A 57,671-nucleotide genomic window follows, 5' to 3' on the forward strand; every position below is an offset into this window, starting at 1 on the left:
ACGCGCCAACGTCCTGAACACGAGTAGAATCAACACCGTGCGCCTTGTCCACTAAATCTAAACCGGACAGCCGTGGGCCCGTCCCGGCAATCCAATCGCTCCCGCGACACAGCGAGTACCCGGCCGCTGGATACCCGGGTCAAGCCCGGGCAAGGCAGAGGTTCGTCGTCCCTACTTGGTGGTGTAGCCGCCGTTCACCAGGATGGTCTGGCCTGTCATCCACCAGCCGTCGGAGACGAGGAAGCGGATATAGGGCACGATGTCCTCGATGTCGGTGAGGCCGGTCTTGGAGAACTTCGACAGGGCACCGGCGCTCTTGTGATAGGCGACGGCATCGGCGCCCTCGGCCGGATAGAAGAAGGACGTATCCATCGGGCCGGGGCCGATGGCGGTCACCGAGATGCCGCGCTCGCCGAATTCCTTGGAGGCGGCGCGGGTGAAATGCTCCACCGGCGCCTTGGTGCCGGCATAGGCGGCATAGAACGGCGTGAAGGCGCCGAGCAGCGAGGTGACGAGCGTGCAGATCTTGCCGTTGTCGTTGAGATGCTTGCCGGCCTCCTTGAGGAAGAAGAAGGCGGTCTTCGAGTTGACCGCGGTCATCTCGTCATATTCGGCCTCGGTGATCTCGACGAAAGGCTTCTTGAGCACCTTGCCGACGGTGTTGACCGCAATGTCGGGACGGCCGACGGCGGCGATCGTATCGGCAAACAGCTTCTCGACCGCACCGGCCGAGGTGAGGTCGCCCTGGAAGGCGACGCCCTTGGCACCGGTCGCATTGATGGCGGCGACGGTTTCCTCGGCCGCGGCCTTGGTGGCGGCGCTGTTGTAGTGGATGGCGACCGCCTTGGCGCCCTGCGCCGCCAGATCGCGAGCGAGCAGCCCGCCCAGATTCTTGGCGCCTCCGGCAATCAGCGCGACTTTTCCCTTGATGCTGTGATCGGCCATGTTGGACCTCCTTTCACGAGTGAAGCTTTATCGGAGGCCAGCTTATCGTCTTGAATTTCGATATAAAGCTACCCATTCGAACATGACATGTTAGGATCTTGTACTAATCTGGTATTAGGCCGTGGACCGCATCGACCTCTTCCGCATCTTCGTCCGTGTCGTCGACAGTTCGAGCTTCACGCGTGCCGCCAACACGCTGGGGCTGCCGCGCCCCTCGGTCTCGGCCGCCATCAAGGATCTGGAAGCGCGCATGGGTGCGCGCCTGCTGCATCGGACCACCCGCAAGGTCGCGCCCACGCAGGATGGCCTCGCCCTCTATGAGCGCTGCCTGCGCCTCCTCGGCGATTTCGAGGAGACGGAAAGCCTGTTCCGGCAGGCGGCCGTCGGCCCGGCCGGGCGCTTGCGCGTCGACCTGCCCGGCCGCATCGGCCGGCTGATCGTGGCACCGGCCCTGGCCGAATTCCTCGACCTCTATCCCGAGATCGACGTCGATCTCGGCGTGACGGACCGCACCGTCGACCTGGTCGAGGACAGCCTCGACTGCGTGCTGCGGGTCGGCCCTCTCAGCGATTCAGGGCTGATCGCCCGTTCCATCGGCGAACTGGCCCTGATCAACGTGGCGAGCCCCGCCTATCTCGCGCGCTATGGTGTGCCCCACAGTCCCGAGGACCTCGACGGGCATCTGGCCGTCAACTACGCTTCTCCCACCACCGGCCGGATCGAACCCTGGGAATGGCTGGAGCAGGGTGGCGTGCAGACGCGCCCTGTACGCAGCCGCGTCGTCGTCAACGGCGCGGAAGCCTATATCGCCTGCTGCCTGGCCGGTTTCGGCCTGATCCAGATCCCGGCCTATGACGTCAAGAGCCACCTGGCGGCCGGCGAACTCGTCGAAGTCATGCCGGACTATCGCGCCGCCTCCATGCCGATGACGCTGCTCTTCCCCCACCGGCGGCATTTTTCCCGCCGGGTGCAGCTGTTCGCGGACTGGCTCGAGGCCCTGCTCAAGCGCGAGGTCCTGATACGGTAGCTTCGAACTGCCCATCCGTCGTCGAGACCGCGCGAGGCAAAGAATCCAAGGCTATTCCAGCCCGAAGCGCAGGGCCCAGGCCGCCGCCACCGTGCCGAGCACGATGGAAAACAGCGTCATGGCTGAGAGCAGCAGGAGGGGCGGCAGGAAGGGCATCGGGCCGGTGATCGCGGCGGTCGCGGCGGCCACCCCGAAGATCAGCACGGGGATGGTGAGCGGCAGGATCAGGATGGAGATCAGCATGCCGCCGCGCCGGAGCGCCACGGTCAGCGCCGCGCCGATCGCACCGAGGAAGGTCAAAGCCGGCGTGCCCGCCAGCAGGGTCAGCGTCACGGCCGCAAGCCCTTTGCCGGGCAGGTTGACGAACAGGCCCAGCAGCGGCGTGGCGATGACCAGGGGCAGGCCGGTGGTCACCCAATGCGCCAACGCCTTCACCGCCACCGCCAATTCGAGGGGCTGGCCGCCGAGATGGATGAGGTCGAGCGAACCATCGTCGAGATCGGCCTGGAACAGGCGGTCGAGGCCGAGCAGCGTCGCCAGCAGGGCACCGAGCCAGAGCACGGCCGGGCCGATGCGGGTGAGCAGGTTGAGATCAGGGCCGACACCGAAGGGAATGACCGTCACCACCGCCAGGAAGAAGATGACGCCGACCGGCGCGCCGCCGCCGGCCCTGACGGCCAGCCGCAGCTCGCGCATGAACAGGGCTGCGAGCGCGCTCATGCCGCACCGATGGTGAGGGTGAGGCTCGGCGCCAGGCCGAGATCGCCATGGGTGGCGGCCAGGATCAGTCCGCCGCCGGCAAGATGCTCGCCCATCACTGCCGCAAGACGGGCCTGGGTCGCGGTATCGAGCGCCGAGGTCGGCTCGTCCAGGAGCCAGATCGGCCGGCGGGACACCAGCAGCCGGCACAGCGAGAGCCGGCGCTTCTGGCCGGCCGACAGATAGGCGGCCGGCAGGTCGATGAGATGCTCGATGGCGAAGAGATCGAGCGCATCCTCGATCGGCAGGTGAGCATCGCCATAATAGGCGCGCCAGAAGCCCAGATTCTCGCGCACGCTGAGGGAAGGCTTCAGGGCATCGGCATGGCCGCAATAATGCATGTGCTCGGCGGGCGTCTTCTCGGCATCGCCGCCGACGAGACGTATCGCCCCTGCCCGGCGCGGCACCAGGCCGGCGATCACCCTGAGCAGGCTGGATTTGCCGGCGCCGTTGCGGCCCGTCACGGCGACGAGGTCGCCGGCACCGGCGGAAAAGCCGACCCCTTCGAACACCAGCCGTCCGCCCCGCTCGCAGGCGAGGTTCTCGATCGTCAGGCTGAGGGGCGGGGCATTGCTCACACGACGCCGATATTCAACAGGTCGAGCATATGGACCACTCCCACGGGCCGCCCGCCTTCCACGGCGAACAGCACGGCGATGCGCCTGGTATCCATCACCTCCATGGCCTCGCTGACCAGGGCTTCGGGGCGGATGACCTTGGGCATGCGTGTCATGATGTCGTCGACCCGCCGCGTCATCAAATCGTCGCTCATATGACGCCGGAGGTCGCCGTCCGTGGCGATGCCGACCAGCATGCCCGACGCGTCGAGGACGCCGACGCTGCCGACCCCCTTCTTCGACATCACCAGGATGGCTTCCGACATCAGTGTGCCCTCGGTGACCAGCGGCACCGCGTCGCCGGTGCGCATGACATCGCGCACGAATTTGAGCGAGGCGCCGAGCTTGCCGCCGGGATGGAAGACCCGGAAATCGGCGGCGGTGAAGCCGCGCGATTCCAGCATGGCCATGGCCAGGGCATCGCCGAGCGCCAGGATCATCAGCGAGGAGGTCGTCGGTGCCTGGCCGTTGGGGCAGGCTTCCTTGGCCTGGGGCAGGACCAGAGGCAGGTCCGCCGCCTTCGCCAGGGTCGAGCTCGCCACCGAGGTCACCGCGACCAGGGGCACGTTGAAGCGGGTGGCATAGTCGATGATGTCGCCGAGTTCGCGTGTCTCGCCCGACCAGGACAGAGCGATCACGGCATCGTCGGCCGTGATCATGCCGAGATCGCCATGGCTGGCCTCGCTCGGATGCACGAAAAAGGCCGGCGTACCGGTAGAGGCGAAGGTGGCGGCGATCTTCTTGCCGATATGCCCGGATTTACCCATGCCGGTGACGATGACGCGGCCCTTGAGGCCGGAAAAGCGCTCGATGCAGGCGCTGAACACCGGACCGAGATCGCCTTCGATCGCCTCCGCCAGCGCCTCCAGGCCGGCCCGTTCGGTTGCGAGGGTGCGCAGAGCCGATTGCTGCGCCGCCTTCAGCATGCGATCACTTTGGCCATCACCTTGTTTCAAACCTGCCTCGTCACGATTTGTTTCGCGGCGGTGTTTATCACAGAATCGGTAAAGAGAATCAGGATTCGGGAACGTGCCCATGCCATCGCCTTCTAACGTCATCGTGCGCACGGTGCGGCTCGGATCCATACAGGGGTTCACGATCCTCGGCCTGATGGTCCTCGGCCTGATGGTCCTCGGCTTGGCCTCGCCTGCCCGGGCCGACAGCTATTTGAACTTCGTCACCGCCCTGTGGCCGCGGGCCGAGAAGGCTGGTATTTCCCGTGAGACCTTCGATGCCGCCTTTGCCGGGCTCGGCGTCGATCCCAAGGTCGTCTCGCTGGCGGGCACCCAGCCCGAATTCAACCAGACCATCCGCGCCTATGTCGACGGCCGCCTGAGCGCCGACCGGATCGCCCAGGGCAAGGCAATGGCGCAACGCTGGAAATCCTGGCTCGACAAGGCCGAGGAGCGCTATGGCGTCGATCGCTATGTCATCCTCGCCATCTGGTCGCTGGAGAGCAATTACGGCGCCTCGCCCGGCAATTCCGACACTGTCCGCTCGCTCACCACCTTGGCCTGCTGTACCACCAAGCGCCCGGAACTCTTCCGCGACGAGTTGATCGACGCCCTCAAGATCCTGCAGGAGCACGACATCACGCCGCGCGGCATGACCGGTTCCTGGGCCGGAGCGCTGGGCCAGGTGCAGTTCATGCCGTCCAGCTTCCTCAAATATGCCGTCGACATGGATGGCGACGGCAAGCGTGACATCTGGAATGAAGAGCCCGACGTGATCGGCTCGATCGCCAACTACCTCAAGCTGCATGACTGGGATGCCGGCAAGCGCTGGGGTTATGAAGTCAAGCTGCCGGCCAAGTTCGATTTCACCGCTATCAACGCCCATGACGGTGGTCCCGCCGGCGCCTGGGCCAAGCTCGGCGTCGCCAGGGTCGACGGCAAGCCACTGCCGGACGGCGACAAGGCCTGGCTGTTCCTGCCCGCGGGCTCCAAGGGGCCGGCCTTCCTGACCTTCCAGAACTATTGGGCAATCAAGACCTACAACATCTCCGATTCCTACACGCTGTCGGTCGGCCTGCTCGCCGACCGCATCCGTGGCATTGCCTCGTTGAAAGGGCGCTGGCCGACGCAGGAGACCACGCTCAACCGGGCCCAGATCACCGCGATGCAGAAGAAGCTGAAGGCGCTCGGCTATCCGATCGAGACGATCGACGGCAAGATCGGCCCTGCGGCGCGGGCGGCCCTGCGCACCTGGCAGGCCAAGGCAGGGCTGGTGGCCGACGGCTATCCCACTCCGGCGGTGTTGCAGAAGTTGAGCGCCACGCCCTGATGCGTGATAGGCTTGCTTTTCGAGAGCGCCTCATTCCCGCGAAACCGGAGACCGGCCTTGAAGCAGCGCCTCCTCCTGATCGCCCTGTTCGTGCTGGCGGCCGTCGTGCTGTCGCAGCGCCATGTCCTGGCCCGCGACGGCGGAGGCGAGACGCCGGGCGAAGCCCTGCGCCAATATCAGGAAATGCAGAACAAGGTGCGCCAGCAGAATGCCCGGCCGGCGCCGGTCCGGCGTACCAAGGTCCGTGCTTCGCCCTTCGCCATGCCCAAGCCGGCCAAGGTCGCGCCGGCACCGGCCGTGCCGCCTTCCTCCTTCGTGCATGTCATCGGCGATTCCATGGCGGACCAACTCGCCGCCGGGCTGGCGGACGTCCTGGACGACCGGCCCGATATCGCCATCATCCGCAATACCAAGGCCGATAGCGGCCTGGTGCGCAACGATTTCTACGACTGGAACAAGGGCATCGCCGACCTGCTCGCCGCCAACGCCCAGATCGATGCGGTCGTGATCCTGATCGGCTCCAACGATCGCCAGACCATCCGGGAGAACGGCGCCCGCCTCGAACCGCAGTCGGACGAGTGGGAGACCGCCTATCGCAAGCGCATCGACGCGCTGATCGCGCCCCTGAAAGCCCGCGGCGTCAAGATCTTCTGGGTCGGCCTTCCGCCGATGCGCAGCGACACCCTGAGCGCCGCCATGGTGCGTTTCAACAGCCTCTATCGCAGCCAGGTCACGGCAGCAGGCGGGATCTATGTCGACATCTGGGACGGGTTCGTCAATTCGGATGGTTCCTATGCTGCCAGCGGCACCGGGCTCGACGGCCAGCCGGCCCGCCTGCGCAAGGCCGACGGCGTGCATTTTTCCGATGAAGGCGCCAAACTGGCGGCGCATTTCCTCGAAAGCGATCTGCGGCGCCTGCTCGGCGAGGCCCCGCCGGCCCCGATGGTTGCGACGGCACCGGTCGCCGAGCCCACCTCCGAGACCCCCGGCGATTCACCGGCGGAAAAACCCGAATACGGGCCGGTCCTGCCGCTCGACGCCTATGAAACCGCGCCCGGCGGCCAGTTGCTCGGTGGCGGCGCCCCTAAACCGGGTGGCGCCGATCCCAGCGTCGCCAAGGTACTCGGACAGGGCGAGAGCCTTCCCCCGCGTGAGGGCCGCGCCGACGATTTTCGCTGGCCATCGCCGGTGGGAACGCCCTGAGAGCCAGCACTGCGGCTCAGGGCTTGGCCTGCTCGGCCTTGGCCACGGTGGTATCGAGCGTGTTGCGCACCAGGCGTTCGGAGAAGCCTGCGAGAAACGACCAGACCAGCAATTTGGCAAGCTCCGTCGACGGCAGCAGGATGGTGAGGCCGCTCGCCTCGGGTTTGCTGCTAGCGACCGTCGTATCGCCATTGGCCTCCTGGAGAACCGAAACCGTCGATAGCGACACGTCCGACAGCTTCGGAAAGATGGTGCCGCCGACGATCCCGCTGCGCATCAGGAAATAAAAGACCATCGCCCCCATCATGCCGACGAGCAGGCGCACGCGCAGCACATCGGGCCGGTAACTGTTCATGACCTGATCGAAACTCAGCGCGGGACTGTCCGTCTGGAATTGGGTGACTCGGCTGAAGAAGGCACCGAGCAGGCCGAAGGCCATCACCAGGCCGAAGCCGAACACCGGATTGGACGAGTAGAGGGTCCCGGGGCCTGTGGCCGGAGCCTGCCAAGTGGCGATGACCGCGAGAATGACGAAGGGCAGCACCGCGACGACCAGCAGGATACAGCCATAGCCGAGCAGCCGCCTCGCCACTTCCATGCGCAATTCGCGCTTGTTGCGGGTATCGATGAAATCACGCTGAAGATCATCGAGCAGCGCCAGATAAGCCAGGCATTTCTTGGCAGCCTGGGCGGCGCCATTGGCAACCGCATCGCCATTGGCGTTCGGCTCGAAGAACTCGGCGCTCTTCTTATGGACGTCCAGATTGGACAGCCCCCGGCGTGCTGCCAGGGAGAGCAGGATCGGATATTCGATGTCGAGCTGTTCAGGCAGAAGATAACGCCCGACGATCTGGCTCGCCTCGTTGAGCTTCACCCATTCGACCGGCCCCGACACCGTGGGAGGCGCCGGCGGAAACCGCGCATCGATAGCGGCCTTGTCGTCGGCGGTCAGGCCTGGATTGGTGGAAGCGACGTCCCACAACGTCCGCAAGGACGTCCATTCATGAGCAATGACTTCCGCGACTTTCGCGGCTTCCCCACACCCAGGGTCCCGCGGCGCCCAGATCTTGCCAAGCAACCCGATCGGCGACATCGATCCCCCGAAGGCACGGTTCATCACCGTCGCCTATAAGAGAGGAACGCCTGTGAAGCGTGCGTGAAACCGCTTCAGCGCCTGGCGCTGTCGAGCGCCATGCGGGCCGCGAGCCCCATCAGCACCGTACCCATCAGCCAGCGCTGGATCGTCGTCCACAGCGGACGGCCCGCCAGGAAGGCCGAAATCGTGCCCGCCATCACGACGAAGCAGGCATTGAAGAAGGCGCTGACCAGGATCTGGATGAGGCCAAGCTGCAGGGTCTGCCCGAGCACGGGACCGGAATGGTCGACGAATTGCGGCAGCAGCGAGAGATAGAGCGCCGCGATCTTGGGATTGAGCAGGCTGGTGAACAGGCCCATGCCATAGAGCCGCCCTACTGAATCGGGCTTGAGCGCCCGGACTTCGAAAGGCGAACGGCCGCCGGGCTTGAGCGCCTGCCAGGCCATCCAGGCGAGATAGGCCGCGCCGGCAATGCGCAGCGCGTCATAGGCGTAGGGCACCGCAAACAGCAGAGCCGTGATGCCGAAAGCCGCCAGCAGCATGTAGATCACGAAGCCGGTGACGACGCCGATCAGCGAGATCAGCCCCGCCAGGCGGCCCTGGCAGATCGAGCGCGAGACGAGATAGGCCATGTTCGGGCCGGGCGTCAGCACCATGCCAACGGCGACGGCAGTGAAGGCGAGGACAGTCGTCAGGGAGAGCATGGCGGAAACCTCGGGTTTTCCCTTGCTACGCCCGCTCCTCCCATCCAGGCAAGCACCGACCCGCATCCATCATCACTTTGAATGCTGGCGTCAAAATCGGTGATGGAAAGGTGTGCCGGTCTTCAGACCGGCAATCTTCCAACGCTTTCATGCCGGTCCGAAGACCGGCACACCGAAAACCGCCGCTCAGCGCGGCAGCGTCGTCGCCCCCATCAGGGCCTCGTCGATGGCGCGAGCGGCCTGGCGGCCCTCGCGGATGGCCCAGACCACCAGCGACTGGCCGCGCCGCATGTCGCCCGCAGCGTAAACCTTGTCCATCGAGGTGCGGTAGTCCCTGTCCGTAGCGGAGACATTGCCGCGCTTGTCCAGCTCGACGCCGGACTGGTCGATCATGCCGGCCTTGACCGGGCCGGTGAAGCCGAGGGCGATGAACACCATATCGGCCCTGAGCACGGTCTCCGTGCCCTCGATCGGGCGGCGCTTCTCGTCGGCGCGGGCGATCTTGACGCCGGTGACCCGGCCGTTCTTGCCGACGATGCCGAGGGTCACCGCCTGGAACTCGCGCTCGGCGCCTTCGGCCTGCGAAGAGGAGGTGCGCATCTTGGTCGGCCAATAGGGCCAGATCGCCAGCTTGTCTTCCCTCTCGGGCGGACGGGGCCGGATGTCGAGCTGCGTCACCGAAATGGCGCCCTGCCGGAAGGAGGTGCCGACGCAGTCCGAGGCAGTGTCGCCGCCGCCGATCACGACGACATGCTTGCCGGTGGTCAGCAGCGGTTCCTCCCGGGAGATGTCCTCGCCACCAACGCGGCGATTGCTCTGCACCAGATAGGGCATGGCGAAATGCACGCCCTCGAGCTCGGCGCCCGGCAGGGCCGGATCGCGCGGGGTCTCGGCGCCGCCCGCCAGCAGCACGGCGTCATGGCTCGACTTGAGGTCGGCAAAGCTCATGGAGACACCGATATTGACGCCATAGTGGAAGGTGACGCCCTCGGCTTCCATCTGGCGCACGCGGCGCTCGATATGGTGCTTTTCCATCTTGAAGTCGGGAATGCCGTAGCGCAGCAGGCCGCCGGCGGCAGGCTCGCGCTCATAGACATGCACGTCATGGCCGGCACGGGCGAGCTGCTGGGCGGCGGCCAGGCCGGCCGGGCCGGAGCCGATGACGGCGACCTTCTTGCCGGTCTTCACCTTGGCGATCTCGGGCTGGATCCAGCCCATGGCCCAGGCCTTGTCGGCAATCGACTGCTCGATCGTCTTGATGGTGACCGGCATGTCCTCGAGGTTGAGCGTGCAGGCCTCCTCGCAGGGCGCCGGACAGATGCGGCCGGTGAATTCGGGGAAGTTGTTGGTGGTGTGCAGGTTGCGCGCCGCCTCCTCCCAGTCATCGTGATAGACGAGGTCGTTCCAGTCCGGGATCTGGTTGTTGACCGGACAGCCCGTCGGGCCGTGGCAGTAGGGCACGCCGCAATCCATGCAGCGCGCCGCCTGCTTGCCGACATCCTTGTCGTCGAGCGGAAGGGTAAATTCGCGGTAGTGGCGGATGCGGTCGGCGGCCGGAAGATACTTCTGGTCCTGCCGATCGATCTCGAGAAATCCTGTTGCCTTGCCCATATCAGTTCCCAAAAAGTTTTTATCGAGCCCTGCCGAGAACGTCGCGCTGCCCCTCACCGTACCTCTCCCCGCAAGAGCGGGGCGAGGAGACTTCAGCGTGGCGTCTCATTCCGCCCGTTCATCATCTCGCACGACGCTTGCCAACCCCTCGCCCCGCTCTTGCGGGGAGAGGGTAAGGGTGAGGGGCGGCACAAACCTTAGTCTGCGCCCCGCCCCTTCCTCACTCTGCCGCCATCATGGTGCGGGCTTTTTCCATCTCGCGCAAAGCACGGCGATATTCGACCGGCATCACCTTGACGAAGCGGGTGCGATAGGTGGCCCAATCGTCCAGCATGGTCTTGGCAAGCGTCGAGCCCGTATAATGCAGATGATTCTCGATCATCTTGCGCAGGCGTTCCTCGTCATAGCGGCCCATGTCGCCGGAGACGTCGATGCGGCCCTTGAACTCGAGGTCGCCGCCATGATGGTGCAGGCGCTCCATCAGGTCCTCTTCCTCTTCCACCGGTTCGAGATCGACCATGGAGAGGTTGCAGCGTTTGGCGAAACTCTGGTCCTCGTCATAGACATAGGCGACGCCGCCGGACATGCCGGCCGCGAAGTTGCGGCCCGTCTGGCCGAGCACCACCACCACGCCGCCGGTCATATATTCGCAGCCATGGTCGCCGGTGCCCTCGACCACCGCCGCGGCGCCCGAATTGCGCACCGCGAAGCGCTCGCCCGCGACGCCGCGGAAGTAGCACTCGCCGGCGATGGCACCGTAGAGCACCGTGTTGCCGACGATGATCGACTTCTCCGGCACGGCCTGCGTCTCATCGCTCGGCTTGATGATGATACGGCCACCGGACAGGCCCTTGCCGACATAGTCGTTGGCCTGGCCCACCAGCGTCAGGTCGATACCCGCCGCCAGGAAGGAGCCGAAGCTCTGGCCGGCGGTACCGGTGAGGTTCACCTTGATGGTGCCGTCGGGCAGGCCTTCATAGCCGTAGCGCATGGCGACCTCGCCTGAGAGCATGGCGCCCGCCGTGCGGTCGACATTGGTGATCCTGCCCTCGATGGTGACCTCGCGGCCATAGTCGAGCGCCGGCGCCGCCTCGGCGATGAAGCCACGGTCGAGCACGGTGTCAACAGGGTGCTTCTGCTTCTCCTCGTGGCGGATGCCGACATTGGCCGGCACGTCCACCTTGTGGAAGAGCTTGGTGAAGTCGAGCCCCTTGGCCTTCCAGTGGTCGATGGCATCCTGCTTGTCGAGCAGGTCGGAGCGGCCGATCAGTTCGTGGAGCTTGCGGAAGCCGAGCTCGGCCATCAGCTCACGCACTTCCTCGGCGACGAAGAAGAAGTAGTTGATGATGTGCTCGGGCGTGCCCTTGAAGCGCTTGCGCAGCACCGGATCCTGCGTCGCCACCCCCACCGGGCAGGTGTTGAGGTGGCATTTGCGCATCATGATGCAGCCGGCCGCGATCAGCGGCGCGGTCGAGAAGCCGAATTCGTCGGCGCCCAGCAGCGCGCCGATAACGACGTCGCGGCCGGTCTTGAGCCCGCCATCGACCTGCAGGCGCACGCGTGAGCGCAGGCGGTTGAGCACCAGCGTCTGCTGGGTCTCGGCGAGGCCCGTCTCCCAGGGGCTGCCGGCATGCTTGATGGAGGTCAGCGGCGAAGCGCCGGTGCCACCTTCGAAGCCGGAGATGGTGATGTGGTCGGCGCGGGCCTTGGCGACGCCGGCGGCGACGGTACCGACGCCGACTTCCGAGACCAGCTTGACCGAGACATCCGCCGCCGGGTTGACGTTCTTCAGATCGAAGATCAGCTGTGCCAGGTCCTCGATCGAATAGATGTCGTGATGCGGCGGCGGCGAGATCAGGCCGACGCCCGGGGTCGAGTGGCGCACCTTGGCAATGACGGCATCGACCTTGTGGCCGGGCAGCTGGCCGCCCTCGCCGGGCTTGGCGCCCTGCGCGACCTTGATCTGCATCATGTCGGCATTGACCAGGTATTCGGCGGTGACGCCGAAGCGGCCGGAAGCGACCTGCTTGATGGCCGAACGCTTGGAGCGCCCGTCCGGCAGGGTCTTGAAGCGCTCGGCTTCCTCGCCGCCCTCGCCGGTGTTGGACTTGCCGCCGATGGCGTTCATGGCGATGGCCAGCGACTCATGCGCCTCGCGCGAGATCGAGCCAAAGGACATCGCGCCGGTGGCGAAGCGCTTCACCAGCTCGCTGGCAGGTTCGACCTCGTTGAGCGGCACCGCGGCCATGCCGCGCTCCCCGGCCGTCTTGATGCGGAACAGGCCGCGGATGGTCTGGAGCTGACCGTTCTGCAGGTTCACCGAGGCGGCGAAGTCGCGATAGCGGTCCTGCGCATTGGCGCGCACGGCATGCTGCAGCGTGGCGACGCTGTCCGGCGTCCAGACATGGTCCTCGCCGCGGATGCGGTAGGCATATTCGCCGCCGACATCGAGGGCGTTGCGGTAGATCGGCGCGTCCGAGAAGGCATCCTTGTGGCGAGATACGGCCTCGGCAGCGACCTCGTCGAGGCCGACGCCCTCGATCATGGTGGCGGTGCCGAAGAAGAACTCGTCGACGAAGGCCGAAGACAGGCCGATGGCGTCGAAGATCTGGGCGCCGCAATAGGACTGGTAGGTCGAGATGCCCATCTTGGACATCACCTTCAGCACACCCTTGCCGATCGACTTGATGTAGCGCTTGACCACCTCGTATTCGTCGACTTCCTCGGGGAATTCGAGCTGGGCATGCAGCGTCGCCAGCGTCTCGAAGGCGAGATAGGGGTTGATCGCCTCGGCGCCATAGCCGGCGAGGCAGCAGAAATGATGGATCTCGCGCGCTTCGCCGGTCTCCACCACCAGGCCCGCCGCAGTGCGCAGCCCCTTGCGGATGAGGTGATGATGCACCGCCGCCGTCGCCAGCAGGGCTGGGATCGGGATGCGGTCCGGGCCGGTCTGGCGGTCGGAGAGGATGATGATGTTGTAGCCGCCATGCACCGCCGCCTCGGCGCGCTCGCACAGCCGCTCGAGCGAGCCGCGCATGCCCTCGGCGCCCTGGATGGCCGGATAGGTCATGTCGAGCGTCTTGGTGTCGAAGCGCTCCTCGACATGGCCGATGCAGCGGATCTTCTCCAGATCCTCATTGGTGAGGATGGGTTGGCGCACTTCGAGGCGCTTCTTGCGGGACGTGCCTTCGAGGTCGAGGATGTTCGGGCGCGGGCCGATGAAGGACACCAGGCTCATCACCAGCTCTTCGCGGATCGGATCGATCGGCGGGTTGGTGACCTGGGCGAAGTTCTGCTTGAAATAGGTGTAGAGCAGCTTCGACTTGTCGGAGAGCGCCGAGATCGGCGTATCCGTGCCCATCGAGCCGACGGCCTCCTGACCGGTGGTCGCCATCGGCGGCAGCAGCAGCTTGATGTCTTCCTGGGTGTAGCCGAAGACCTGCTGGCGATCGAGCAGTGACACGTCGGTGCGCGAGGCGCGCGCTTCCACCGGGCGCAGATCCTCCAGCACGATCTGGGTGCGCTTGAGCCAGTCGCGATAGGGATTGGCGGTGGCGAGCGAGGCCTTCATCTCGTCGTCGGAGACGATGCGGCCTTCCTCCAGGTCGATCAACAGCATCTTGCCGGGCTGCAGGCGCCACTTCTCGACGATGTCGGCCTCGGGGATCGGCAGCACGCCGAATTCGGAGGCGAGCAACACCAGCCCGTCCTTGGTGACGAGATAGCGCGCGGGCCTGAGACCGTTGCGGTCGAGCGTGGCGCCGATCTGACGGCCATCGGTGAAGACCACGGCGGCCGGCCCGTCCCAGGGCTCCATCAGCGCGGCATGGTATTCGTAGAAGGCGCGCCGGTCCTCGGACATCAGCGGATTGCCCGCCCAAGCCTCGGGGATCAGCATCATCATGGCGTGGGCGAGCGAATAACCGCCCTGCACCAGGAATTCGAGCGCATTGTCGAAGCAGGCGGTGTCCGACTGGCCTTCATAGGAGATCGGCCAGAGCTTGGAGATGTCGTTGCCGAACAGCTCGGAGTCGACCGAAGCCTGGCGCGCCGCCATCCAGTTCACATTGCCGCGCAGCGTATTGATTTCGCCGTTATGCGCGACCATGCGGTAGGGGTGGGCCAGCGTCCAGCTCGGGAAGGTGTTGGTCGAGAAGCGCTGATGCACCAAAGCGATGGCGCTCTGGAAGCGCTCGTCGGTGAGGTCCTTGAAATAGTCGCCGAGCTGGGTGGCGAGCAGCATGCCCTTATAGGTGATGGTGCGGCTCGACACCGAGACCGGATAGAAGCCCGCCGTCACCGGCCGGCGCTCGACGTCGTTATAGATGACGTTGGAGATCACCTTGCGGATGATGAACAGCCGGCGCTCGAACTCGTCCTGGTCCGGCGTGGCGGCCGAGCGGCCGATGAAGGCCTGCATGTGGATCGGCTCGGTCGGCAGCACGCTCTCGCCCAGGCCCGAATTGTCCACGGGCACGGCGCGCCAGCCCAGGAACACCTCGCCTTCCTCGGCCACGATCTTCTCGACCACGCGCATGGCATGCACGCGGCCTTCCTCGTTGCGCGGCAGGAAGAAGAAGCCGACGGCGTAATCGCCGGGCGCCGGCAGCTCGAAGCCGAGATTGGCGCATTCGGCGGCGAAGAAGTCGTGCGGGATCTGTACGAGCATGCCGCAGCCGTCACCCGCCTTCGGATCGGCGCCGACGGCGCCGCGATGGTCGAGATTGTGCAGGATCTGCAGCGCCTGGCTGATGATCTTATGGCTCTTGCGGTTCTTCATGTCGGCGATGAAGCCGACGCCGCAGGCATCCTTCTCATTGGCCGGATCATAGAGGCCCTGGGCCTGCGGCAAGCCGGGATCGCGCAGGACAGGCATGCGCGTCGATTTGGGATCTTTCGTCACGGTGGCATTGGTTTTCGTTGCAGCGTCGATCGCCGCTGCCGAAACCGTCTGCTGTCCGTGTTGGAAGATCGCGCTCATCGCCTGTTTCCTCTTCGCCTCAATCACCTGTTGCCGTCAGCCCGCACACTCGCCCGCTCATCGCCTGCCCATGCAAGGGTCGGGCCGCGACTATGCCGCCGGATTGTGAAAGCTGTCACTCAATTGTGCACCGCTCCGCGCTGAAACGCGAGAGCGGCGTTCTTGCCATACGGCCAAGCCGGGCCTGTGGGCCATCTTCGGCTGGTCCGCGGGCTGCCCCGAAAGGCGGCAGCATCCATAATGGGACAGCATAGCTGTCCTAATATGGATGGCTGACATGGCATAATTCCAAGCTGGGGACAAGCATATAAAAGCGGCAGCACGACTTTTTCTTGCGCGCAACCCCAGCATGGCAGCAAGAAACGAAATGTGATCACATCGAAGCGAGACAGAGAGTTCTGAAAAATCGCCATTGTGGCGAGATCTTGTCAGGTCGATGCGAAGGTGTTTCGCGCCGGATAGGACGTCAGGGGCCTGCGTTCCCGTCAGGCGACGCCGACATCCGTCTGGCCGAAATCATTGCCCTTGAACAGCAGCGGCTCGCCCATGGCTTTGGCCAAGGCATAGGAGAAGCAGTCTCCGAAATTCAGTCCGGCCTTGTGACGCCCCTTGCCGAAATCGAGAAAGGCCTGACGGGCCAATTCCCCTTGATCGATCGTTACCGGTTCGACGACGATGCCGGCGCGACGAAAAAAGGCTTCGGCCTGCCGCATCCCCTCGGAGCCAAGCTGGTTCTCGATCACCATGGACAGTTCGACGTAACTCGCCACGCTGATACGGCAGATCTCTGCGTCGTGAATGCGCTGGACATAAGCCGCCGCTTCCGGCTCGCGATAGAGAATGGCGACGACGGCCGACGTATCGAGAATCATTTCGGCAGGCCTTTTTCGTCGTAGAGCAGGTCGGCATGATCGGCATAGGGGCGCCGCACATGCGAGGCGGCCCGATCGGCGATAGCCAGTAGTTCCGCGACGCTTGCCTTGGCCTTGCGTTGTTCGACCCTGGCGAAGCTGTCGCGCAGCGCCTCGATGACCACGCGTGTCATGTTCTCGCCCGTGGCACGGGAGATGGCCTGCGCCAGCCGATAGGCCTCGGGATCCTTGATGCTGAGGCTCATCGCAACCTCCATTCTAGAAAGAACCTGAAATTTCTACCTTTCTACCCTGCCTGTCAATCAATAACGGCCTTGAGAGCCCAGCTCTGCGCCCAGGCCCTACCCCCGCAGCCCCAGCACCCTTCTCACGATGATCGGCAGGGCGATCGCCGCCACCAGCAGCACGCCGAGGATGACGGCGATGACGATGCCGGGCACGTTGATCAGCGTCAGCCCGAAAGTGGTGAGGCCGAGCACGAAGACGGCGATCACCACGCCCGGCATGGTGCCCGAGCCGCCGGCGATCGAGATGCCGCCCAGTACCACCATGGTCACCACTTCGAGTTCCCAGCCCAGCGCGATGTTGGGCCGGGTCGAGCCGATGCGGGCGGTGAGCAGGGCCGAGGCGAGCCCGGACAGGAGGCCCGTCAGCACGAAGATGAGGAAACGGATGCGATTGACCGGGATGCCGGAGAAACGCGCCGCCACCGGGTTGTTGCCGATGGCATAGAGCATGCGCCCCCACACGGTGAAATGCAGCACGACGGTGAAGACCACGGCCAGGACCAGGAACAGGATGAAGGCCAGGTAAAGCGGCGGCTCCTGGACGATATAGAGCTGGGCGAGGTTGGTGTAGTCCTCCGGATAGGTGGTGATCGCCTGGTCGCCCAGCACGACCTGGGCGATGCCGCGATAGAGCGACATGGTGCCGATGGTGACCACGATCGAGGGCAGGCCGAAGCCGGTGACCAGCCAGCCATTGAAGGCGCCGCAGACGATGCCGACGCCAAGGCCGATGGCGATCAGCATGACAGGCCCATAGCCCGCCTGCGCCCCATAGCCGATGGCGAGCGAGGCCAGCGCCACGATGGCGGCGACGGAGAGGTCGATCTCCCGGGTGAGGATCAGGAGTGCCATGCCGAGCGCGATGATCGCCTTCTCCGAGAAGTTCTGGGTCATGTCGGAGAGGTTGTAGAGATCGAGGAAATAGGGCGAGCCCAGCGCATTGACCACGATCACCGCCGCCAGCAGCAGGCAGAGGATGGTCTCCCAGCGCAGCAGGCGGTCTGCCAGCGTGCGGGGCGCGCGGTCGAGCACCTGGTAGCGGGCGGTGTCCGTCATCACCGGGCTCCTTCTCTGGCGGCGGCGCGGCGGCGCGCCTCGGGCAGGATCAGCTTGCCGCCCTTGCGCTCGGCACGGGCATTGACCACCACGGCCGCCAGGATCACCGCGCCCGAGATCGCCATCTGCCAGAAGGGCGAAACATTGATCACCGGCAGGGCGTTGACGACCACGCCGAGGAACAGGGCGCCGAGCAGCGCACCGCTGACCGAGCCGATGCCGCCGCCGATGGAAACGCCGCCGATCACGCAGGCCGCGATCACGCTGAGCTCGTAGCCGAGCGCGATCTCGGTATAGGCGATGCCGAAGCGGGCCACCCACAGATAGCCGCACAGGCCGGACACCGCGCCGGACAGGGTGAAGACCAGCAATTGCTGGCGGGCGAGATCGATGCCGCAATAGCGCGCCGCCACCGGGTTGCCGCCCACCGCATAGAGCCCGCGGCCGATGGTGGTGCGCCCGAGGAAGAGGGCCATCGCCGCCGCCACCGCAATGGCGAACCAGACCAGGCTCGACAGGCCGAGGAAGGTAGCATGCGGAAAGTTCAGGAAGGCCGGGGTCATCTTGTCGGAACTGATCCACTTGCCGCCCGAGACGATGAAGACGAGGCCGCGATAGATGGCGAGGGTACCGAGCGTCACCACGATCGAGGGAATGCCGACAAAGGCGATGAACACGCCGTTGACGAAGCCGAAGAAGGTACCGACGGCGATGGCGACGAGGATGACAAGGCCGATGGGCAGGTCGGGCGCCGCGATCGAAAAGAGGGCGGCGACCATACCGCTGAGCGCCAGATTGGCCGCCACCGACAAGTCGATGCCGCGAATGAGGATCACCGTCATCTGGGCGAGCGCCAGCATGACGAGGATGGCGCTGTCCTTGAGCACGCCCATCAGGCTGTCCGTGCTCAGGAAGACCGGTGCCCGCAGCCCGATGGCCAGCACCATGCCTGCGACGATGAGGGCAAGAATGATCTCGCGGCCGTAGCGGCGCCACAGGGTTTTCATGCGTGGCCTCCCGTGGCTGCCGTGACGATGGCGGCGGCGTCCATCTCGGTCCGCGCGAATTCCTTCACGATGCGCCCCTCATGCATCACCAGGATGCGGTCTGACATGCCCATCACCTCCGGCAGCTCGGAGGAGATCAGCACCACGGCGAGGCCTTCCGCGGCTAGGTCCACCATGAAGTCGTGCACGGCGGCCTTGGAGCCGACGTCGATGCCCTTGGTCGGCTCGTCGAGGATGATGACCTTGGGATTGGTGGCGAGCCATTTGGCGATCACCACCTTCTGCTGGTTGCCGCCGGACAGTTCCTGCAGTTTCTGGTCCCAGGAGGCGGCCTTCACCGCGAGCCTGGTGCCCAAGCGGCGCGTATCGGCGATCTCCGAACGCTGGCTCAGGAAGCCGAAGCGGGCATGGCGTATCAGGCTGGCCAATGTGGTGTTCTCGCGCACGCCGAATGGCAGCACGGCGCCCTGGCTCTGGCGATCCTCCGGCACATAGGCGATGCCGGCGGCGATGGCGTCGGCGGGGCTTTTGATGGCACGAGCCTTGCCGCGCACGAGAATCTCGCCGGTATCAGGCCGGGAGAGCCCGAACACGGCCTGCATGGCCTCGGACCGGCCGGCGCCGACCAGCCCGTAAAGGCCGAGGATCTCGCCCTGGCGCAACGTGAAGGAGATGTCGGCGAACTCGCTCTCATTGCCGAGATCCTTGACCTGGAGCGCGACGTCGCCGATCGGCACCTCGCGCTTGGGAAAGACCTGCTCGATCGAACGCCCGACCATCAGGCGGACGAGTTCGGCCGGGGTCGCTTCGCTGATCGCGCCATCGCCGACATATTCGCCGTCGCGCAGGCAGAGCCAGCGATCGGCGACGCGGAAGATTTCCTCGAATTTGTGGCTGATGAACAGGATCGCCCGTCCCTCGGCCTTGAGCTGGTCGATGATGCGGAAGAGATCGTCGATCTCGCGGGCCGAAAGCGCCGCCGTCGGCTCGTCCATGATGACGATGCGCGCCTCGTGGGACAGAGCGCGGGCGATCTCGACCAGATGCTTCTGGGCCACGCTCAGGGCTTTCAGCGGCTCGCCCGGATCGATGTCGGCATCGAGGCGCTTGAGCAGCTCGCGCGTCCGCGCATGCACGGCGCTCCAGTCCACTAGCCCGCCGGCACCCTTCGGCATATGGCCCATGAAGACGTTCTCGGCGACCGAGAGCTCGTCGAACATGATGGTTTCCTGGTGAATGGCGGTGATGCCGGCCGCCCAGGCGTCACGCGGGCTCGAAAACTGCAGGGCCTGCCCGCCGACCCGAAGCTCGCCCTCGTCCGGCGTGTAGATGCCGGTGAGGATCTTCACGATGGTGGACTTGCCGGCCCCGTTCTCCCCGAGCAGTGCCGTGACCTCGCCGGGATGAAGGGCAAGGCGCACGTCATGCAGCGCCCGCACGCCGGGGAAACGCTTGGAGATGCCGGAGAGGGAGAGAAGAGGGGTGGAGGTCATGAAACAGTCCGGCAACCGGGATCAAGCGCGACATTTACCGCGCCCTCGCCCCGCTCGCGGGGAGAGGGTAAGGGTGAGGGGCTGTGCAAAGCGTAATCTTGCATCCGCTACGCTGCCCCTCATCCTTACCTTCTCCCCGTAAGAACGGGGAGAAGGGACGTTTGGCGTCGTGGCATGCTCAAAAAGCCTCGAACTCGCCCCAGCTATTGCTCAAACCTCAGAAGATCTTGGCGTATTTCTCGACGTTCGACTTGTCGAAGGTGAAGGGCTCGCCCATCACCGCCTCGCCGTCCTCGCCGATCTTGGTCTCGCCCATGCGGCCCATCTTCACGGTGGAGCCGGGCTTGGCGTCCTCGCCGCCAATGATGCCGGCCAGGATCTGCGTGGCCGAATAGCCGTAATCGACGGGGTTCCAGATCGCAAAGCTATCGCAGGCGCCCTTCAGCACGGCGTCCTTCATTTCCGAGGGCAGGCCGAGACCGGTGATGAAGACCTTGCCGGCGAGGCCGCCGTCGATGATCGCCTTGGCGCCGGCGCGGATGCCGATGGTGGTGGGCGAGATCACGCCCTTGAGATTGGGATGGGTCTTCACCAGGCCCTGCATCTCGCGATAGGACTTGTCGTCCTGATCGTCGCCATAGACGGTGTCGACCAGCTTGAGCTTGGCGTATTCGGGCTTCTCCCACTCCCGCTTCATCGCGGCGATCCAGGAATTCTGGTTCGTCATGGTCGAAGCGGCGGAGAGAATGGCGACCTCGCCCTCGCCCTTGAGGGTCTTGGAAATCATCTGCACCTGCTTGGCACCGATCATCTCGGTAGAGGAGGCGTTGAGGTGCATGATGCGCCCGCCTTTGGCAATGGCGCTGTCGAAGGAGATCACCTTGATGCCGCGCTGCGCCGCCTTCTTGCCGACCGGCACCAGGGCGTTGGCGTCGTTGGCGGAGACGATGATGCCGTCGACCTTCTGGGCGATCAGGGCGTCGATCACCGCAATCTGGTCCTCGGCAGTCGCCTTGGTGGGGGCGGTGTAGATGATCTCGATGCCACCAAGCTCCTTGGCCGCCTGCTGGGCGCCGTCGCGGCAGGCATCGAAATAGGAATTGCCGAGATTCTTGACCACCAGGGCGATGCGCTTGTTGGCGGCGAAGGCTGGCGTGACCGCGCCGAGCGGCAGGGCGCCCGCCAGCAGCGAGCCGCCCAGGATCTTCAAGGCGCTGCGACGCGATTGATCGTCGAACATGTCGTTCCCTCCAGTATTATTTCCTGTTCTTGGCCAGCCGAGCCTTGTCGGTCGGTCTGCCCGCAGGCGATTTGACGGCCGAACCTGGCCACCGACTCTCCCGCGCAGAGGCGCCATTCATGCCCGCCTCGCTGGCGAATGCAAGAGTCGGCTGCAATTTGTCTGATTAATTTTGGCGGGACCGTGACCGCCTTGATCGAGCCCTTCGCGCGAATGTCTTGATGACCGTGATAGCAGCCGCTACGACAGTCGAAAGCCTCCCTCCCTGTCCCATTGCTCGTGGAACCCATGACTTCCCTTCCTTCCTTCGCGGCCTGGACCGTCTGCGGCATCGACGAACTCCATCAGTTCAGCGGCTTCGGTGTCAGCCATGTGCTTTCGATCGTGGACCCGAACTGGCCCGCGCTGAGTGCCTTCGATGCCTATGGCGTGCACCAGCGCACCGTCCTGCAATTCGACGACATCATCGATCCCATGGCCGGCAAGGTCATGCCGGCGCGCGAGCACATGGCCGAAATTCTGCGCTTCGCCCGCGACGAAGCCGGCGCCGTCCTCGTGCCCGAACGCCTGCTGGTGCATTGCCATATGGGGGTTTCGCGCTCGACGGCTGCGATGGCGACGCTGATGGCCCGCTCCGATGCGAGCCTGGCGGAGGACGAGATTTTTACCCGCCTGCGCACGATCCGCCCGCAGGCCTGGCCCAACTCCGTCTTGATCGGCTTCGCCGACGACCTGCTCGGCCGCAGCGGGCGTCTCAAGGAGGCCCTTCGCCGGCACTATGCCTTCCAGAAACAGCACCGCCCCGACATGGCCGACTGGATGGTGCGGCTTGGCCGAGGGCGCGAAGTCGAGATGGCCGCCTGAGGCCAGCCCTTTGGCTTCGTATCAGGCCGTCGACGGGAGCGCCGCCCGCCATGCCGCCCTGTAGCCCAGCAGGGACTCGGTATCGGCATAGGCCATCGCCGGCCGTGCCGGCTCGCGTGCCGGCATATCGGGCCAGGTCGCGAGAAGAGAGGCGCCGTAGGCGGTGCCTGAACTGTCGAGGCTGGGCAGGACCGCCTGCCCCAGGCGTAGCGCCGCGAGCAGGCTGCAATAGACCGGATTGGCGGCAAAGCTGCCCTCGATCAACAAGGGGCCGCTGACAGCGCCGAGCGCCTCCAGGAGATAGTCGGTCAGCAGCACGCAATAGAGGCTGGCAAGCGCCGCCCGCATGCCCTCGCCGGCCGGCAGCGTGCCCCGGATCTCGCCGGGATGCGCCGGAAAGGGGCCGCCATTGGGCACGAAGCTCGGCAGCGCCAGCACACCGGCCGCCATCACGGCCGCGGCATCGGCAAGCGAGCAGGTCGGCGAGGCACCGTCGAGGATCACCGCATATTCCCGCCCGCCCATGAATTTGGCCGCCGGCACCGGCCGGGCCTCGACATCGGCATAGGCCTGCATGTCCCGGGCTGCGTCGAGCCGGCCGGGATCGGCGCCCAAGGCCATGATCACCGCCCAGGTGCCGGAGGAAACCAAGGTGAAGGGCGGTTCGAAGGCGATCAGATGCGGCAGGATCGAGCCGTTGGAATCGTGGATGCCGGCACGCACCCGCACCGTGTCGGGCAGGCCGGTCTCGGCCCGAACCTCGGGCCGCAACGGACCAAGCACGTCATAGGCCGCGATCGGCGGCGGGAACAGCGCCTGCCATCCGCAGCCGACAACCAGAGAGGACAGGCGCCTTTCACGAACGGCCCACAAATCGGAATGGCCGCCGATACCGGTGACCTCGTTGCGGGCGATGCCGGTGAGGCGCCAGGTGAAATATTGCGGATAGGGCACGATGTGCCGGACACGCGCGAAGGCTTCGGGATGGCGCCGCTGCTGGTAGAAGATCTGCTTGCCGGAATTGAGCCCCGCCGACATCGGCGGCGACAGGGTTTCGGCAAAGGGCGGGCGGAACGGCGCATACTCGGCCTCGACCTCGCCGACGCCCTCGAACTCGTAGTCCATCACCGGCAGCGCCAGATCGTCCTCACCGATCAGGGCCATGGCAGCGCCATGGGTGGTGACGGCGATGTCGGCGATGGCATGCTCGACGCCAGCCTGGCGCAGCCCTCCCATCAGGAAGCGCCAGATCGCCTCGACATCCGCATGCGGATAGGGCGGGCCGGCCAGCGGCCGGTTCGGCATCGAAGCCTGCCAGAGGCTGGCGGAGCCGTCGAACAGGACCAGCTTCACATTGGTCTTGCCGACATCGAGCACGGCGGTGACGGACATGGTCGGCTCGCAGGATTACGCCTCAATAGAGATCGGCATATTTATCGAAATTCTTGGCATCGACCACGAAGGGACGCAGCGTGGCGATACTGTTCTCCCCGAGTGCGATCTGGCCGAGACGGCCTGCGGTGACCAGGCTGCCCGTGCCTGTGGTCATGGTGTTCCTGGCCAGCGCCGCGGCAATCTGCATGGCGGCATAGCCGATATCCACCGGATTGGCGGTCGCGAAATATTCCACCGCCTTGGCCGACATGGCGGCCTTCAACGTGGCCGGCCGGCCGAAGCCGGTGACGAAGACCTTGCCGGCAAGGCCCCTGTCCGAAACGCATTGCGCCGCCCCCACCAGCGCCGCCGGGCTGAAGACCAGCAGGCCCTTGAGATTGGGGCGCTGCCTCAGCACGAAGTCCGCGGCGGCATAGCCGGCCTTTTCATTGTCATTGTCATAGAGGGTGTCGGCGAGCTTGAGCTTGCCATAAGCTGGCTTGAGCCATTGCTGCATGGTCTCCGAAACCAGCCCCTGTCCATCCGCGCCATTGCGCGCACCGGCCAGGATGGCGACGTCACCGCCATCCTTGGCATCGTCGGCCAGCATCTGAAGGAAGGTCTCGGCTTTGCCGCGACTGCTGACGGGATCGACATGGGCCATGCGCGAATTGGCCGGCAGGGCCTGCTCGAAGGAGACCACCTTGATGCCGCGGATCATGGCGCGCTTGCACAGCGGCGCCAGCAGGCCGGCATCGATGGGGCTGATCAGGATGGCATCGACCTTCTGCTTCACGAAGCCGTTGATGAAGAGGGCCTGCTCGCGCACCAGGCGCTTTTCCGGCGCAGCCACGGCCATATCGAGCGTGCCGATCTGCGTCGCGGCCTCCTGGGCTCCGTCGGCGCAGGCCTTGTAGAAGGGATCATCCTTGACCGGCACGATCACCCCGACGCGCAGCCTGCCCTCGGTCACCGGCAAGACAGGCGTCGGATCGGCCTTGGGCTTGGGTTTCGGGCTGGGGGCCGAAAGAGCGCTGGACGACATGCCGGCTAACCCCAGCCCCCCCAGCAGCGTGACGATCTGGCGGCGGCTGAAGGTGTCGGTCATGGTAACTCCGTCCGGGGATGGTGCAAAAAACGGCAAAGAACACCGCAAGCCCGGTCGAAAGACCGGACCGGCAGCGAGAGCGGCCGAATCACGACCGCACCCATCTCATCACATGCCGTGATCTTTGCAATCACGGCGTTACCGCGAAATCGCCTTGCCTCAGGCCATCAGTTCGCGGGCCTGGCGCCCCGCGGCCTGCAGGGCTTCATAGACCTTGAATTTCTTCTCGTGGAAGGCGCGGATCTCGCCTTGCCCGGGCGCATAGGTAGCTCCGAGTGCGGACATGCCGCTCATCGCCTCGGCCAAGGCGGGATAGGCCTTGCCGGCCACGGCGCCGAGCATGGCCGCACCGAGCAGGACGGGCTCCGGCGTCTCGGCTACCGCAACCTCGATGCCGGTTGCGTCGGCGATGATCTGGCGGACCAACGGGCTCTGGGCCGCGCCGCCCGAGATGATGATCTGCTGGAGCACGATGCCCTTGGCCGCCATGGCCTCGACGATCTGCCGCGCGCCATAGGCAAGGCCGCACAGCCCGGCGACATAAAGCCTGACCAGGCTGTCGAGATCGTCCTCCAGGTCCAGCCCCGCGATCACCGCCCGGGCATCGGGATCGGCATGGGGTGCCCGATTGCCGAGAAACTCGGGCACGACGTGAATGCTGCGTGCCAGGGTGGCATCGCCGGCGAGATTGGCCTGCGCCTCCAGCCAGGCGAGCAGGGGGCGCCCGGCGCTCTCGGCCCGCTCCACGGCCTGGGCATAGGCGGGATGCAGAGTGAGGAGATGGTCGAGCGCCGCGCCGGCGGCCGACTGCCCGCCCTCGTTCAGCCAGAGGCCAGGCACCATCGCCGAGAAATAGGGGCCCCACACACCCGGCACGAAAGCGGCCTCGCGCGTGCTCGCCATGGTGCAGGCCGAGGTGCCGAAGACATAGGCGAGGCGCGCGGTCACGTCGGCACCCTGGCCGTCCTTGCCGGCCGCGCCGACGGTGCCGATGCCGCCGGCATGGGCATCGATCAGCGAGGCGCCGACAGGAATGCCCGCCGTCAGGCCGAGATCGGCGGCTGCCGCCTCGGTCAGGCCGGAACCCAGCGGCGAACCGACGTCCACGATGGTGTCGCCGATGCGGGCAAAGCCTTCATCGGCCAGCGCACCCAGCCCGATCTTGTGGAAATAGCCGGCGTCCCAGCGCTTCTCATGCGCCAGATAGGTCCATTTGCAGGTGACGGTGCAGACCGAGCGCGACAGCGAGCCGGTGGCGCGCCAGCTCAGATAATCCGGCAGGTCGAAGAAATAGCCGGCCGATGCAAAGATCTCCGGCTTGTGCTCCCTCAGCCAGAGCAGCTTGGGCGTCTCCATCTCCGGCGAGATCACGCCGCCGACATAGCGCAGCACCTCTTCGCCGGTCTCGTTGATGCGCCGGGTCTGGTCGAGCGAACGATGGTCCATCCAGACGATGACGTTGCGGTTGGGATCGTCGGACGGGCCGACGGAAAGCGGCTCGCCCTGCTTGCCCACCACCACCAGCGAGCAGGTCGCGTCGAAGCCGATGCCGGCAATGGCACCCGGCTCGACCGCAGCCTCGGCCAGCGCTCCCTTCACGGAGGCGCAGACCGCCTGCCAGATATTCTCGGAGGACTGCTCGACGATATCGCCGGGCTCGTGCCAGATGGTGATCGCCTGCTTGGCCGAACCGAGCAGCTTGCCGCTGGCGTCGAACACGCCGGCCCTGGCCGACCCCGTGCCTACATCGACACCGATGAAATACTGATCGCCCATCTCGCGGTTCGCTCCCGGATCTATGCTGCAGCCTTCCGCTGCTCTGAGCCTTCAGCTTAAAGGGGTGCCCGGGCTTGGCAACCTCGATTGGCCGGCGGGGCTGATACGAATTTCACCGAGCGCCATTGCTTTTCGATCGGAACCCAAGCGAATTGGTGGGGGGACATCATGCCGTCGTGCAAACATTTGGATCGAACTCGCGAAGGCACTGCCCCGGAACGGCCCGCCATGGGCGATTGCCTTTTGACCAACGAAGAGCATCCCCGCCGCACCGCCAGCGTTTGGTAATCGCCGCTACGCCGAACTGCGACGCACCACTTCAAAACCGATATCGACGATCTGTACGGGAATCGTCTCTTTGCGTATGCGTGCCAGCACCAATTCGCCGGCGCGTGTTCCAATGTCACGCCCAGCGATGCGTATCGTGGTGAGATCAAGGCCACTTGGTTGAGCGATCGAGAAATCACCAAAGCCGGCGACGGCGAGCGCTCCTGGCGTCTCGATGCCGCGCCGCTGCGCGGCCAATAGCACACCGGCAGCAATGGCATCGAGGGAGCAAAACACGGCATCGGTATCGGGAAAACCGGCCAGCAACTGATCGAGGAGCGCTGGACCGCTTTCCATGCCGGCAACCACAGCGGCAACGGTAATTTCACGTGGCGCTATACCCAGGGCCGCCAATGCACTGCGATAGCCCTCGCGTCGCTGCAGGCCGCGCCGATCCTTCTCGTCACCAGGACCAATGAAAGCGATGCGTCGATAGCCATAGCCATGCAGCGCCATCGTCATTGCGCGACCGGCAGCCGGATTGTCGAAGCCGACCGCCATGTCGACCGGCTCGGCCGGCAGTTCCCAGGTCTCGACGACGGGCACGCCGGCTGTGCTCAGCAGGCGGCGTGCGCGGGGGGTATGCAGCGTGCCGGTCAGCACAACTCCATCGGGACGACGACCGAGGATCGCGCGCAGCAAATGCTCCTCGTCGGTCGCCGAATAATCCGACGAGCCGAGCAGAATGGAAAAGCCCGCCGCTTCGGCGCAGCGCGTGAGGCCCGCAATGGTCTGAGAGAAAATCGCGTTCTCGAACGTCGAGACCACCGCGGCGATCAACCCGCTACGCCGTGCGGCAAGACTGCCGGCCAGGAGGTCTGGCACATAGTCCAGTTCGGCCATCGCCGCTTCGATGCGGGCACGCGTTGTCGCCGCGACAAGTTCAGGCGTGCGTAGCGCACGCGAAACGGTCATCTGCGAAACACCGGCGCGTTGCGCCACATCGTCCATGCGGAGCCTGCGTTCTGTGTTGGGCTGTGATTTGGGGGCTGCCATGCGCCTTCGTTCACTTTATCCGCTTCGGCGCTTCACCACGCAAAGACCGACTCCGCCTCGTATTATTTTTCCTCTCACAACTCAACGCGCTTGACTCAAGATTATGTTACCGCAAACATGTTTGCGCAAACATGATTGCGCAAACAGGCACTCCCTTCGAGGAAGAAACGCCATGCCGCAAGGAGGAAAAATGCTCAGCGAAGCCCAAATCCAGGCCTATCACGACGATGGCTATATTCTTGTCGAGGATGTCGTTACGGGTGAGGAACTCGAAGAACTGCGACGCCTGACCTATGAGAAGATCGATCAATCGCGGGCCGTGTCGGCAAGCGACGAGGTGTTCGACCTCGATGAGGGGCACTCGAAAGACAATCCGAAGTTGACGCGCATCAAGATGCCGCACATGCAGATGCCCGCATTCTGGGACATCTTGAAATCCAGCAAATTCCGCTCGGTTCTGGAAGCTCTTCTTGGTCCGGCCGTGCGCCTGCAGACCTCGAAGCTCAATACGAAGGCACCGGGCGGCGGGGCCGCCGTCGAATGGCACCAGGACTGGGCGTTCTATCCGCACACCAATGACGACGTGCTGGCAATCGGCCTCATGCTCGAGGACGTCAAGGAAGAAAGCGGTCCCTTGCTCGTCATACCGGGCACGCACAAGGGCCCGGTACTCAGCCACTTCGTCAACGGCGTATTCGCCGGCGCAATCGATCCGAGCGATCCTCTGTTCGAGAAGGACAAGATCATCACGCTGACCGGCAAGGCCGGTTCGATGACGGTCCATCATTGCCGTACATTGCATGGGTCCGCGCCGAACGTGTCGGATCGGGCGCGCCTCATCTGCTTCTATGAGATGTGCGCGGCCGATGCCTGGCCACTCGCGGGGGGCGCCGGCGCCTTCCTCAACATGAATCAGCGCCAGGTCTATGACGCGGTACAAAGCCGGATGATCTTCGGCGAGCAGACCATGCGTCCGCGCCTGAAAGACGTACCTGTCCTCCTGCCGTTGCCGCCGGCGCCGGACGCGTCGTCGATCTTCAAGACCCAGAAGAGCGCGGGCGCGGTCAGCGCCTTCGCCAAGGCGGACCAGAAGGCCGAGCGCGCAGCATAAGCGTGCCGTGTCTTTGTGCGGAAAGCGCAGCCGGCGTCCAACGAGGCGCCGGTCATTCGATACAAAACAAATGCCTCCGGGGAGGATACTCCATGCCAAAAGCTGCGGCGGAAATGCATCCGCGCAAGGTCATCGTCGCGTCCTGCGTCGGCTCTGCACTCGAATGGTACGACTTCTTCATCTATGCGACGGCCGCCGGACTCGTGTTCGGCAAGCTATTTTTCGCTGATTTCGGTGGCAAGGGCACGCTGATCGCCCTCGCAACCTTCGGCGTCGGCTTCATCGCCCGCCCCTTCGGCGGCTTGTTCTTCGGTTATCTCGGCGACCGCATCGGCCGCAAGCCGGTGCTGCTGATCACTCTGATGATAGTCGGCATCGGCACAGTCTTCATCGGTCTGCTGCCGACTTACGAACAGATCGGCATCTGGGCGCCCATCCTTCTTGTCACCATGCGTCTGATGCAGGGTTTCGGCGCGGGTGCCGAGTATACGGGCGCCGTGATCCTGCTCGCCGAATATGCGCCAATCGGCAAGCGCGGCTTCTGGTGCTCGTTCGCACCCGCCGGAGTCGGCATCGGGATGATGTTGGCATCGAGCGCGTTCTGGCTCGTCTCGCAACTGCCGCAAGAGCAATTCATGGACTGGGGCTGGCGCCTGCCATTCCTGGCCAGCATCGTTATCATCGCGTTCGGCTTGTTCGTGCGCTACCGTATCGATGAAACACCGGTGTTCGAGAAGATAGCCGCCGAGCCGGAAAAGAAGTCGAAAAATCCTATCATCGAGTCGCTGACGAAGCAGCCGCGCAACTTCTTCGTCGTCCTCGGGGCGCGTCTTGCCGAGAACGGGTTTGGCTATCTGTTCCCCGTATTCGGACTTAGCTACGCGGTGAACACGCTCGAGTTCCCCAAGGATCAATCCTTGTTCGTGTTGATGACCAGCTATGTCGTGCAGGTAGCGTGCGTGATCGGCTTTGCGGCACTCTCAGATCGCATCGGCCGACGGCCCGTCTACATCGCTGGCGCGTTGTTTGGGTGTCTCATCGCGTTTCCATTTTTCTGGCTGCTCGAGTCGAAATCGTTCCTTGCTTCGATCGCCGCGTTCTGGCTGGCGCAGATAGCGGTCGGTATGATGTTCGGCGTTCAGGCTGCCTATTTCTCCGAACTCTTCGGACCGGCACGCCGCTTCTCGGGCTTCGCTTTCGCGCGCGAACTCGGGTCGCTTCTTGCCGGCGGCCCTGCCCCCGCATTGGCGACCTTGATGGTGTCGTGGGCTTCAGGTTCGTCTTGGCCGGTGGCGCTTTACTCCATCTTCCTCGGCCTTTGCACGGCCTATGCCGTATGGATGGGTCCGGAAACCTATCGCGACGATATCGCAGTCGACCAGCTTGAGAGCGACGCCACAACTCTGCGAGCGCGGGCGCAAGTAGCGTAGCAAGGAATAGGAACGAGAAGAATGACAAAGGTCCGGGTTCGCAAGCGCGAACTCGGCGTCGCGAACTTTGTTGCGAGAAGGCACCCGAAGTGGCTCGTTTGGCAGCCTCGATCAGCAGACCGAGCCGATAGGAATTTCACCGGGAGACTCGTCGTCAACCTGCCACATTGACCACCTCGACCTCGACGCCGGCCTCCGCCAGCATGTCGTGCGCCGCGGGCGGAATGCCGTCATCGGTGATCAGCCGGCGGATGCGTGAAAGCGGCGCCACCGCCATCGAGCCGCGCGGCTCGAATTTCGAGGAATCCGCCAGGACGATGAGATCGGCGGCGCGATTGAGCAGCTTGGCTTCGGCCCGTGCGATCAGCGGATCGCTCTCGATCAGGCCGAGCGGGCCGATCGAGGCCGCGCTCATGAACATCTTCGAGGCCGTATAGTGCTGGATCGAATCCTCGTCGAAGGGCGAGAGGATCAGGCTCTGGTCGCGATAGATCTCGCCGCCGGGCAGGATGATGCGATTGTCGCTCTCCTGCATCAGCGCCGCGGCGATCGGGAAGGAATTGGTCAGGATCTGCAGGCGCGAGGCCCGCAGGAATTCGACCATGTGGAAGGTGGTCGACCCGCCATTGATGATGATGGATTCGCCGTCGCGGCACAGGGCCGCCGCGCGCTCGGCGATCGCTCGCTTTCGCTCGGCGTTGAGGGCCTGGCTGACGCCGAAGCGCCGCGCCTCGAGCTTGGCTCCTTCCGGCGAGGCCAGCGCGCGGACACCGCCATGCATGCGCCGGACCATGCCCTGGGCGGCAAGATGGGTGAGGTCGCGGCGGATGGTTGCGGGCGAGGCCCGGGTGACGGCAGCAAGCTCCCGCGCCGAGATCACCGAGCGTTCCTGCACAAGCCTGACGATGGCCTGCCAGCGTTCCTGTTCGTGCATGCCCCCTCCATTCGCTCACAACCTCGTCCATCCGCTCATTCATGTCAATGATATGAGCGATTTGTTGCACTGCACGACAAATTTTACGCATCGCATGAGCGATAATGATTGACCATGAGCGACAGCATTCATAAGGTCTAGCAACAATGACACAGGAAACGCATGCCATGGCCTCCGCACGACTCGCAGACCTCTGGGACGACGCCGTCGCAAATTCCCTCGATGAACCAGGCAAGCTGCTCTATCGCTCCAATCTGCTGGGTTCGGACCTGCGCATCACCAATTTCGGCGGCGGCAACACCTCGGCCAAGGTCAAAGCGACCGATCCGCTGACGCGCCAGGAGGTCACCGTGCTCTGGGTCAAGGGCTCGGGCGGCGACATCGGCTCGATGAAGCTCGACGGGTTCTCGACCCTCTATCTCGACAAGCTCGGGGCGCTGAAGGGGCTCTATCGCGGCCTGACGCATGAGGACGAGATGGTCGGCTACCTGCCGCACTGCACCTTCGACCTCAATCCGCGGGCGGCTTCCATCGACACGCCGCTGCACGCCTTCGTGCCGAAGATCCATGTCGACCATGTCCATCCCGACGCCGTGATCGCCATCGCCGCCTCGAAGAACGCCGAGAAGCTGACCCAGGAGATCTTCGGCGGCGAGATCGGCTTCCTGCCCTGGCAGCGGCCCGGCTTCGACCTCGGCCTCAAGCTCTCCAAACTGGCCACGGAGAATCCCCATCTCACCGGCGTGGTGCTCGGCGGACATGGCCTGTTCACCTGGGATGACGATGCCAAGGCCTGCTACCAGCTCACCTTGCGCATCATTCAGAAGGCAGCCGACTGGCTTGAAGCCAAGGCAAGCAAGCCGGCCTTCGAGGGCAGCAAGACCACGTCCCTGCCCGCTGCCGAGCGGGCCGCCATCGCCACCCGCCTGATGCCTGAAATCCGCGGCCGCATCGGCAAGGCCCAGGCCAAGTCTGGCCATTTCACCGATGCGCCCGAAGTACTGGAATTCGTCAATTCGAACGCGCTCGACAAGCTCGCGCCGCTCGGCACCTCCTGCCCCGACCATTTCCTGCGCACCAAAATCCGCCCGCTGGTGATCCCCTTCGCCGGCGACATCGAGGCCACCATCGCTTCGCTCGACGGCCTGATCGAAGCCTATCGCGCCGATTACGCCGCCTATTACGAGCGTTGCAAGCATGCCGATTCCCCGGCCATGCGCGATCCCAACGCCGTGATCTATCTGGTGCCGGGCGTAGGCATGCTCTCCTTCGCCGCCGACAAGGCGACGGCCCGCATCGCGGCCGAATTCTACGTCAACGCCATCAATGTGATGCGCGGGGCCAGCGGCGTCGACACCTATGTCGGCCTGCCCGAGCAGGAAGCCTTCAACATCGAATACTGGCTGCTCGAGGAGGCCAAGCTCCAGCGCATGCCCAAGCCCAAGGGCCTGGCCGGGCGCACCGCTTTGGTCACCGGCGGCGCCGGCGGCATCGGCCGGGCGATCGCCGCCCGCCTGATGCAGGAAGGCGCCAATGCCGTGCTGGCCGATATCGACCAGGCCTCTCTCGACGCGGCCGTCGCCGATTTCGGCAAGCTGTTCGGCAAGGACAGGGTGCGTGGCATCGCGATGGACGTCACCGACGAGGCCAGCGTGATCGCTGCCTTCGAGGAAACCGCGCGCAGCTATGGCGGCATCGACATCGTGGTCAACAATGCCGGCATTTCCTCGGCCGCTTCGGTCGAGGATACCACGCTGGAACTGTGGAACCGCAACATCTCCATCCTCGCCACCGGCTATTTCCTGGTGGCGCGCGAAGGCTATCGCCTGATGAAAAACGAGGGCAATGGCGGCTCCCTGGTGTTCATCGCCTCCAAGAACGGCGTCTCCGCCTCGGCCGGTGCCTCGGCCTATTGCACGGCCAAGGCCGCGGAAATCCATCTCGCCCGCTGCATGGCCCTGGAAGGGGCACCGCACGGCATCCGCGTCAACGTCGTCAATCCCGATGCGGTGCTGCGCGGCTCCAAGATCTGGCAGGGCGAATGGCGCCAGCAGCGCGCCGCCTCCAACAAGATCGGCGAGGACGACCTGGAGGAGTTCTACCGCAAGCGCTCCCTGCTGCAGCGCTCCGTCTATCCCGAAGACATCGCCGAGGCCGTCTACTTCTTCGCCTCGGACCTCTCGGCCAAGTCCACCGGCAATTTCCTCAACGTCGATGCCGGCAATGTGGTGAGCTTCACGCGCTAAGATGCCAGGTTGCAATTGAACTCGTTAGACAGAATTGTTATTTTGTCTAACGAGGAGCCGCCAATGCTGAAATCGTCCCATCAAAGCCCGACACTTCCCCAGAACCCGAGGCGGCAGTCGGTGATTGATACGGCGCGCCGGCTTGGGCTGCTCGGCGGCGAAAATGGCCGGATCGGCGGGCGGGTGCAGCGTGATCTCGTGGCGGCGGCCAAGGAGAAATCGGGAATCGCATCCGACACTGAACTGTTGGAATACGCCCTGGCCAGGGTCGCGCTCGAGGATGATTTCGGGGCTAAGCTCGTCCGCCGCAAGGGTCGGATCGAGAAAGACATCGACCTTGAATTTTGAGCTGGCGCGCGCACTTCGGCGCGTCAAACCCCAACGTGTCGCCGGTACGATCCGGCGACGGCCCCTTGCCGACCTGCCGAGCGTCATGACACCGATTTCGGCCGGCACCGAATTGCTGATCGACAGTTGCGTTTATATCGACATACTGCAAGGCCATACACCAGTGAGCGTCGACGATCTGCTTTCTGCGCGGATCATCAATCACTCCACGATCTGCTTGGCTGAATTGACGCATCTGTTCGGCCGCCTCGACCCGAAGCACCCGGCGACCAGGAACGTCCTGCGCGAAATACGGTACACGATCGAGGGCATTCCGGGTCACCGACTTTCGTCCCCTTCCCATACGGCAATCGGTGAAGCAGGCATGCTGGCCGGCCTGGTGGCCCGCTTGTCTGGCGTCGACAATCGCGCGAACCAATCTCTCCTCAACGATGCAGCCCTCTATCTGCAGGCTGTGGAGAATGGCTGGACTGTGCTCACCAGCAATATTCGGGATTTCGATTATTTCGATCAGCTCCTGCCGGCCGACCGGGTACTCTTCTACGAGAAGACTGCGACCACGCCAAAGCGCTGACAAACGATAGTCCCGGCACCAGCCCACGGGAGAAGGCAGGGGATTGTGCAGCCAACATTCGCGGGCTAAGCGGAGGGGTCTGTTCCATCCGCGGGAACGGCCTCCCGCAGCGCTCAAGCAGTTCACCGCTTCCCATGGCCCGGATCGCCTTCCACGCCCCGCTCAAACCAGCCGATCACCCGGTGCCGTCGGGGGATCGGGAAACGGCGCGCCTTTTTCTTGCCGCGCTGCAGGGCGCCGGTTTCGAGACCGGCATCGCCTCGACGCTGCGGACCGCCGACCCGGTCGGGGGCCGGGATTTTTCGGGTCAGGCGCAGGCGGAAGTGAGCCGCCTGCTTACGCTTTATCGCGAGCAGCCACAGGAACGCCCGGCCCTGTGGTTCACCTATCACGTCTATTACAAGGCGCCGGACCTTATCGGCCCGGCGATCACCCGGGCCCTTGGCATTCCCTATGTCATCGCCGAGGGGTCACGGGCGCCCAAGCGCGCCCAAGGTGCCTGGTCAAAGGGTCATGCGCAGGCGGAAGCTGCCCTCGACGCAGCCTCGCTCATTTTCATCCTCAATCCGAACGACCGGGCCATGCTGGAGGCGGCAAGGCCTGTCGGCCAGGCCCTTGTCGACCTGCCGCCCTTCATCGATGCCGCCGGCTGGCCGCTCATGGAACGAGACCGCCCCGAACCCGGCGCGCCGTCGTCTGCCTGCCGCCTTCTCACCGTCGCCATGATGCGCGAACCCGACAAGCTGGCGTCCTACGAGATTCTGGCGGCTGCTCTGGCCGGGCTCGATGGCGACCTTTCCTGGCATCTCGACATCGTCGGCGATGGTCCGGCCCAGGCCAAGGTCGAGGCACTGTTCGCCCCCTTCGGCCAATGCGTCACCCTGCATGGCCGCATCGACGATCGTGCCGGGCTGGCCGGTTTCTATGCGCAGGCCGATCTGCTCGCCTGGCCGGCGGTGAACGAGGCCTTCGGCATGGTTTTCCTGGAGGCGGCTCTGCAGGGCTGCCCCTCCGTCGCCGGCAAGTTCGGTGGCGTCGGCTCGGTAGTACTGGACGGGCAGACCGGCCTGCTGGCCAGGCCCGGTGACGCCGCCGATTTCGGCCACTCCCTCACCGGCCTGATGCGCGATACTGCCTTGCGGCAGCGCTTCTCCGGCCAAGCCCTCGCCTTCGCCCGGCAGGAGCGCTCGCTCGCCTCCGCCTCTCGCCGACTGCGCGAGGCCTTGCTGCCCTTGATCCAACCGGAAAAGCCCGCCGCATGAGCCGCTCCGTCCTCATCCTCGTTACCCACCTGCTCGGCGTCGGCCATCTCGCCCGTGCGGCCGCCCTGGCGCGCGGTCTGGTCACGGCCGGCCATCGCGTCACCCTGGTCAGCGGCGGCCGGCCCGCCCCCCTGATCCGGGTCGAGGGCGCGACCTTCGTGCAATTGCCGCCCGTCCACTGCGTCGGCGTCGATTTCCGCACGCTGCTCGGCTCCGATGGCCGTGAAATCGGCGACGAGGTCCGCCAGGCTCGCATCGCGGCGATCCTGGCCGCTCTCGCCACCGCCGATCCGGACGTGGTCGTGACCGAAACCTATCCCTTCGGCCGCCGTCAGCTCGCCCCCGAATTCCGCGCCTTGGTCGAGGCGGCGCGCCAGCGCGCCAGGCCGGTGGCCATCCTCGCTTCTATCCGCGACATCCTCAACCCGCCGGCCAAGCCGAGCCGGGCGGAGGAGGCGGAGGCCGTCCTCGCGCGCTTCTATGACGGCGTCCTGGTGCATGGCGATGCCCTTGTCACGCCGCTGTCGGCGTCCTGGCCTGCCAGCCCGGGACTGGAGCGCATGCTGACCTATACCGGCTACATCGCCGACACGACCGAGCCCGTCGAAGCCATCCCCTCCCGCGAGATCCTGGTCTCAGGCGGCGGCAGCGCCGCCAGCCTGCCGCTCTACCGCGCCGCCATCGAGGCTGCGGCACTTGCCGATATGCCCGCGCGCTGGCGCCTGCTGGTCGGGCACGGCGTCGCCGCGAGCGATTTCGAAGCCCTAGTGGCCAGTGCCGGCCCTCAGGCCGTCGTCGAGCGGGCCAGGCCGGACTTTCCCGCCTTGCTGGCGGACGCCGCCGCCTCGGTGAGCCAGGCGGGCTACAACACCATGATCGACCTCGCCCTTGCGGGCGTGCCGGCGGTGGTCGTCCCCTTCGAGCAGGGCAAGGAAGCCGAACAGCGCCTGCGCGCCGAGTGCTTCCACGCCCTCGGCCTCGCCGGCATCGTCCGCGAGGCCGATCTCTCCGGCCCCACCCTGGCGGCAGCCGTCGAAACGGCCCTGGCGCGTCCACCGGGCGAAGCACCGGTCCTTGCGCTGGACGGCATCGCCGGCAGCGTCAGGGCCGTGGAAGCGGCAGCGCAGCGGGCCGAAGACCTGGCTGGGGCCTGGACCCGTCTCGACGAGGCCCTGGCCGCCCGCCACGAAGTCCGCCTGTGGTGGCGCGACGATGATGCGGTAGCCGCCACGCCGGCGCTCGACCGCCTGCTTGCCCTGGCGCATCGCCACGACCTGCCGCTTTCGCTGGCCGTCATCCCCGCCGCCGTCTTGCCGAGCCTGGCCGAGGCGATCGCCGAAGAACGGCAGGTCGACATTCTCGTGCATGGCTATACCCATGCCAATCACGCCCCGCCCGGCGCCAAGAAGCAGGAACTCGGCCATCGCCCTGCCGCCGAGATACTAGCGGAGCTCGGCCAGGGCCTCTCGACGTTGCGCTCCCGCTTCGGCGCATGCTGCCTGCCCGTCCTGGTGCCGCCCTGGAACCGGATCGATCCGGCACTGATCGGCGGTCTCGCCGCTCTCGGCTTTCGCGGCCTGTCCGTCGCCGGCCCACGGCCTGCCGCTCGGCTGCATGATCTTACCGCCATCAATATTCACATCGATCCGATCGCCTGGAAACAAGGTGGCGGCCTCGTGGAGCCTATTCAGGTATTGTCACAGTTCATCAATGCCCTTGAACATGACGAACCCTTGGGCATACTCACGCATCACCTCGTACACGATGCCTGGATTTGGAGCTTTCTGGAACGGTTGTTCGAGAGGCTCAAGAATCACGCGAATATACGTTTCCTGTCGGCACATGCGTTATTTGCATGAAACGCTGGATCGAAAAACGATACACACGCCAGATAGCAGTGGCGCGCGATTGCGCGTGGGAATAGTCTGGCAACCGACAAGCACCGGAAAACGGGCATCGGAGAGACTGCGGAGCGGGGATGATCAACCAGCCGTTGCTGAGCGTGCGCGACCTCAGCGTAGACTTCCAGGGCGACACCGGCCTGGTCCATGCGGTGAAGAACGTGTCTTTCGACGTCTTCGAAGGGCAGACGCTGGCGGTGGTGGGCGAGTCCGGATCCGGTAAGTCGGTGACGGCCCAGGCCATCATGGGCCTGCTTTCCAAGACGGCGCGGGTCACCGGCGGCAGCTGCCTGTTTCGCGATCCTGCCACTGGCACGACGACGGATCTCGTCAAGCTCAATCCGAACGGGCCCGAAATGCGCGCCATCCGGGGCGGGCGTATCGCCATGATCTTCCAGGAGCCGATGACCTCGCTGTCGCCGGTGCACACCATCGGGGACCAGGTCACCGAGGCGCTGATCGTGCATACGGGCTGCTCCCGGCGCGAGGCGAATGAGCGGGCGCTCGATCTCTTCGCCAAGATCCATTTCCGCAATCCCAAGCGCATGCTCACCACCTATCCCTTCGAGCTGTCGGGCGGTATGCGCCAGCGCGCCATGATCGCCATGGCGCTGATCTGCCGGCCGGCCCTGCTGGTCGCGGATGAGCCGACCACCGCGCTCGACGTCACCACCCAGGCGCAGATCCTCGCCCTCATCAAGGAAATCCAGGACGCCAAGAGCGCCGTGAACCAGAGCATGGCGGTGATCTTCATCACCCATGATCTCGGCGTGGTCGCCAACATGGCCGACGAGGTCGTGGTGATGTATCGCGGCGAGGTGATGGAACTCGGCGGCCGCGATGCCATCTTCCAGCATCCGGAGCACGACTACCTCAAGGCCCTGATGCGGGCCGTGCCTCATTTCAACATGAAGCCGGGCGAAAGGCTGAAGCCCCTGCGGGAAATCGCCGTGCCGCCGCGCGGGGCCGCCGCACCTGCTCCGGCCACTGCGGGCAGCGGCCCGGTCCTCCAGGTCGAGAATGTCTCCAAGACCTTCACGATGCGATCGGGCATGTGGTCGGGCCGTGCGGAGACGATCCAGGCGCTGACCAATGTCTCGCTCTCGCTCGAACGCGGCACCACCTTGGGCCTCGTCGGCGAATCCGGCTCGGGCAAGACCACCCTGTCGCGCATGATCATGCGCGCACCCGGCAGCGCACCGGACAGCGGCGAGGTCCGCTTCGACGACGGCAGCGGCCCGCGTGACGTGTTCACGCTGGAAGGCGAGGCGCTCAAGGCCTATCGCCGCTCGGTCCAATTCGTGTTCCAGGACCCGTTCTCCAGCCTCAATCCACGCATGACGGTGTTCGACATCCTGTCCGAACCCCTGCGGATCCACAGCATCGGTACCGCCGACGAACGGCATGAGCGGGTCAAGTCGCTGCTCGAACTGGTCGGGCTCGAACCGCAATATATGCGTCGCTACCCGCATTCCTTCTCGGGCGGCCAGCGCCAGCGCATCGGCCTTGCCCGCGCCTTGGCGCTGGAGCCCAAGGTGATCCTGTGCGACGAGCCGACCTCGGCCCTCGACGTCTCGGTCCAGGCCCAGATCCTCAATCTGCTCAAGGACCTGCAGGCCGCGCTCGGCGTCTCCTATCTGTTCGTGTCCCACAACCTGGCGGTGGTCGAATACATGGCCCGCGACATCGCCGTGATGTGCCGCGGGCATATCGTGGAACAGGCGCCGCGCGAGGTGCTGTTCCGTTCGCCTCAGCATCCCTATACCAAGGCCCTGCTGCAGGCCATTCCGGACGTCGACCTCGCCAACCCGCTCGACTTCGCCAAGCTGAAGACCGGCAATGCCTCCCAGCCCGAGAAATGGCCGGCCCCCTTCGCCATCCTTCCGAACGCCCCGCCGCCCATCATGGTGGAGGTGGAGCCCCGCCATTTCGTCCGCCTCGGCGCCGACGCGGCCGACCAGCGCAGGGGAGAAGCGGCGTGAACACCGTCCTCAAGCACATTGCAGCCGCTCTGGGCCTCGCCTTCTTCCTGGCGGGTCCTGCCATCGCGGATCCGCCGCCGGCTCCCGCCGAACCGCCTTCCCTGGTCGCCAAGATCGCCAGCGGCGAGTTGCCGCCGCTGCTCGATCGCATGCCGAAGGTGCCGCTGGTGGCCGACATGCTGGCCCGCAACCGCAGCCTGGGTGATTATGGCGGCGAGATCCGCACCCTAGCGTCCAAAGCCCGGGACCTGCGCTACATCAACGTCATCGGCTATACCCGGCTCGTCGGCTATGACGAGCATCTCAACCTCGAGCCGGACATCCTGCAGGCCGTCGACAGCCAGGACGACAAGGTCTTCACCTTCACCTTGCGCGAAGGCCACCGCTGGTCGGACGGCGCCCCCTTCACCACCGAGGATTTCCGCTTCTACTGGGAGGATGTCGCCCTCAATTCGAAGCTCAATCCAACCGGCCCGCCTGCCTTCATGCTGGTCGACGGCGAGAAGCCGAAGGTGGAGGTGCTCGACGCCACCCATATCCGCTACAGCTGGTCCAAGCCCAATCCGGGCTTCCTGCCGTCGCTGGCGGGACCACGACCGATCTGGATCTATTCGCCGGCTCACTATCTCAAGCAGTTCCACAAGAAATATGGGGATGCGGACAAGCTCGCCCAGATGGCCGCGGACCGGCAGATGATGTCCTGGGCTGCGCTCTATAACAAGCTCGACGATCCCTATGAGAACTCGAACCCGGACATGCCGACGCTCGATCCCTGGCATGTGGTGACCAAGGCGCCGGCCCAGCAATATGTGTTCGAGCGCAATCCCTATTTCCACCGGGTCGATCCTCGCGGGCGGCAGCTTCCCTATATCGACCGCATCGTGGTCTCGATCTCGTCCGGCGGACTGTTCGCCGCCAAGGCCAATGCGGGCGAGGTCGATCTGCTGGCCTGGGGACTGAGCACCAGCGACATTCCCACGCTCAAGGAAGGCGAGGCCAGCCACGCCTATCGCACGCTGGCCTGGCCGATTGCACGCGGCTCCGCCTTCGCCTTGTTTCCCAACCTCACCTGCAACGACCCGATCTGGCGCGCCGTGATGAGGGACGTGCGCTTCCGCCGCGCCCTGTCTCTGGCCATCGACCGGCACACGCTCAACAATTCCCTATGGTTCCGGCTCGGCATCGAGGGCAACAACACCGTGATGCCGGAAAGCGCGCTCTACAGCGAGGACGACCGCAAGCGTTGGGCCACCTATGACCCGGCGCTCGCCAAGAAGCTGCTGGACGAGGCCGGCCTCAACAAGCGCAACGCCGCCGGCTTCCGCCTGCTGCCGGACGGACGGGAAGCGGAACTGATCGTCGAGGTCGCCGGCACCGCGCGCGACATCGCCGATGCGCTCGAGATCACCAGCGAGTTCTGGCAGGATGTCGGTCTCAAGGTGGTGGTGAAGGCCGAGGACAGCAACGACCTTGCCAAGCGTTCCTTCTCGGGCGTCACCCTGATGGTGGCGAGCGAAGGCCTGGAGAACGCCATCCCGACCGCGCTGATGCCGCCCAACGGCCTGGCTCCGTTGCGCCAGGACAATTACTCCTGGCCCAAATGGGGCCAATATGCCGAAACCGGCGGCATGGCGGGTGAAAAACCCGACATGCCCGAAGCGGTCGAGTTGATGTCCCTGTGGGAACAGTGGATGAATGCAACCACACTGAACGCCCAAGCCGCCGTCTGGCGCGACATGCTCGCCCTTCATGCCGACCAGCAGTTCAGCATCGGCACCGTGCAGGGCGCGCTCAAGCCCATCGTCGTCAACAAGGCCATCCGCAACATCCCCAAGAAGGCTGTGTTTTCCTGGGAGCCGACAGCACTGATCGGTGTCTATCGCGTCGATGAATTCTACTACGACAACATCGTCGTGACGGGGAATACGCCATGATGCGCTACGTGCTGCGCCGCTTCGCCACCATGGTGGTGACGCTGCTGCTGATCTCGCTTCTGATCTTCATCGTGATCAAGCTGCCGCCCGGCGACTTCCTGACCAACAAGATCAACGAGCTCAGGGCCCAGGGCGAGGCGGCCAGCATCGCCAAGGCGGAGGCAATGCGGGCGCAATACGGCCTCGACAAGCCGCTGCTCCACCAATACGCCACCTGGCTCGGCGTGCTGCCTGGCCCCGACGGTTTCAAGGGTCTGCTGCAGGGCCATTGGGGCTGGTCGTTCGAATATGAGCAGCCCGTGAAGGTGGTGGTGGGCGACGCCCTGCTGCTGACCGTCCTGCTCAACCTGGCGGTGATCGTCTTCATCCACCTCGTCGCCATCCCGATCGCCATCTATTCGGCCACCCGCCGCAATTCCGTCGGCGCCCATCTGGTGACGTTCCTGGGCTATATCGGCCTGGCGACGCCCAGCTTCCTGCTCGCCCTCGCGCTGCTGTTCTATCTCAACCGCTGGTTCGGCATCTCGATCGGCGGCATGTTCGGGCCCGACTATACCGATGCACCCTGGTCGTTCGGCAAGCTCGGCTCCTTCCTCAGCCATATGATCGTGCCGGTGGTGGTGATCGGCCTGGCCGGCACCGCTGGCATGATAAGGCGGCTGCGTGCCAACCTGCTCGACGAGCTCGCCAAGCAATATACGGTCACGGCCAAGGCCAAGGGACTGCCGCCGGGCCGTGCCCTCCTGAAATACCCCTTCCGCATCGCCCTCAATCCCTTCGTGGCCGATATCGGCAATCTCCTGCCCAGCATCGTCTCGGGCTCGGCCATCGTTTCGATCGTGCTGAGCCTGCCCACGATCGGCCCGATCCTGGTGCAGGCCCTGCGCATCCAGGACCAGTATCTGGCGGGTTTCATCCTGCTCTTCGTTGCCTTCCTCACGGTGGTCGGCATGTTCATCGCGGATCTCGCCCTCGCCGTGCTCGATCCGCGCATCCGTATCGGCACCGGCAAATAGGACTGTAATGACCGAGTTGCGATCGCCCCATTACGTCAATCCGGCTCCCTTCGACCCCTATGTCGCCAAGAAGATGACGGCCGAGGAGGAGCGCTTCTACCGCGCATCCTCCGCCACGCTGATCTGGTGGAAGTTCAGGCGTAACCGGCCGGCTTTGTTCGCCGGCATCTTCCTGGCGCTGGTCTATCTGTCACTGCCTTTCGTGGAGGTCATCGCCCCCTATTCCCTGAACCAGCGCAACGCCGACTATCTCTATACGCCGCCGCAGAGCGTGCATCTGTTTCACGACGGGCAGTTCGTCGGCCCCTTCGTCTATCCTGTGAACTTCGCCATCCGCGACATCGAGAGCCCGCAATTCCCGGGCATCTACCAGGTCGACAAGACCAAGCCCCAGGCGCTGCGTTTCTTCTGCAGCGGCGAACGCTACAAGATGTGGGGCTTGTTCGAGGGCAATTTCCATCTGGTCTGCCCGCCCGAAAACGGCACCGCCTTCCTGCTCGGGACGGACCGGCTCGGCCGTGACATGCTCTCGCGCATCATCTATGGCGCCCGCATCTCCCTCACCGTGGGTCTGATCGGCATCGCGGTCTCCTTCACGATCGGCCTGACCCTGGGCGGGCTTGCCGGCTATATCGGCGGCATCGTCGACGCCCTGGTGATGCGCCTGATCGAGGTGCTCCGCTCGCTGCCGGAACTGCCGCTCTGGCTCGCTCTGTCGGCCGCCCTGCCGGCCAATTGGAGCCCGGTGATCGTCTTTCTCGGCATCACCATCATTCTCGGCCTGCTCGACTGGCCAGGCCTGGCGCTGGCGGTGCGCTCGAAGGTGAAATCGCTGCGCAACGAGGATTTCGTGCATGCCGCCGAGATGATGGGAGCCTCGCGGGCCCGCATCATCGGCCGCCACCTCCTGCCCAATTTCATGAGCCACCTGATCGCCAGCGCCACCCTGTCGATCCCGGCGATGATCCTGGGCGAAACGGCGCTGTCCTTCCTCGGGCTCGGCCTGCGCCCACCCGTGGTGAGTTGGGGCGTCCTGCTCAACTCCGCCCAGAATCTCGGCGCCATCAACCTCTATCCCTGGCTGCTGATCCCGATGATCCCGGTGATGCTGGTCGTGCTCGCCTTCAACTTCTTCGGCGACGGCCTCAGGGATGCGGCGGATCCCTATCATTGAGGCGTGCGCCGATGACATATGACCGCTCTCGCCTCGAAGAGGCGTTTCGAGCCAAGACCCGTTTGAAGTTCGTGTTCTTCTGGGGGCATCAGCCCGCCAAGGACGGCCGGATCACCACCTCTTGCTTCAGCCAGTGGTGGCCTGCTCCCTTCGACGTAGCCGGGGTTCGCTACCCCACCGCCGAGCACTGGATGATGGCCGAAAAGGCCAGGCTCTTCGGCGATGAGCAGAGCCTTTCAGAGATCCTCACAGCGGCCAGCCCGAAGCAGGCAAAGCAACTCGGCCGCGGGGTGAAGGGCTTCGAGTCCTCGCACTGGGATGCGCAAAAATATCGCATCGTAACGGAGGGCAGCATCCACAAATTCGGCCAGAATCCAGCGCTAAAGGAATTTCTGCTGTCGACCGGCGAGGCCGTCCTCGTCGAGGCAAGTCCCGTCGACAGGGTGTGGGGCATCGGCCTCGCCGGCGATGATGAGCGGGCGGGCAATCCGCTTCTCTGGCGCGGCGAGAATCTGCTCGGATTCGCGCTCATGCAGGCGCGAGACCACCTTCGCGGTTGAGCGGCCGTCGTAAAATCCGCTCCGCTCGGCCTCCATTCCGACCTCACCGTGGCTCGAACCCGTGGAGATCACATGGCAGCCTACACTTTCAGCATCATCGGGGTGCTCGCACTCTGTCTGACCTCGATCGCCTTGGCCATCAACTCGGGATACTCCAAGGGCCGGGCCGGCGTGCTCTCCGGCCCGATACTTCCCGCCGCCGACGAAAACCCGCTCTACCGCATCGACCGTGCACATCTGAATTCGGTGGAGGCGCTGGCCCCCTTCGTCGTACCAGCCGTGCTGGCGATGATGGTAGGTGTGGGGCCGACCCTGCTCGCGACCCTGGTGTGGCTCTACGTCCTGGTCCGGGTGGCCCATGTGGCGATCTACCTGCGCGGCGGCAACGCGGCAAAGGGCGGCAGTGTGCGAACCGTTCTCTATATCGCCGGCTGCATGGTCACCGTGATCCTCATCGTCGTGACCGGATGGATCGCCATCGCCTGAGGAACCGGAGCTGGCCATCCCTGGCCTCCGGTTCCGCACAGCCTCAGGCCGCCTCCCAGACCGGGAAGGGATCGCTGAGATGGCGATAGGCCTTCGGGTCGAAGCGGCTCCCGCCGGCAGGCTGCACAAGGCAATCGTCCAGGGCTTTGCGGATCGCGGCCTCGTCCAGGCTGGTGCCGATGAAGACCAGCTCCTGGCGCCGGTCGCCCCAGACGTCGTCCCAGTTGCGCTCGAGGATGCGCCACCAATCGGGGTGATCGGGCCAATGCCGCCGCGGGATGGCGGCCCACCAATGCCCCATCGCGCTCACGCGGGCGATGGCCCCGGCCAGCGAGAATTCGCCCACCCAGTCAGGCCGCGTCGCCAGCCAGAAATGGCCCTTGGCCCGGATCAGCCCCGGCCAGGTGCGTTCGACGAAGGCGTTGAACTTGTCGGGATCGAAAGGCCGCCGCGCGCGATAGACGAAACTCTGGATGCCATATTCCTCGGTCTCGGGCATGTGCTCGGCGAAGCCGTAGAGCTCCTTGTACCAGAGCGGATGGCGCTGCGCCTTCTCCTCGTCGAACAGGCCGGTATCGAGCACCGCCTCCAGCGCGACCTTGCCGAAATCCGTCTCGATGATGCGCGCATCGGCATTGAGGGCCTGCACGACCTTGCGCACCAGTGCGAGCCGCTCGGCCGGGACCTGAGAGGCCTTGTTGATCACCACGACATCGGCGAACTCGATCTGCTCGACCAGGAGATCGACGATGGTGCGCTCGTCCCCCGCACCCGCCGTCTCGCCGCGATCGCGCAGGAAGTCGTTGGAGCCGTAGTCGGCCAACAGGTTCGCTGCGTCGACGACCGTGACCATGGTGTCGAGGCGCGCGACGTCCGACAGGCTCGTCCCCGCCTCGTCCCGGAAGGAAAAGGTGCTGGCGACCGGCAGCGGCTCGGCGATGCCGGTGCCCTCGATCAGGAGATAGTCGAAGCGGCCTTCCTCGCTCAGGCGGCGGACCTCGGAAAGCAGGTCGTCGCGCAAGGTGCAGCAGATGCAGCCATTGGTCATCTCCACCAGCTTCTCGTCGGTCCGCGACAGGCCGCTGCCGCCGTCGCGCACGAGATCGGCATCGATGTTGACCTCGCTCATGTCGTTGACGATCACCGCAACCCGCCGGCCCTCCCGGTTGTTGAGGACATGGTTCAGGAGAGTGGTCTTGCCAGCCCCCAGGAACCCCGACAGCACGGTCACCGGCAGCCTCTTGTCTTCGATCTCCATCATAACTCCATAGGTAATGTTATAACATAACATTACCTATGGCTCCTCCGCTTGGCAAGCCGCTTCGACCTCAAAAGCCATCGCGCTCGTTGCGGTGGCACTCGAACCGTGCAGGCGTGCAACGTCCGCTTGCCTTCCGCCCCGCCCTGGCGGATATGCAGGACATGCAGTCCCCGCTCGCCTCCGCCCTCCTCGCCCGCATCCAAGCACGACAGGCCGTGATCGGCATCATTGGCCTCGGCTATGTCGGCCTGCCGCTCGCCATCGCCATTGCCGGCGCCGGTTTCAAAGTGCTGGGTTTCGACATCGATCTCAGGCGCGTGGCGGCCCTCAACCAGGGCGACGGGCTGATCAAGCACATCTCCAACGCACCGATCCGCGAGGCCATCGCCAAGGGGCTGTTCGAGGCTACCGCGGACTTCACCCGGCTCGACGAGCCCGACGCCATCCTGATCTGCGTGCCGACGCCGCTGACGCGCCAGCGCGAGCCCGACATGTCCTATGTCGCCAACTCGACCGCCTCGATCGCGGCCAGGCTGCGGCGCGGCCAGCTGGTCATCCTGGAATCCTCGACCTGGCCCGGCACCACCGAGCAATTGATGAAGCCGATGCTGGAAGCTGATGGCCTCGTCTGCGGCCAGGATTTCTTCCTCGCCTTCTCGCCCGAGCGCGAGGATCCGGGCAATCCCGTCTACGGCACCCAGAACATTCCCAAGGTGGTCGGCGGCGACGGTGCCGATGCACTCGCCTTGGCCAAGGCCCTCTACGACGCCTTCGTGAGCGCCACCGTGCCGGTCTCCTCGCCGGCGGCGGCGGAGGCGGTCAAGCTCACCGAGAACATCTTCCGCTCGGTGAACATCGCCCTCGTCAACGAATTGAAGGTGATCTACGACGCCATGGGGCTCGACGTCTGGGAGATCATCGAGGCCGCCAAGACCAAGCCTTTCGGCTACATGCCCTTCTATCCCGGCCCGGGGCTCGGCGGACACTGCATCCCGATCGACCCCTTCTATCTGACCTGGAAGGCGCGGGAATTCGACATCGCCACGCGCTTCATCGAGCTCGCCGGCCAGATCAACACCGCCATGCCGCGCCATGTCGTCGACCGCCTCGCGGAAGCCCTCGACAAGCGCTTCAAGCGCGGCCTCAACGGCGCCCGCATCCTGCTGATCGGCATCGCCTACAAGAAGAATGTCGACGACGTCAGGGAGAGCGCCTCCTTCAAGCTGATCGAGATCCTGGAGGAGCGCGGGGCGCAGGCCGATTTCCACGATCCCCATGCCCAGGTAATCCCCAAGACACGCGAGCATGCCGCCCTTGCCGGCCGCCGCTCGGTGGCGCTGACGGCCGAGACGCTCGCCGGCTACGATGCCGTGCTGGTCGCCACCGACCATGACGGCATCGACTATGCCCTGGTCGCCAGCGCGGCACGGCTGGTGGTCGACACCCGCAACGCCTGCGCCAAGGCCGGCGCCGACATGGCGAAGGTGGTCAAGGCGTAGATCCTGGAGCGCGGACTTCTCAGCGACATGCTGGCATGTCGCTGAGAAGTCCGCGCTCCAGGATTTCAATGCCCGATCATCCATTTATGCCGGGTCGAAGGCCCCTTCTTGCCGACCTTGCAGATTCCGCAGCCGCAGCCGGCCAGATGGGCCTTCTTCACCACCTTCGGCTCGGTGCCGCTCTTTTCCGAGCGGGCAAGCGCCCGGCGCAGCGTGCCGTTCATCAGGCTGAGCTGCGGGGAAGCGACGTCGCGCTGGCTGAGCTCGCTGCAGCCCGGGCAGGCGCAGGCCTTGGTTGCGTCCGCCATCGACACCCATTCGTCAAAGGGGCCGCAATCGTCGCAGACATAATTGTAGAGCGGCATGGCTGTCTCCCAGGACAAGACGCTTTGGCATCAGAACAGAAAATGCCGCGGGGCGTACCCCGCGGCCGGTTCACAGCTTGCCTTCCAGCAGCAGCAAGCCCGGGATCCAGCCGGTGATGATGCCGGAGGCTACGGTGGCCAGCCCCGTCACCTTGAGGATCGGGCGCTTGAGCGCCAGCAGCAGGAAATACATGAACCAGAGCACGGCCCAGATCGCCCAGTTCAAGCCGAGCCAGGTATCGGTGAGGCTCTGGGCCGAGGTCAGGCCCTGGACGGCGATGGGCACGACAGTGACGGCCACGAACAGGCTGAACCAGCCCAGGCCCCGGCCGTCGACCGTCACCACCCGGTTATAGGCGACCCACAGATAGGTGGTGGTGAACAACAGCGTTAGGGCGGCGGCCTTGATCGAGGCGGCATCGGCCTTGGTGCCGAAGGCCGACGACATGGCGACGCACAAAGTGACGAAGCCGGAGACGACATTGATGACGACGATCTCCTTGTCGTCGATCCTGCCCATGAGCCACAGGCCGTTCAGGAACAGGACGGCACCCACGTAAAGCAGCGCAAATCCGAGCAGCATGATCGCGTTTCCTCTCCACGCAACGCGTCGACCGGAGATGGCATTCCGGCCGAGACGCTGGTTTCATGATATGTGCGAGGCGATGATCAGCTGGTCCTGGCGACGTCGGCGCCCGACACCTTCTTGGTCGGCCCCGAGGCGTTCGGATTGATGTCGAAGTCGAAGATGGCCGTGGGAATGGCCAGCGTCGCGCAGACATTGGGAATGTCGACGATCCCGGCGATGCGCCCTTCCACCGGCGCCGTGCCCAGGATCGAATAGGCCTGTTCGCCGGAATAGCCGAACTTCTTGAGATATTCGATGGCGTTGAGGCAGGCGCGCCGATAGGCGACATGGGCGTCGAGATAATATTGCTCGCCCGTATGCTCGTCGACCGAGATGCCCTCGAAGATGAGATAGTCGTCGAAATGCGGGTCGATCGGGCTCGGCTTGAAGATCGGGTTGATGATGCCGTATTTGGCCATGCCGCCCTTGATGACGTCGACGCTGATGTCGATCCAGCCGGCCATCTCGATGGCGCCGCAGAATGTGATCTCGCCATCGCCCTGGGAGAAGTGGATGTCGCCCATCGAAAGCCCGCCGCCCTTCACATAGACGGGGAAGTAGACCTTGGAGCCGCGTGACAGGTTCTTGATGTCGCAATTGCCGCCATGTTCGCGCGGCGGCACCGTGCGCCAGGCCTCGGCGGCCGCCCTGCGGGCGGCATCGCCCGACATCTGGCCCATCAGCGCCGTATCGCCGAAGGGAAGCGCGGCGAGCGGCGGCACGCGCTCGGGATCGGTCGCAACCAGTTCGGCCTCACGCCGATTGGCCTCGGCAAGCAGCTTGTGGTCGGGCAGGCAGCCGATCAGGCCAGGATGGATCAGGCCGGGATAGCGCACGCCCGGCACATGGCGCGAGGTGGTGTAGATGCCCTTGAAATCCCAGATCGATTTGGTGGCGTTGGGATAGTGCTCGGTGAGGAAGCCGCCACCATTCTCCTTGGCGAACAGGCCGTTGAAGCCCCATTCGGAATCCGGCAGGGCGCCGATGTCGAGGATGTCGACGACCAGGAGATCGCCGGGCTCGGCGCCCTCGACCCCGAAGGGACCGGAGAGATAGTGCACGCGGGTGAGGTTGACGTCGCGCACGTCGTTGGCACTGTTGTTGTTGCCGATCTGGCCGCCGGTCCAGTCATAGCATTCGACGCGGAAGACATCGCCGGGCTTGAAGGTCTCGACCATCGGAATGTCGGGATGCCAGCGATTATGGGTCTTGATGGCCTGGTCCTCGGGCGCCTTTTTCAGATCGACGGAGAATACGGTCTTGGGCATCGGTTCCTCCTCCTGGGGCCGGCCTGCGGGGAACTCCGGGCCGAACCGTCACGATGTTCTGTGCCGGCGCCGCAAGGGGCAGCCTGGCCGTTCGTGCAAGGGGAGCCTAGGCGGGCCCTGTAACCGCCATGAATCGTCCGACCACGATTTGTGTAATTTTTTGTAACCAGGAAGGCGAAGATGCGCCGCGGATCGACGATCCCTTCGCCATACCACCCGGTTTTCCAGCGGAATCGGCACGAAAGCCCCGATCGCGGCCTTGTGCGCCAGTCGTCATGGCCTTGTGCCCGTCTCGACCACAGGCGGCATTGCGACTATCCTGCCGCCATGCCAGCCACCGACGCCAAGTCTCGCGATACCAAGCCTCGCATTCTCGTGGTCGATGACGATCATCGGCTGTGCCGCTTTCTGGAGAAATTCCTGGCGAGCGAAGGCTTCGCCACTGCCAGCGCCAATGAGGGCCGGGCCATGCGCCGCGCCATGGCGGACGAGAGCTTCGACTTGGTCATCCTCGACCTGACCTTCCCCGCCGGGGAAGATGGCCTCAGCCTGGCGCGTACCCTGCGCAGCCAATACGACCTGCCGGTGATCATGCTGTCCGGCAAGAACAGCACCATCGACAAGGTGGTCTGCCTGGAACTCGGCGCGGACGACTACATCACCAAGCCCTTCGAGCCGCGCGAATTGCTGGCCCGGGTCCGCACCGTACTGCGCCGCTTCGCCCGGCGCATCAACCTGTCTGAAACGATGGAAGGTGCTTCCCCGGCCATCCGCTTCGCCGGCTGGCAGCTCGATCCCACGCGCTACGAACTCTCCTCGCCCGAGGGCGAGCGCGTGCGCCTGACCAGCCAGGAGTTCCAGATCCTGTCGGCCCTGGTCGAGCGGCGCGGGCGCATCCTCTCGCGCGACCAGATCCTCGACATCGTCGCCAATCGCAGTTGGACGCCCTATGACCGCAGCATCGACGTGCTGATCGGCAAGATCCGCCGCAAGCTGCGCGACGATGTGCGCGACGCCCAATACATCAAGACCATCCGCGGCGTCGGCTACATGTTCGCGGCCGACGCGCGGGGCGAGTAGCCCCCTCATCAGGCTGCCGTCAGCCTTGCTCGGGGCAGATAGAGGTTGATCGTGGTGCCCTCGCCCGGCGTGCTGACGATGCCGAGGCGCCCGCCGGCCTGGCGCACGAAGGCGTCGACCATGGCGAGGCCGAGGCCGTTGCCCTCCCCGGACGGCTTGGTGCTGAACAAGGGTTCGAGGGCCCGGCGCCGAACGGCAAGCGGCATGCCCTTGCCGGTATCGGTCACCGAGAGCAGCACATAGGCGCCCGGCAGCAGGCCCGATGCCACGCGGGCGTCCTCGGCCGTCACCATCAGATTGCGGGCGGCAAAGACCAGGCGCCCGCCTTCGGGCATGGCGTCGCGCGCATTGAGGGCGAGATTGAGCAGGCTCGATTCGAGCTGGCCGGTCGGGATCTCGACCGGATGGATATCCTCCGTCACTTCGAGAACCACGGTCACCTTGTCGCCCAGCGTGCGGACGAGGACGCGCATCAGGGGCGGCAGTTCCCTGCCGAGAGCGACGACCGCCGTCTCTTCCATGCGCCTGGCCCCGAAGCGCAGCAGGCGCGATGCCAGCTCGGAGCCGGACCTGGTGGCATCGAGGGCATCGGCAACGAGTTCGTGCAGCTCCGGCTGGCTATCGAGCCGTTCCTGCAGCCAGCGCAGGTTGGAATAGAGCACCGCCAGGATGTTGTTGAAGTCATGGGCGATGCCGCTGGCGAGCTGGCCCATCGCCTCCAGGCGCTGGGTCTGGCGGAGGCGCTCGGCGATCCGGCTCTTCTCCTCCACCAGGCGGATGCGCTCGAAGCAGCGATCGAGCAGGGCCAGCAATTCCTCGGTGTAGAAGGGCTTGGACAGGTAGTCATAGGCCCCTGCCTTGAGGGCCTCCACCGCAGTCTCGATCGAGGCATAGGCCGTGACCATCACGCAGACGAGATCGGGATTGCGCTGGCGCAGGGCGCGGACGAGATCGACACCGTCGCTGAGGCCGAGGCGGACGTCGACCAGCGCCACGGCGATACGCTCACGGCCGAGCATGTCGAGGGCCGCCGCCGGGTCATGGGCGATCGGGGTGTGATAGCCTTCCAGGCTCAGCAGGCCAGCGAGGCTGGAGGCGAAATCGACGTCGTCGTCGACGATCAGCACGCAGCGCGTACCGGCCTCTTCGCCCGCGGTGACCTCGGATGCGCCGATGATGTCTGCCGGCAGCTCGCTGTCCTCGTCCTTCATGGCCGGACCGCCGGAACACAGGGCAGGACCAGCGATATCAGCGTGCCCTCGCCGGCTTCGCTCTCGACCCTGACTTCCCCGCCATGCTGTTCGAGGATGCGCTTGACCAGCGGCATGCCGAGCCCGACGCCGAAGGCCTTGGTGCTGAACAGGGGCTCGAAGATGCGGGCAGCCACCTCCGGGGACATGCCGCTGCCCTTGTCGGCAATGGCGAGCACCATCCGCTCCCCTTCCTGGCGCGTGGAAATGGTGATGGCGCCCTCGTCCTGTGCCCGGCCCTCGCAGGCCTGCACCGCATTGACGAGCACATTGGAAAAAGCCTGGCGCAGCCGCTCGGCATCCGCCGGCACGGCACAGCCGGCTTCGAGCCTGAGCGTGATCAGGGCGCGGGTCGCCGCGTCCTGCTCGCCGGCCTGCTGACGGACCCAGGCATCGATGGCGACGGGCGCGAGCACCAGAGGGCGCTTGCGCGAGAAATCGAGCAGGTCCTCGATGATGCGTACGCAGCGCCAGGCGTTGCGCTGCAGGCGCTGCAGCTCTCCCATCACCGGCTCGCCGGCGTCGCGCAGCGAACGCCTGAGCACATCCGCTGAGGTCACCAGCGTGCCGAGCGGGTTGCGCAATTCATGGCTGACCGTGGCCGTCATCTGGCCGATCGCGGCCAGGCGTTCATTGCTCGCCAGCTCCTGCTGGGCCTGGTGCAGGCGTTCCAGGGAGGCGACCAGGTCGCGCTCGGCAAGCTCGCGGCTTTCATGCGAGAGCACGATCCACCAGGCGCCGATGCCGAGCAGCGGCAGGAGGGCCAGGAAGACCCTGAGCAGCAGGGCGCCACTGTCGAGATGCGGCTCCTCGGCCCCGGGTTCGATCAGGCGGTAGGTGAGCAGGAACACCGCGGCGGTGACGATGGTGAGCGCAAATCCGACGCCCCCGACCTTGAGCAGCCGCTGGCCCATATGCGGGGCGATCTTGCCGATCAGCGTGCGCCCGAAATAGCGCGAGCGCTGATCCTCCAGCACGCCGCCGGGCGACTTGCAGACATCATGGCAATGCGAATCCAGGCTGCAGCACAGCGAGCAGATCGGCCGGTCATAGAAGGTGCAATGCACCATGTCGGGGCGCTCATAGTCGAGGCCGCAGATTTCGCAGGTGATGATCCCCTGCCGGCGGGCGGCGACTTCCTCGCGCGGACGTGCCAGATAATAACGTCCCCCGGTCGCCACGCCGATCGCAACCGCGCTGACGAGCGCCGTAAAGAAGGCGATCGGCGCGGCATAGGCCTCCGCCAAGGCACCGAAACTGCCGACGAAACAGAGCACGGCGACGACGGAAGCGAGGGCCATCGAGCCGCAGCCGACCGGATTGAAATTGTGAAGATAGGCCCGCTTGAACTCGGTGAAGGGCGGGCTGATCTTGAGCGGCTTGAGAATGGCGAGATCGGCGAAGATCGAGCCGATCCAGGCCGAGGCGATGATGGAATAGACGGCCAGCACCAGCGCCAGAGTCTGGAAGATGCCGAGCAGCATCAAGAGCAACGAGATCAGGATGTTGAAGATCAGCCAGACCACCCGGCCCGGATGGTAGTGGGTGACGCGCGAGAAGAAGTTCGACCAGGCGAGCGAACCGGCATAGGCGTTGGTGACGTTGATCTTGACCTGCGAGATCAGCACGAACACCACGGCGGCGGCCAGCACCACGGCCGTATCGGCGCTCACATACTCATAGGCCTTGATATACATGTGCACCGGCTCGAGCGCCGTCGCCTGCGGCAGGCCCGAACTGACCACCAGCACCGCCAGGAAGCTGCCGCACAGGATCTTGAACCCGCCGACCACGATCCAGCCCGGCCCCGCCGCGATCACCGCCGTCCACCAGCGCCAGCGGTTTTCCTCGGTCTTGTCCGGCAGGAAGCGCAGGAAGTCGACCTGCTCGCCGATCTGGATCGACAGGGCGCCGAGCACGCCGATCGCCGAACCGAAGGCGAGGAGGTTGAACTCCCCGCCCCCCGTCGCACTGCCGGCGAAGGCGACCCATTCGCCGAGCGTGCCGGGATGGTCGATGGCGATATAGACGAAAGGGAGCAGATGCAGGCCGATCCAGACCGGCTGGGTCAGCATCTGCAGCTTGGAGATCACGGTGACGCCCATGAAGGTGATCGGGATGATCACCAGCGAGGAGATGATGTAGCCGAGCACCAGCGGCACATTGGCGAAGAGCTTGAGCGCCTGCGCCATGATCGCCCCTTCCAGGGCGAAGAAGATGAAGGTGAAGGTGGCATAGATCAGCGAGGTGATGGTCGAGCCGATATAGCCGAAGCCGGCCCCGCGGGTCAGCAGGTCCATGTCGATGTTGTAGCGGCTCGAATAATAGGCGATCGGCGTCGAGGTCACGAACACGAACAGGCAGGTGACCAGGATGGCCGGGAAGGCGTTGGCGAAACCATAGCTCAGCGTGATGGTGCCGCCGATCGCCTCCAGCGCCAGGAAGGAGATGCCGCCAAGCGCCGTATTGGCGATGACAAAGGGGGACCAGCGCCGGAAGGATCTGGCTGCATAGCGCAGCGAATAATCTTCCAGGGTCTCGTTGGCGATCCAGGAATGGTAGGACCGCAAGGCGGGCAGGCGCGGAATGTCCACTAGCCACCCCGCCCGCAAAGGCGCATGCGCCTCAGGCCGACCGTATCAGACATGCCTCTCCCCTCCCGGCCCGGGCACCGCTTTCATGCGGCGGCGGCGAGCTCGATACGGTCCGCGATCCCGGTGTTACCGGATTGAAGCGGCCGAATCTCCTTCGCTCCGACAGTATCATCCCTCGGCGTCGGTATTGTGATCCGCCCCCGCCGATACCGCAAGGCGGCGCCCGCCATTTCCGGAAGCGCGGATGAAGGCGTTCATAGGCACTGACTTGAGGGGTTGGGCAAGATGAGGCGGTTGGAGATGAAACTCGACATATGAGCCCCCTCGCCCCGTTCTTACGGGGAGAGGATAGAGGTGAGGGGCTGCTCCAAGGGTGTAATTTATGAGGTCGAGCTGCCCCTCATCCTTACCTTCTCCCCGTAAGGACGGGGCGAAGGGGCGATTGGCGTCGCGCCCCTCGCCTCAAGTTAACGCCTACGGATGACGTCCGCCCTGCTGGAAACCCAATCTTGGATCTTGACGAAACGTCTCGCGCCTTCTATAAATGAGTATGTACTCACTCAAATGAAGTCGAACCGTGGCACGCCCCCTCAGCGAAGCGAAGCGCCAGGCGATCCTGGCATCCGCCACCCGGTTGGTGGCGGCCATGGGGATCGGCGCGCCGACGGCGAAGATCGCCCAGGGTGCGGAGATCGCCGAGGGCACGTTGTTCAAATATTTCGCCAACAAGGACGAGCTGCTCAACCAGCTCTACCTGACCCTCAAGACCGAGCTCGGCGGAGCCATCATGCACGGCTTCGTTTCGAATGCCAGCATCAGGGAGCGTGCCTGGCACATCTGGAGCCATTGGATCGACTGGGGCGCGAAATATCCGGTGAAGCGCAAGGCCATGCGCCAACTCGGCGTATCCGAGCGCATCACCCCGGCCAGCAGGCAGGCCGGCAGTGCGGCCTTTCGCGACGTCAGTGCCGCTTTCGAACAGGCCCATGCGCTTGGCCCGCTCAAGGACCAGCCCATGGCGTTCCTGAGTGCCTCCTTCGAGGCGCTCGCGGAGACCACGCTGGAATTCACGGCGCGTGATCCGGAAAGACGGGAAGCCTACAAGCAGGCCGGCTTCCAGATCTTCTGGGGCGGCCTGGGCAGCTAGGACGCCCTTAGTCGCCGAACTCTTTTACACGTTAAATGAGTGAGTGCACACTCTTTATTCACCGAAACGGGAAGTGAACCATGTCTAAGATCTGGCTGATCACGGGTGCCGGCCGCGGGCTGGGGCGTTCGATCCTCGAAGCGGCGCTGGCCGCCGGCAACAAGGTGGTGGCGACGGCGCGCGATCCGGAGCGCCTTGCCGACCTCAAACAGCTTTATGGCGACAGGCTGCTCAATCCGGCGCTCGACGTCACCAATCCGGCCATGGCCCGCCGCGCCGTCGACGTTGCCGTCGCGGCCTATGGCCGCCTCGACGTCCTCGTCAACAATGCCGGCTTCGGCCATCTGACACCCTTCGAACAGACCGAGGAGGAGGATTTCCGCTCCCAGGTCGAGACCAATTTCTTCGGTGTGGTCAATTTGATACGGGCGGCCCTGCCGGTGATGCGCAGCCAGCGATCCGGCCACATCATCAACATCTCCTCCGTCGGCGGACGCGTCGCCACCCCCGGTCTCAGCGCCTATCAGGCGGCCAAATGGGCGGTGGGCGGTTTCACCGAGGTGCTGGCCCAGGAGGTCGCGCCCTTCGGCGTCAAGGTCATCGCCCTGGAACCCGGCGGCATGCGCACGGATTGGGGCTACACGGCCCGCGACGCTGCCAGCGACATCCTGCCCGACTACGAGCCCAGCGTCGGTGCGGTCCTCAAGCGCATGAAGGCTTATGTCGGCAACGAGGTCGGCGATCCCGAGAAAATCGCTCGGCTCGTCGTCGATATCTCCACTCGAGAAACATTGCCGGCTCACCTGCTTCTCGGCAGTGACGCGCTCCACGTCTACCGCCAGGCGGAGGCGGCCCGGCAGAGGGCCGCTGCCGACTGGGCCGAGGTCAGCGCCTCCACCGATTTCGACGGCGCCGAACTTCCGGCACTGCTGAGGGCCTGACACCATGAGCGCAACCAGCGCGGCCTGGACTATCCGTGACATGCCGCCCCAGAAGGGGCGGCGCGTCCTGATCACCGGCGCGACCGGCGGCCTCGGCTACGAGACCGCCCTGGCCTTGGCGCAGGCGGGCGCCGATGTGCTGCTGACCGGGCGCAATCCGGCCAAGGGGCAGCAGGCGCTCGCGCGCATCCGCGCTTATTGTCCCGCTGCCACCATCTGCTATGCCGATCTCGACCTGGCGGATCTCGGCACCGTCACGGCCTTTGCCGATCGCCTGGGCAACGAACAGGAGGGGCTGGATCTCCTCGTCAACAATGCCGGGGTGATGACACCACCCGTCCGGCACGAGACCCGGGACGGCTTCGAATTGCAGTTCGGCACCAACTATCTCGGCCATTTCGCCCTCACCGGCCGATTGCTGCCCCTGCTGCGCCGGGGCAGGACCCCGCGCATCGTCAATCTCAGCAGCGGGGCCCACCGGCTGCTGGCCGATATCCATTTCGACGACCTGCAATGGCGCACCAGCTACAAGCCCTGGCGGGCCTATGCCCAGTCCAAGCTCGCCATGATCCTCTTCGCCTTCGAACTGCAGCGCCGCAGCAACGCCTTCGGCTGGGGCCTGCTCAGCAATGCCGCCCATCCCGGCTATGCCGTCACGGATCTGCAGACCAGCGGTCCGCGCCTCGGCCGCAGCCGCCCTCACCCAATGGCCTGGCTGACCCGGCTGATGCAGCCTTTGATGTCCCAATCCGCCGCCGAGGGGGCACTACCGACCTTGTTCGCGGCGACAGCACCCGAGGCCAGGCCGTCAGGCTATTACGGCCCGCAAGACATGTTCGAACTCAAGGGGCCGGTCGGGGATGCCAGGGTCGGCGACAAGGCCCGGGATCCAGCCCTCGCAGCCCGACTCTGGACCATCTCCGAGAAACTGACAGGTGTGACATGGCCGAACCATCAGCCGAGCTTCGTTTGACCGATCCCGGCACGTCCTGTGCCGATTTTTCCCGCTTCTTCCGAGCCTGGGTGAGCAACCCGCTGCGCGTGGCCGCAGTGG

The 57,671-nt window shown here is 65.1% G+C and carries 48 protein-coding genes (1 of these 48 running past the window's edge); 23 read left to right on the forward strand and 25 right to left on the reverse strand.

Annotated elements, in window-relative coordinates:
- Window positions 1–171: 171 nt before the first annotated feature.
- Window positions 172–945: an SDR family oxidoreductase gene (locus ABXS05_RS28300; RefSeq protein WP_367626179.1), complete on the reverse strand. Its 774-nt coding sequence runs from the start codon at window positions 943–945 to the stop codon at window positions 172–174.
- A gap of 121 nt (window positions 946–1,066) precedes the next feature.
- Here ABXS05_RS28300 and ABXS05_RS28305 point away from each other — a divergent pair, with 121 nt between their 5' ends.
- A complete protein-coding gene (locus tag ABXS05_RS28305) occupies window positions 1,067–1,972 on the forward strand; it encodes a LysR family transcriptional regulator (protein WP_367626180.1) in 906 nt (301 codons plus the stop codon).
- Between the two features lie 51 nt (window positions 1,973–2,023).
- Here ABXS05_RS28305 and ccmB read toward each other — a convergent pair whose 3' ends face one another.
- The 3 genes from ccmB to ABXS05_RS28320 are packed head-to-tail and all read right to left on the reverse strand — an operon-like array spanning window position 2,024 to window position 4,274.
- Entirely contained in the window at window positions 2,024–2,692 is a 669-nt protein-coding gene (ccmB, locus tag ABXS05_RS28310; RefSeq protein WP_367626181.1) for a heme exporter protein CcmB, read from the reverse strand.
- Entirely contained in the window at window positions 2,689–3,309 is a 621-nt protein-coding gene (ccmA, locus tag ABXS05_RS28315; protein ID WP_367626182.1) for a heme ABC exporter ATP-binding protein CcmA, read from the reverse strand. The genes ccmB and ccmA overlap by 4 nt, the downstream gene beginning before the upstream one ends.
- Entirely contained in the window at window positions 3,306–4,274 is a 969-nt protein-coding gene (locus ABXS05_RS28320) for a KpsF/GutQ family sugar-phosphate isomerase (protein WP_367626243.1), read from the reverse strand. The genes ccmA and ABXS05_RS28320 overlap by 4 nt, the downstream gene beginning before the upstream one ends.
- A 109-nt stretch (window positions 4,275–4,383) precedes the next feature.
- Here ABXS05_RS28320 and ABXS05_RS28325 point away from each other — a divergent pair, with 109 nt between their 5' ends.
- Together ABXS05_RS28325 and ABXS05_RS28330 are read left to right on the forward strand one after the other, a co-directional pair.
- Window positions 4,384–5,631 carry a lytic murein transglycosylase gene (locus tag ABXS05_RS28325; RefSeq protein ID WP_367626183.1) on the forward strand — a complete coding sequence of 416 codons (1,248 nt, stop codon included), beginning with the start codon at window positions 4,384–4,386 and terminating at the stop codon, window positions 5,629–5,631.
- A gap of 57 nt (window positions 5,632–5,688) precedes the next feature.
- Entirely contained in the window at window positions 5,689–6,834 is a 1,146-nt protein-coding gene (locus ABXS05_RS28330) for an SGNH/GDSL hydrolase family protein (protein ID WP_311934579.1), read from the forward strand.
- 16 nt (window positions 6,835–6,850) lie between these two features.
- Here ABXS05_RS28330 and ABXS05_RS28335 read toward each other — a convergent pair whose 3' ends face one another.
- The 10 genes from ABXS05_RS28335 to rhaS form a co-directional block, all read right to left on the reverse strand.
- Window positions 6,851–7,825: a hypothetical protein gene (locus tag ABXS05_RS28335; protein ID WP_367626184.1), complete on the reverse strand. Its 975-nt coding sequence runs from the start codon at window positions 7,823–7,825 to the stop codon at window positions 6,851–6,853.
- Window positions 7,826–8,001: 176 nt separating this feature from the next.
- A complete protein-coding gene (locus ABXS05_RS28340) occupies window positions 8,002–8,634 on the reverse strand; it encodes a LysE family translocator (protein ID WP_311934577.1) in 633 nt (210 codons plus the stop codon).
- Between the two features lie 186 nt (window positions 8,635–8,820).
- On the reverse strand, window positions 8,821–10,245 hold the full coding sequence (locus ABXS05_RS28345; protein WP_367626185.1) for a glutamate synthase subunit beta: 1,425 nt from the start codon (window positions 10,243–10,245) through the stop codon (window positions 8,821–8,823).
- Between the two features lie 220 nt (window positions 10,246–10,465).
- Window positions 10,466–15,226 (reverse strand): glutamate synthase large subunit, encoded by a 4,761-nt coding sequence (gltB, locus tag ABXS05_RS28350; protein ID WP_437178706.1) that lies wholly within the window; start codon window positions 15,224–15,226, stop codon window positions 10,466–10,468.
- A 485-nt stretch (window positions 15,227–15,711) separates the two neighbouring features.
- The gene (locus ABXS05_RS28355) at window positions 15,712–16,098 is read right to left on the reverse strand and encodes a type II toxin-antitoxin system VapC family toxin (protein ID WP_367626186.1); all 387 of its coding nucleotides are present in this window, start codon (window positions 16,096–16,098) and stop codon (window positions 15,712–15,714) included.
- Window positions 16,095–16,343 (reverse strand): type II toxin-antitoxin system VapB family antitoxin, encoded by a 249-nt coding sequence (locus ABXS05_RS28360; RefSeq protein ID WP_311934575.1) that lies wholly within the window; start codon window positions 16,341–16,343, stop codon window positions 16,095–16,097. Before ABXS05_RS28360 ends, ABXS05_RS28355 begins: the two co-directional genes overlap by 4 nt.
- Before the next feature lie 96 nt (window positions 16,344–16,439).
- Window positions 16,440–17,441 (reverse strand): ABC transporter permease, encoded by a 1,002-nt coding sequence (locus ABXS05_RS28365; protein WP_367626187.1) that lies wholly within the window; start codon window positions 17,439–17,441, stop codon window positions 16,440–16,442.
- Window positions 17,441–18,448 (reverse strand): ABC transporter permease, encoded by a 1,008-nt coding sequence (locus tag ABXS05_RS28370; RefSeq protein WP_311934573.1) that lies wholly within the window; start codon window positions 18,446–18,448, stop codon window positions 17,441–17,443. Before ABXS05_RS28370 ends, ABXS05_RS28365 begins: the two co-directional genes overlap by 1 nt.
- Window positions 18,445–19,941 (reverse strand): sugar ABC transporter ATP-binding protein, encoded by a 1,497-nt coding sequence (locus ABXS05_RS28375; RefSeq protein WP_311934572.1) that lies wholly within the window; start codon window positions 19,939–19,941, stop codon window positions 18,445–18,447. Before ABXS05_RS28375 ends, ABXS05_RS28370 begins: the two co-directional genes overlap by 4 nt.
- Window positions 19,942–20,158: 217 nt before the next feature.
- On the reverse strand, window positions 20,159–21,151 hold the full coding sequence (rhaS, locus tag ABXS05_RS28380; RefSeq protein ID WP_068291262.1) for a rhamnose ABC transporter substrate-binding protein: 993 nt from the start codon (window positions 21,149–21,151) through the stop codon (window positions 20,159–20,161).
- Between the two features lie 318 nt (window positions 21,152–21,469).
- On the opposite strand from rhaS, the gene ABXS05_RS28385 reads away from it, so the two are divergent.
- Window positions 21,470–22,045, forward strand: coding sequence for a tyrosine phosphatase family protein (locus tag ABXS05_RS28385; RefSeq protein ID WP_367626188.1), 576 nt, complete (start codon window positions 21,470–21,472; stop codon window positions 22,043–22,045).
- A 21-nt stretch (window positions 22,046–22,066) separates the two neighbouring features.
- Here the strand turns inward: ABXS05_RS28385 and ABXS05_RS28390 are convergent, their stop codons facing one another.
- From ABXS05_RS28390 to ABXS05_RS28405, 4 genes are all read right to left on the reverse strand, one after another.
- Window positions 22,067–23,437: an FGGY-family carbohydrate kinase gene (locus tag ABXS05_RS28390; RefSeq protein WP_367626189.1), complete on the reverse strand. Its 1,371-nt coding sequence runs from the start codon at window positions 23,435–23,437 to the stop codon at window positions 22,067–22,069.
- A 22-nt stretch (window positions 23,438–23,459) separates the two neighbouring features.
- Window positions 23,460–24,527, reverse strand: a complete 1,068-nt coding sequence (locus ABXS05_RS28395; RefSeq protein WP_311934569.1) for a substrate-binding domain-containing protein — start codon at window positions 24,525–24,527, stop codon at window positions 23,460–23,462.
- Between the two features lie 159 nt (window positions 24,528–24,686).
- The gene (locus ABXS05_RS28400) at window positions 24,687–26,303 is read right to left on the reverse strand and encodes an FGGY-family carbohydrate kinase (RefSeq protein WP_367626190.1); all 1,617 of its coding nucleotides are present in this window, start codon (window positions 26,301–26,303) and stop codon (window positions 24,687–24,689) included.
- A gap of 294 nt (window positions 26,304–26,597) precedes the next feature.
- Window positions 26,598–27,581 carry a LacI family DNA-binding transcriptional regulator gene (locus ABXS05_RS28405; protein ID WP_311934567.1) on the reverse strand — a complete coding sequence of 328 codons (984 nt, stop codon included), beginning with the start codon at window positions 27,579–27,581 and terminating at the stop codon, window positions 26,598–26,600.
- 235 nt (window positions 27,582–27,816) lie between these two features.
- Between ABXS05_RS28405 and ABXS05_RS28410 the strand changes: the two genes are divergently transcribed.
- Both ABXS05_RS28410 and ABXS05_RS28415 read left to right on the forward strand, forming a co-directional pair.
- Window positions 27,817–28,737, forward strand: coding sequence for a phytanoyl-CoA dioxygenase family protein (locus ABXS05_RS28410; protein ID WP_367626191.1), 921 nt, complete (start codon window positions 27,817–27,819; stop codon window positions 28,735–28,737).
- Window positions 28,738–28,829: 92 nt separating this feature from the next.
- Window positions 28,830–30,167, forward strand: a complete 1,338-nt coding sequence (locus ABXS05_RS28415) for an MFS transporter (RefSeq protein ID WP_311934565.1) — start codon at window positions 28,830–28,832, stop codon at window positions 30,165–30,167.
- A 154-nt stretch (window positions 30,168–30,321) separates the two neighbouring features.
- Here the strand turns inward: ABXS05_RS28415 and ABXS05_RS28420 are convergent, their stop codons facing one another.
- Window positions 30,322–31,101, reverse strand: a complete 780-nt coding sequence (locus ABXS05_RS28420; protein ID WP_367626192.1) for a DeoR/GlpR family DNA-binding transcription regulator — start codon at window positions 31,099–31,101, stop codon at window positions 30,322–30,324.
- A 167-nt stretch (window positions 31,102–31,268) separates the two neighbouring features.
- Between ABXS05_RS28420 and ABXS05_RS28425 the strand changes: the two genes are divergently transcribed.
- The 11 genes from ABXS05_RS28425 to ABXS05_RS28475 all read left to right on the forward strand — a co-directional run bounded on the left by ABXS05_RS28425 (window position 31,269) and on the right by ABXS05_RS28475 (window position 44,584).
- Window positions 31,269–33,347, forward strand: coding sequence for a bifunctional rhamnulose-1-phosphate aldolase/short-chain dehydrogenase (locus ABXS05_RS28425; RefSeq protein ID WP_367626193.1), 2,079 nt, complete (start codon window positions 31,269–31,271; stop codon window positions 33,345–33,347).
- A 63-nt stretch (window positions 33,348–33,410) separates the two neighbouring features.
- Entirely contained in the window at window positions 33,411–33,695 is a 285-nt protein-coding gene (locus ABXS05_RS28430) for a hypothetical protein (protein ID WP_311934562.1), read from the forward strand.
- Window positions 33,685–34,269: a type II toxin-antitoxin system VapC family toxin gene (locus ABXS05_RS28435; RefSeq protein ID WP_367626194.1), complete on the forward strand. Its 585-nt coding sequence runs from the start codon at window positions 33,685–33,687 to the stop codon at window positions 34,267–34,269. Before ABXS05_RS28430 ends, ABXS05_RS28435 begins: the two co-directional genes overlap by 11 nt.
- A gap of 134 nt (window positions 34,270–34,403) precedes the next feature.
- Window positions 34,404–35,531 carry a glycosyltransferase family 4 protein gene (locus ABXS05_RS28440; protein ID WP_367626195.1) on the forward strand — a complete coding sequence of 376 codons (1,128 nt, stop codon included), beginning with the start codon at window positions 34,404–34,406 and terminating at the stop codon, window positions 35,529–35,531.
- Window positions 35,528–37,390 (forward strand): glycosyltransferase, encoded by a 1,863-nt coding sequence (locus ABXS05_RS28445; protein ID WP_367626196.1) that lies wholly within the window; start codon window positions 35,528–35,530, stop codon window positions 37,388–37,390. The genes ABXS05_RS28440 and ABXS05_RS28445 overlap by 4 nt, the downstream gene beginning before the upstream one ends.
- A gap of 119 nt (window positions 37,391–37,509) precedes the next feature.
- On the forward strand, window positions 37,510–39,414 hold the full coding sequence (locus ABXS05_RS28450) for an ABC transporter ATP-binding protein (RefSeq protein WP_367626197.1): 1,905 nt from the start codon (window positions 37,510–37,512) through the stop codon (window positions 39,412–39,414).
- On the forward strand, window positions 39,411–41,348 hold the full coding sequence (locus ABXS05_RS28455) for an ABC transporter substrate-binding protein (RefSeq protein ID WP_311934557.1): 1,938 nt from the start codon (window positions 39,411–39,413) through the stop codon (window positions 41,346–41,348). The genes ABXS05_RS28450 and ABXS05_RS28455 overlap by 4 nt, the downstream gene beginning before the upstream one ends.
- Window positions 41,345–42,364: an ABC transporter permease gene (locus ABXS05_RS28460; RefSeq protein ID WP_367626198.1), complete on the forward strand. Its 1,020-nt coding sequence runs from the start codon at window positions 41,345–41,347 to the stop codon at window positions 42,362–42,364. The genes ABXS05_RS28455 and ABXS05_RS28460 overlap by 4 nt, the downstream gene beginning before the upstream one ends.
- A gap of 7 nt (window positions 42,365–42,371) precedes the next feature.
- A complete protein-coding gene (locus tag ABXS05_RS28465) occupies window positions 42,372–43,538 on the forward strand; it encodes an ABC transporter permease (protein WP_311934555.1) in 1,167 nt (388 codons plus the stop codon).
- Window positions 43,539–43,549: 11 nt separating this feature from the next.
- A complete protein-coding gene (ybiA, locus tag ABXS05_RS28470; RefSeq protein ID WP_367626199.1) occupies window positions 43,550–44,098 on the forward strand; it encodes a riboflavin biosynthesis intermediates N-glycosidase in 549 nt (182 codons plus the stop codon).
- A gap of 72 nt (window positions 44,099–44,170) precedes the next feature.
- Window positions 44,171–44,584: an MAPEG family protein gene (locus tag ABXS05_RS28475; RefSeq protein ID WP_367626200.1), complete on the forward strand. Its 414-nt coding sequence runs from the start codon at window positions 44,171–44,173 to the stop codon at window positions 44,582–44,584.
- Between the two features lie 43 nt (window positions 44,585–44,627).
- Here ABXS05_RS28475 and zigA read toward each other — a convergent pair whose 3' ends face one another.
- A complete protein-coding gene (gene zigA / locus ABXS05_RS28480) occupies window positions 44,628–45,842 on the reverse strand; it encodes a zinc metallochaperone GTPase ZigA (RefSeq protein WP_367626201.1) in 1,215 nt (404 codons plus the stop codon).
- A gap of 164 nt (window positions 45,843–46,006) precedes the next feature.
- On the opposite strand from zigA, the gene ABXS05_RS28485 reads away from it, so the two are divergent.
- Window positions 46,007–47,344 (forward strand): nucleotide sugar dehydrogenase, encoded by a 1,338-nt coding sequence (locus tag ABXS05_RS28485; RefSeq protein WP_437178707.1) that lies wholly within the window; start codon window positions 46,007–46,009, stop codon window positions 47,342–47,344.
- A 65-nt stretch (window positions 47,345–47,409) separates the two neighbouring features.
- Here the strand turns inward: ABXS05_RS28485 and ABXS05_RS28490 are convergent, their stop codons facing one another.
- From ABXS05_RS28490 to fmdA, 3 genes are all read right to left on the reverse strand, one after another.
- Window positions 47,410–47,709 carry an FmdB family zinc ribbon protein gene (locus ABXS05_RS28490; RefSeq protein ID WP_149252734.1) on the reverse strand — a complete coding sequence of 100 codons (300 nt, stop codon included), beginning with the start codon at window positions 47,707–47,709 and terminating at the stop codon, window positions 47,410–47,412.
- Window positions 47,710–47,779: 70 nt separating this feature from the next.
- Entirely contained in the window at window positions 47,780–48,292 is a 513-nt protein-coding gene (locus ABXS05_RS28495; protein WP_311934551.1) for an AmiS/UreI family transporter, read from the reverse strand.
- Between the two features lie 86 nt (window positions 48,293–48,378).
- Window positions 48,379–49,605: a formamidase gene (fmdA, locus tag ABXS05_RS28500; protein WP_367626202.1), complete on the reverse strand. Its 1,227-nt coding sequence runs from the start codon at window positions 49,603–49,605 to the stop codon at window positions 48,379–48,381.
- A gap of 327 nt (window positions 49,606–49,932) precedes the next feature.
- On the opposite strand from fmdA, the gene ABXS05_RS28505 reads away from it, so the two are divergent.
- A complete protein-coding gene (locus ABXS05_RS28505; RefSeq protein ID WP_311934549.1) occupies window positions 49,933–50,685 on the forward strand; it encodes a response regulator in 753 nt (250 codons plus the stop codon).
- An 8-nt stretch (window positions 50,686–50,693) separates the two neighbouring features.
- Here the strand turns inward: ABXS05_RS28505 and ABXS05_RS28510 are convergent, their stop codons facing one another.
- Window positions 50,694–51,896 (reverse strand): sensor histidine kinase, encoded by a 1,203-nt coding sequence (locus ABXS05_RS28510; RefSeq protein WP_367626203.1) that lies wholly within the window; start codon window positions 51,894–51,896, stop codon window positions 50,694–50,696.
- Window positions 51,893–54,529 (reverse strand): ATP-binding protein, encoded by a 2,637-nt coding sequence (locus ABXS05_RS28515; RefSeq protein ID WP_367626204.1) that lies wholly within the window; start codon window positions 54,527–54,529, stop codon window positions 51,893–51,895. The genes ABXS05_RS28510 and ABXS05_RS28515 overlap by 4 nt, the downstream gene beginning before the upstream one ends.
- A gap of 577 nt (window positions 54,530–55,106) precedes the next feature.
- On the opposite strand from ABXS05_RS28515, the gene ABXS05_RS28520 reads away from it, so the two are divergent.
- The 4 genes from ABXS05_RS28520 to ABXS05_RS28535 all read left to right on the forward strand — a co-directional run.
- Window positions 55,107–55,676, forward strand: coding sequence for a TetR/AcrR family transcriptional regulator (locus ABXS05_RS28520; protein ID WP_367626205.1), 570 nt, complete (start codon window positions 55,107–55,109; stop codon window positions 55,674–55,676).
- 80 nt (window positions 55,677–55,756) lie between these two features.
- The gene (locus ABXS05_RS28525; protein ID WP_367626206.1) at window positions 55,757–56,617 is read left to right on the forward strand and encodes an oxidoreductase; all 861 of its coding nucleotides are present in this window, start codon (window positions 55,757–55,759) and stop codon (window positions 56,615–56,617) included.
- A 4-nt stretch (window positions 56,618–56,621) separates the two neighbouring features.
- A complete protein-coding gene (locus ABXS05_RS28530; RefSeq protein WP_367626207.1) occupies window positions 56,622–57,590 on the forward strand; it encodes an SDR family oxidoreductase in 969 nt (322 codons plus the stop codon).
- Window positions 57,560–57,671: the 5' portion of a class I SAM-dependent methyltransferase gene (locus tag ABXS05_RS28535; RefSeq protein WP_367626208.1), read on the forward strand. It continues 509 nt past the right edge of the window; only the first 112 of its 621 coding nucleotides appear in the window; it begins with the start codon at window positions 57,560–57,562; its stop codon lies beyond the right edge, outside the window. The genes ABXS05_RS28530 and ABXS05_RS28535 overlap by 31 nt, the downstream gene beginning before the upstream one ends.

The organism is Labrys neptuniae (genome assembly GCF_040797145.1).
Lineage (GTDB): Bacteria > Pseudomonadota > Alphaproteobacteria > Rhizobiales > Labraceae > Labrys > Labrys neptuniae.

What these genes read in the sequence shown, in the direction of transcription:
- ABXS05_RS28300 (WP_367626179.1), bottom strand. Translation starts at nt 945, where the DNA reads ATGGCCGATCACAGCATCAAGGGAAAAGTCGCGCTGATTGCCGGAGGC.
- ccmB (WP_367626181.1), bottom strand. Translation starts at nt 2,692, where the DNA reads ATGAGCGCGCTCGCAGCCCTGTTCATGCGCGAGCTGCGGCTGGCCGTC.
- ABXS05_RS28320 (WP_367626243.1), bottom strand. Translation starts at nt 4,274, where the DNA reads ATGCTGAAGGCGGCGCAGCAATCGGCTCTGCGCACCCTCGCAACCGAA.
- ABXS05_RS28325 (WP_367626183.1), top strand. Translation starts at nt 4,384, where the DNA reads ATGCCATCGCCTTCTAACGTCATCGTGCGCACGGTGCGGCTCGGATCC.
- ABXS05_RS28340 (WP_311934577.1), bottom strand. Translation starts at nt 8,634, where the DNA reads ATGCTCTCCCTGACGACTGTCCTCGCCTTCACTGCCGTCGCCGTTGGC.
- ABXS05_RS28345 (WP_367626185.1), bottom strand. Translation starts at nt 10,245, where the DNA reads ATGGGCAAGGCAACAGGATTTCTCGAGATCGATCGGCAGGACCAGAAG.
- gltB (WP_437178706.1), bottom strand. Translation starts at nt 15,226, where the DNA reads ATGAGCGCGATCTTCCAACACGGACAGCAGACGGTTTCGGCAGCGGCG.
- ABXS05_RS28355 (WP_367626186.1), bottom strand. Translation starts at nt 16,098, where the DNA reads ATGATTCTCGATACGTCGGCCGTCGTCGCCATTCTCTATCGCGAGCCG.
- ABXS05_RS28360 (WP_311934575.1), bottom strand. Translation starts at nt 16,343, where the DNA reads ATGAGCCTCAGCATCAAGGATCCCGAGGCCTATCGGCTGGCGCAGGCC.
- ABXS05_RS28365 (WP_367626187.1), bottom strand. Translation starts at nt 17,441, where the DNA reads ATGACGGACACCGCCCGCTACCAGGTGCTCGACCGCGCGCCCCGCACG.
- ABXS05_RS28370 (WP_311934573.1), bottom strand. Translation starts at nt 18,448, where the DNA reads ATGAAAACCCTGTGGCGCCGCTACGGCCGCGAGATCATTCTTGCCCTC.
- ABXS05_RS28375 (WP_311934572.1), bottom strand. Translation starts at nt 19,941, where the DNA reads ATGACCTCCACCCCTCTTCTCTCCCTCTCCGGCATCTCCAAGCGTTTC.
- ABXS05_RS28385 (WP_367626188.1), top strand. Translation starts at nt 21,470, where the DNA reads ATGACTTCCCTTCCTTCCTTCGCGGCCTGGACCGTCTGCGGCATCGAC.
- ABXS05_RS28390 (WP_367626189.1), bottom strand. Translation starts at nt 23,437, where the DNA reads ATGTCCGTCACCGCCGTGCTCGATGTCGGCAAGACCAATGTGAAGCTG.
- ABXS05_RS28395 (WP_311934569.1), bottom strand. Translation starts at nt 24,527, where the DNA reads ATGACCGACACCTTCAGCCGCCGCCAGATCGTCACGCTGCTGGGGGGG.
- ABXS05_RS28400 (WP_367626190.1), bottom strand. Translation starts at nt 26,303, where the DNA reads ATGGGCGATCAGTATTTCATCGGTGTCGATGTAGGCACGGGGTCGGCC.
- ABXS05_RS28405 (WP_311934567.1), bottom strand. Translation starts at nt 27,581, where the DNA reads ATGGACGATGTGGCGCAACGCGCCGGTGTTTCGCAGATGACCGTTTCG.
- ABXS05_RS28410 (WP_367626191.1), top strand. Translation starts at nt 27,817, where the DNA reads ATGCTCAGCGAAGCCCAAATCCAGGCCTATCACGACGATGGCTATATT.
- ABXS05_RS28415 (WP_311934565.1), top strand. Translation starts at nt 28,830, where the DNA reads ATGCCAAAAGCTGCGGCGGAAATGCATCCGCGCAAGGTCATCGTCGCG.
- ABXS05_RS28420 (WP_367626192.1), bottom strand. Translation starts at nt 31,101, where the DNA reads ATGCACGAACAGGAACGCTGGCAGGCCATCGTCAGGCTTGTGCAGGAA.
- ABXS05_RS28425 (WP_367626193.1), top strand. Translation starts at nt 31,269, where the DNA reads ATGGCCTCCGCACGACTCGCAGACCTCTGGGACGACGCCGTCGCAAAT.
- ABXS05_RS28430 (WP_311934562.1), top strand. Translation starts at nt 33,411, where the DNA reads ATGCTGAAATCGTCCCATCAAAGCCCGACACTTCCCCAGAACCCGAGG.
- ABXS05_RS28440 (WP_367626195.1), top strand. Translation starts at nt 34,404, where the DNA reads ATGGCCCGGATCGCCTTCCACGCCCCGCTCAAACCAGCCGATCACCCG.
- ABXS05_RS28445 (WP_367626196.1), top strand. Translation starts at nt 35,528, where the DNA reads ATGAGCCGCTCCGTCCTCATCCTCGTTACCCACCTGCTCGGCGTCGGC.
- ABXS05_RS28450 (WP_367626197.1), top strand. Translation starts at nt 37,510, where the DNA reads ATGATCAACCAGCCGTTGCTGAGCGTGCGCGACCTCAGCGTAGACTTC.
- ABXS05_RS28460 (WP_367626198.1), top strand. Translation starts at nt 41,345, where the DNA reads ATGATGCGCTACGTGCTGCGCCGCTTCGCCACCATGGTGGTGACGCTG.
- ABXS05_RS28465 (WP_311934555.1), top strand. Translation starts at nt 42,372, where the DNA reads ATGACCGAGTTGCGATCGCCCCATTACGTCAATCCGGCTCCCTTCGAC.
- ybiA (WP_367626199.1), top strand. Translation starts at nt 43,550, where the DNA reads ATGACATATGACCGCTCTCGCCTCGAAGAGGCGTTTCGAGCCAAGACC.
- ABXS05_RS28475 (WP_367626200.1), top strand. Translation starts at nt 44,171, where the DNA reads ATGGCAGCCTACACTTTCAGCATCATCGGGGTGCTCGCACTCTGTCTG.
- zigA (WP_367626201.1), bottom strand. Translation starts at nt 45,842, where the DNA reads ATGGAGATCGAAGACAAGAGGCTGCCGGTGACCGTGCTGTCGGGGTTC.
- ABXS05_RS28485 (WP_437178707.1), top strand. Translation starts at nt 46,007, where the DNA reads ATGCAGTCCCCGCTCGCCTCCGCCCTCCTCGCCCGCATCCAAGCACGA.
- ABXS05_RS28490 (WP_149252734.1), bottom strand. Translation starts at nt 47,709, where the DNA reads ATGCCGCTCTACAATTATGTCTGCGACGATTGCGGCCCCTTTGACGAA.
- ABXS05_RS28495 (WP_311934551.1), bottom strand. Translation starts at nt 48,292, where the DNA reads ATGCTGCTCGGATTTGCGCTGCTTTACGTGGGTGCCGTCCTGTTCCTG.
- fmdA (WP_367626202.1), bottom strand. Translation starts at nt 49,605, where the DNA reads ATGCCCAAGACCGTATTCTCCGTCGATCTGAAAAAGGCGCCCGAGGAC.
- ABXS05_RS28505 (WP_311934549.1), top strand. Translation starts at nt 49,933, where the DNA reads ATGCCAGCCACCGACGCCAAGTCTCGCGATACCAAGCCTCGCATTCTC.
- ABXS05_RS28510 (WP_367626203.1), bottom strand. Translation starts at nt 51,896, where the DNA reads ATGAAGGACGAGGACAGCGAGCTGCCGGCAGACATCATCGGCGCATCC.
- ABXS05_RS28525 (WP_367626206.1), top strand. Translation starts at nt 55,757, where the DNA reads ATGTCTAAGATCTGGCTGATCACGGGTGCCGGCCGCGGGCTGGGGCGT.
- ABXS05_RS28530 (WP_367626207.1), top strand. Translation starts at nt 56,622, where the DNA reads ATGAGCGCAACCAGCGCGGCCTGGACTATCCGTGACATGCCGCCCCAG.